Source organism: Citrobacter sp. MGH104 (assembly GCF_001034485.1).
In the GTDB taxonomy this organism is placed as follows: domain Bacteria; phylum Pseudomonadota; class Gammaproteobacteria; order Enterobacterales; family Enterobacteriaceae; genus Citrobacter; species Citrobacter freundii.
In genome coordinates this window covers 3,590,649-3,648,202 of record NZ_KQ089818.1, presented here as the reverse complement: position 1 = coordinate 3,648,202, position 57,554 = coordinate 3,590,649, and the positions used below count along the sequence as shown (strand labels likewise).

General features: G+C 51.6%; 59 protein-coding genes and 1 other annotated feature (2 of these 60 cut by a window edge). Of the genes, 22 read left to right on the top strand and 37 right to left on the bottom strand.

The window, feature by feature from the left end:
- The 7 genes from pheT to thrS form a co-directional block, all read right to left on the bottom strand.
- Positions 1-475 carry the start of a phenylalanine--tRNA ligase subunit beta gene (gene pheT, locus SK34_RS17220; protein WP_003030574.1) on the bottom strand. It extends 1,913 nt beyond the left edge of the window, so only the first 475 of its 2,388 coding nucleotides appear in the window; it begins with the start codon at positions 473-475; the stop codon falls past the left edge of the window.
- 15 nt (positions 476-490) lie between these two features.
- Positions 491-1,474, bottom strand: coding sequence for a phenylalanine--tRNA ligase subunit alpha (pheS, locus tag SK34_RS17215; RefSeq protein ID WP_003832580.1), 984 nt, complete (start codon positions 1,472-1,474; stop codon positions 491-493).
- Positions 1,475-1,598: 124 nt separating this feature from the next.
- Positions 1,599-1,723 (bottom strand) — a sequence feature (Phe leader region).
- Positions 1,674-1,718: a pheST operon leader peptide PheM gene (gene pheM / locus SK34_RS24860; RefSeq protein WP_001386830.1), complete on the bottom strand. Its 45-nt coding sequence runs from the start codon at positions 1,716-1,718 to the stop codon at positions 1,674-1,676. It overlaps the preceding feature by 45 nt.
- Positions 1,724-1,843: 120 nt before the next feature.
- Positions 1,844-2,200: a 50S ribosomal protein L20 gene (gene rplT / locus SK34_RS17210; RefSeq protein ID WP_003030578.1), complete on the bottom strand. Its 357-nt coding sequence runs from the start codon at positions 2,198-2,200 to the stop codon at positions 1,844-1,846.
- A gap of 55 nt (positions 2,201-2,255) precedes the next feature.
- Positions 2,256-2,453 (bottom strand): 50S ribosomal protein L35, encoded by a 198-nt coding sequence (rpmI, locus tag SK34_RS17205; protein WP_003030583.1) that lies wholly within the window; start codon positions 2,451-2,453, stop codon positions 2,256-2,258.
- 96 nt (positions 2,454-2,549) lie between these two features.
- Positions 2,550-3,092: a translation initiation factor IF-3 gene (gene infC / locus SK34_RS17200; protein ID WP_048997935.1), complete on the bottom strand. Its 543-nt coding sequence runs from the start codon at positions 3,090-3,092 to the stop codon at positions 2,550-2,552.
- A 3-nt stretch (positions 3,093-3,095) separates the two neighbouring features.
- On the bottom strand, positions 3,096-5,024 hold the full coding sequence (gene thrS / locus SK34_RS17195) for a threonine--tRNA ligase (RefSeq protein ID WP_003832572.1): 1,929 nt from the start codon (positions 5,022-5,024) through the stop codon (positions 3,096-3,098).
- 305 nt (positions 5,025-5,329) lie between these two features.
- Between thrS and yniD the strand changes: the two genes are divergently transcribed.
- Entirely contained in the window at positions 5,330-5,437 is a 108-nt protein-coding gene (yniD, locus tag SK34_RS24700; RefSeq protein WP_003030590.1) for a small membrane protein YniD, read from the top strand.
- A 164-nt stretch (positions 5,438-5,601) separates the two neighbouring features.
- On the opposite strand, the gene SK34_RS17190 is transcribed toward yniD, so the two are convergent.
- Positions 5,602-6,360 (bottom strand): DUF481 domain-containing protein, encoded by a 759-nt coding sequence (locus tag SK34_RS17190; RefSeq protein ID WP_016150128.1) that lies wholly within the window; start codon positions 6,358-6,360, stop codon positions 5,602-5,604.
- 287 nt (positions 6,361-6,647) lie between these two features.
- Here SK34_RS17190 and pfkB point away from each other — a divergent pair, with 287 nt between their 5' ends.
- Both pfkB and SK34_RS17180 read left to right on the top strand, forming a co-directional pair.
- Entirely contained in the window at positions 6,648-7,577 is a 930-nt protein-coding gene (pfkB, locus tag SK34_RS17185; protein WP_016150127.1) for a 6-phosphofructokinase II, read from the top strand.
- A gap of 270 nt (positions 7,578-7,847) precedes the next feature.
- On the top strand, positions 7,848-8,708 hold the full coding sequence (locus SK34_RS17180) for a fructosamine kinase family protein (RefSeq protein ID WP_003840909.1): 861 nt from the start codon (positions 7,848-7,850) through the stop codon (positions 8,706-8,708).
- A 64-nt stretch (positions 8,709-8,772) separates the two neighbouring features.
- On the opposite strand, the gene SK34_RS17175 is transcribed toward SK34_RS17180, so the two are convergent.
- Complete coding sequence (locus SK34_RS17175; protein ID WP_003030600.1) at positions 8,773-9,309, bottom strand: YniB family protein; 537 nt, start codon at positions 9,307-9,309, stop codon at positions 8,773-8,775.
- A gap of 167 nt (positions 9,310-9,476) precedes the next feature.
- On the opposite strand from SK34_RS17175, the gene hxpB reads away from it, so the two are divergent.
- The 4 genes from hxpB (at position 9,477) to tcyP (ending at position 13,263) form a co-directional block, all read left to right on the top strand.
- Positions 9,477-10,145: a hexitol phosphatase HxpB gene (gene hxpB / locus SK34_RS17170; protein WP_016150126.1), complete on the top strand. Its 669-nt coding sequence runs from the start codon at positions 9,477-9,479 to the stop codon at positions 10,143-10,145.
- A 146-nt stretch (positions 10,146-10,291) separates the two neighbouring features.
- The gene (kduD, locus tag SK34_RS17165; protein ID WP_003840907.1) at positions 10,292-11,053 is read left to right on the top strand and encodes a 2-dehydro-3-deoxy-D-gluconate 5-dehydrogenase KduD; all 762 of its coding nucleotides are present in this window, start codon (positions 10,292-10,294) and stop codon (positions 11,051-11,053) included.
- 83 nt (positions 11,054-11,136) lie between these two features.
- Positions 11,137-11,736, top strand: coding sequence for a metal-dependent hydrolase (locus tag SK34_RS17160; RefSeq protein ID WP_085951595.1), 600 nt, complete (start codon positions 11,137-11,139; stop codon positions 11,734-11,736).
- 135 nt (positions 11,737-11,871) lie between these two features.
- A complete protein-coding gene (gene tcyP, locus SK34_RS17155; protein WP_003840905.1) occupies positions 11,872-13,263 on the top strand; it encodes a cystine/sulfocysteine:cation symporter in 1,392 nt (463 codons plus the stop codon).
- Between the two features lie 63 nt (positions 13,264-13,326).
- Here the strand turns inward: tcyP and cedA are convergent, their stop codons facing one another.
- Positions 13,327-13,590, bottom strand: coding sequence for a cell division activator CedA (gene cedA, locus SK34_RS17150; RefSeq protein ID WP_071524328.1), 264 nt, complete (start codon positions 13,588-13,590; stop codon positions 13,327-13,329).
- Between the two features lie 192 nt (positions 13,591-13,782).
- On the opposite strand from cedA, the gene katE reads away from it, so the two are divergent.
- The gene (gene katE, locus SK34_RS17145) at positions 13,783-16,041 is read left to right on the top strand and encodes a catalase HPII (protein ID WP_048233599.1); all 2,259 of its coding nucleotides are present in this window, start codon (positions 13,783-13,785) and stop codon (positions 16,039-16,041) included.
- A 36-nt stretch (positions 16,042-16,077) separates the two neighbouring features.
- Here the strand turns inward: katE and chbG are convergent, their stop codons facing one another.
- The 7 genes from chbG to osmE form a co-directional block, all read right to left on the bottom strand.
- A complete protein-coding gene (gene chbG / locus SK34_RS17140; RefSeq protein WP_048233597.1) occupies positions 16,078-16,836 on the bottom strand; it encodes a chitin disaccharide deacetylase in 759 nt (252 codons plus the stop codon).
- Positions 16,837-16,848: 12 nt separating this feature from the next.
- Positions 16,849-18,204: a 6-phospho-beta-glucosidase gene (locus tag SK34_RS17135; protein WP_048233595.1), complete on the bottom strand. Its 1,356-nt coding sequence runs from the start codon at positions 18,202-18,204 to the stop codon at positions 16,849-16,851.
- A gap of 124 nt (positions 18,205-18,328) precedes the next feature.
- On the bottom strand, positions 18,329-19,171 hold the full coding sequence (gene chbR / locus SK34_RS17130) for a transcriptional regulator ChbR (RefSeq protein ID WP_085951046.1): 843 nt from the start codon (positions 19,169-19,171) through the stop codon (positions 18,329-18,331).
- Between the two features lie 10 nt (positions 19,172-19,181).
- Positions 19,182-19,529, bottom strand: a complete 348-nt coding sequence (chbA, locus tag SK34_RS17125) for a PTS N,N'-diacetylchitobiose transporter subunit IIA (protein ID WP_003030618.1) — start codon at positions 19,527-19,529, stop codon at positions 19,182-19,184.
- A 54-nt stretch (positions 19,530-19,583) separates the two neighbouring features.
- Positions 19,584-20,942: a PTS N,N'-diacetylchitobiose transporter subunit IIC gene (chbC, locus tag SK34_RS17120; protein ID WP_003030619.1), complete on the bottom strand. Its 1,359-nt coding sequence runs from the start codon at positions 20,940-20,942 to the stop codon at positions 19,584-19,586.
- An 87-nt stretch (positions 20,943-21,029) separates the two neighbouring features.
- Positions 21,030-21,350: a PTS N,N'-diacetylchitobiose transporter subunit IIB gene (gene chbB / locus SK34_RS17115; RefSeq protein WP_003840900.1), complete on the bottom strand. Its 321-nt coding sequence runs from the start codon at positions 21,348-21,350 to the stop codon at positions 21,030-21,032.
- Positions 21,351-21,648: 298 nt separating this feature from the next.
- Positions 21,649-21,990 (bottom strand): osmotically-inducible lipoprotein OsmE, encoded by a 342-nt coding sequence (osmE, locus tag SK34_RS17110; RefSeq protein ID WP_003030621.1) that lies wholly within the window; start codon positions 21,988-21,990, stop codon positions 21,649-21,651.
- A gap of 199 nt (positions 21,991-22,189) precedes the next feature.
- Here osmE and nadE point away from each other — a divergent pair, with 199 nt between their 5' ends.
- Together nadE and cho are read left to right on the top strand one after the other, a co-directional pair.
- Positions 22,190-23,020, top strand: a complete 831-nt coding sequence (nadE, locus tag SK34_RS17105) for an ammonia-dependent NAD(+) synthetase (RefSeq protein ID WP_032936096.1) — start codon at positions 22,190-22,192, stop codon at positions 23,018-23,020.
- 131 nt (positions 23,021-23,151) lie between these two features.
- Entirely contained in the window at positions 23,152-24,039 is an 888-nt protein-coding gene (gene cho, locus SK34_RS17100) for an excinuclease Cho (RefSeq protein ID WP_003030624.1), read from the top strand.
- Here the strand turns inward: cho and ves are convergent.
- From ves to astC, 7 genes are all read right to left on the bottom strand, one after another.
- On the bottom strand, positions 23,999-24,574 hold the full coding sequence (ves, locus tag SK34_RS17095) for an environmental stress-induced protein Ves (protein WP_003030626.1): 576 nt from the start codon (positions 24,572-24,574) through the stop codon (positions 23,999-24,001). The genes cho and ves overlap by 41 nt on opposite strands.
- Positions 24,575-24,927: 353 nt before the next feature.
- The gene (gene spy / locus SK34_RS17090) at positions 24,928-25,413 is read right to left on the bottom strand and encodes an ATP-independent periplasmic protein-refolding chaperone Spy (protein ID WP_003030629.1); all 486 of its coding nucleotides are present in this window, start codon (positions 25,411-25,413) and stop codon (positions 24,928-24,930) included.
- 350 nt (positions 25,414-25,763) lie between these two features.
- Positions 25,764-26,729 (bottom strand): succinylglutamate desuccinylase, encoded by a 966-nt coding sequence (gene astE / locus SK34_RS17085; protein WP_048233593.1) that lies wholly within the window; start codon positions 26,727-26,729, stop codon positions 25,764-25,766.
- Positions 26,722-28,065, bottom strand: coding sequence for an N-succinylarginine dihydrolase (gene astB, locus SK34_RS17080; RefSeq protein WP_048233592.1), 1,344 nt, complete (start codon positions 28,063-28,065; stop codon positions 26,722-26,724). The genes astE and astB overlap by 8 nt, the downstream gene beginning before the upstream one ends.
- Positions 28,062-29,540: a succinylglutamate-semialdehyde dehydrogenase gene (gene astD / locus SK34_RS17075; protein WP_048233591.1), complete on the bottom strand. Its 1,479-nt coding sequence runs from the start codon at positions 29,538-29,540 to the stop codon at positions 28,062-28,064. The genes astB and astD overlap by 4 nt, the downstream gene beginning before the upstream one ends.
- Positions 29,537-30,571, bottom strand: coding sequence for an arginine N-succinyltransferase (gene astA / locus SK34_RS17070; RefSeq protein WP_003030637.1), 1,035 nt, complete (start codon positions 30,569-30,571; stop codon positions 29,537-29,539). Before astA ends, astD begins: the two co-directional genes overlap by 4 nt.
- Positions 30,568-31,788, bottom strand: coding sequence for a succinylornithine/acetylornithine transaminase (gene astC, locus SK34_RS17065; protein WP_048233589.1), 1,221 nt, complete (start codon positions 31,786-31,788; stop codon positions 30,568-30,570). The genes astA and astC overlap by 4 nt, the downstream gene beginning before the upstream one ends.
- Before the next feature lie 444 nt (positions 31,789-32,232).
- On the opposite strand from astC, the gene xthA reads away from it, so the two are divergent.
- From xthA to SK34_RS17025, 7 genes are all read left to right on the top strand, one after another.
- Entirely contained in the window at positions 32,233-33,039 is an 807-nt protein-coding gene (xthA, locus tag SK34_RS17060) for an exodeoxyribonuclease III (RefSeq protein WP_048233587.1), read from the top strand.
- Positions 33,040-33,262: 223 nt separating this feature from the next.
- Positions 33,263-33,919: a TVP38/TMEM64 family protein gene (locus tag SK34_RS17050; protein ID WP_174329794.1), complete on the top strand. Its 657-nt coding sequence runs from the start codon at positions 33,263-33,265 to the stop codon at positions 33,917-33,919.
- The gene (locus SK34_RS17045; protein WP_032949112.1) at positions 33,916-34,614 is read left to right on the top strand and encodes a TVP38/TMEM64 family protein; all 699 of its coding nucleotides are present in this window, start codon (positions 33,916-33,918) and stop codon (positions 34,612-34,614) included. The genes SK34_RS17050 and SK34_RS17045 overlap by 4 nt, the downstream gene beginning before the upstream one ends.
- Positions 34,615-34,645: 31 nt before the next feature.
- Entirely contained in the window at positions 34,646-35,815 is a 1,170-nt protein-coding gene (locus tag SK34_RS17040; protein ID WP_048233583.1) for an ABC transporter substrate-binding protein, read from the top strand.
- Entirely contained in the window at positions 35,788-37,323 is a 1,536-nt protein-coding gene (locus SK34_RS17035) for an ABC transporter permease family protein (protein WP_048233581.1), read from the top strand. The genes SK34_RS17040 and SK34_RS17035 overlap by 28 nt, the downstream gene beginning before the upstream one ends.
- On the top strand, positions 37,323-37,955 hold the full coding sequence (locus tag SK34_RS17030) for an ATP-binding cassette domain-containing protein (protein ID WP_048233579.1): 633 nt from the start codon (positions 37,323-37,325) through the stop codon (positions 37,953-37,955). Before SK34_RS17035 ends, SK34_RS17030 begins: the two co-directional genes overlap by 1 nt.
- A gap of 88 nt (positions 37,956-38,043) precedes the next feature.
- Complete coding sequence (locus SK34_RS17025) at positions 38,044-39,351, top strand: sulfurtransferase (RefSeq protein WP_048233578.1); 1,308 nt, start codon at positions 38,044-38,046, stop codon at positions 39,349-39,351.
- Between the two features lie 44 nt (positions 39,352-39,395).
- Here SK34_RS17025 and SK34_RS17020 read toward each other — a convergent pair whose 3' ends face one another.
- Both SK34_RS17020 and SK34_RS17015 read right to left on the bottom strand, forming a co-directional pair.
- Positions 39,396-40,019, bottom strand: coding sequence for a CDP-alcohol phosphatidyltransferase family protein (locus tag SK34_RS17020; protein WP_003846635.1), 624 nt, complete (start codon positions 40,017-40,019; stop codon positions 39,396-39,398).
- Positions 40,012-40,581 (bottom strand): carboxymuconolactone decarboxylase family protein, encoded by a 570-nt coding sequence (locus SK34_RS17015; RefSeq protein WP_003030660.1) that lies wholly within the window; start codon positions 40,579-40,581, stop codon positions 40,012-40,014. Before SK34_RS17015 ends, SK34_RS17020 begins: the two co-directional genes overlap by 8 nt.
- Before the next feature lie 79 nt (positions 40,582-40,660).
- Here SK34_RS17015 and SK34_RS17010 point away from each other — a divergent pair, with 79 nt between their 5' ends.
- A complete protein-coding gene (locus tag SK34_RS17010; RefSeq protein ID WP_003840884.1) occupies positions 40,661-41,074 on the top strand; it encodes a pyrimidine (deoxy)nucleoside triphosphate diphosphatase in 414 nt (137 codons plus the stop codon).
- On the opposite strand, the gene SK34_RS17005 is transcribed toward SK34_RS17010, so the two are convergent.
- Entirely contained in the window at positions 41,034-41,309 is a 276-nt protein-coding gene (locus SK34_RS17005; RefSeq protein WP_048233576.1) for a YnjH family protein, read from the bottom strand. The genes SK34_RS17010 and SK34_RS17005 overlap by 41 nt on opposite strands.
- Before the next feature lie 237 nt (positions 41,310-41,546).
- Here SK34_RS17005 and gdhA point away from each other — a divergent pair, with 237 nt between their 5' ends.
- Positions 41,547-42,890, top strand: a complete 1,344-nt coding sequence (gene gdhA, locus SK34_RS17000; protein WP_003832501.1) for an NADP-specific glutamate dehydrogenase — start codon at positions 41,547-41,549, stop codon at positions 42,888-42,890.
- 55 nt (positions 42,891-42,945) lie between these two features.
- On the opposite strand, the gene topB is transcribed toward gdhA, so the two are convergent.
- From topB to SK34_RS16985, 3 genes are all read right to left on the bottom strand, one after another.
- Positions 42,946-44,892, bottom strand: a complete 1,947-nt coding sequence (topB, locus tag SK34_RS16995; RefSeq protein ID WP_044700023.1) for a DNA topoisomerase III — start codon at positions 44,890-44,892, stop codon at positions 42,946-42,948.
- A gap of 4 nt (positions 44,893-44,896) precedes the next feature.
- A complete protein-coding gene (gene selD / locus SK34_RS16990) occupies positions 44,897-45,940 on the bottom strand; it encodes a selenide, water dikinase SelD (RefSeq protein ID WP_003840882.1) in 1,044 nt (347 codons plus the stop codon).
- Positions 45,941-46,056: 116 nt separating this feature from the next.
- Positions 46,057-46,608, bottom strand: coding sequence for an NAD(P)H nitroreductase (locus SK34_RS16985; protein WP_003030670.1), 552 nt, complete (start codon positions 46,606-46,608; stop codon positions 46,057-46,059).
- Between the two features lie 175 nt (positions 46,609-46,783).
- On the opposite strand from SK34_RS16985, the gene sppA reads away from it, so the two are divergent.
- From sppA to pncA, 3 genes are read left to right on the top strand one after another with little or no spacing between them, the layout of a single operon-like run.
- Positions 46,784-48,640: a signal peptide peptidase SppA gene (gene sppA / locus SK34_RS16980; RefSeq protein ID WP_048233574.1), complete on the top strand. Its 1,857-nt coding sequence runs from the start codon at positions 46,784-46,786 to the stop codon at positions 48,638-48,640.
- Between the two features lie 55 nt (positions 48,641-48,695).
- On the top strand, positions 48,696-49,712 hold the full coding sequence (ansA, locus tag SK34_RS16975) for an asparaginase (protein ID WP_003030673.1): 1,017 nt from the start codon (positions 48,696-48,698) through the stop codon (positions 49,710-49,712).
- A 14-nt stretch (positions 49,713-49,726) separates the two neighbouring features.
- A complete protein-coding gene (gene pncA / locus SK34_RS16970; RefSeq protein WP_048233571.1) occupies positions 49,727-50,365 on the top strand; it encodes a bifunctional nicotinamidase/pyrazinamidase in 639 nt (212 codons plus the stop codon).
- A gap of 37 nt (positions 50,366-50,402) precedes the next feature.
- Here the strand turns inward: pncA and SK34_RS16965 are convergent, their stop codons facing one another.
- The 7 genes from SK34_RS16965 to SK34_RS16935 all read right to left on the bottom strand — a co-directional run.
- Complete coding sequence (locus SK34_RS16965) at positions 50,403-51,761, bottom strand: MFS transporter (protein WP_032949100.1); 1,359 nt, start codon at positions 51,759-51,761, stop codon at positions 50,403-50,405.
- A gap of 140 nt (positions 51,762-51,901) precedes the next feature.
- On the bottom strand, positions 51,902-52,660 hold the full coding sequence (locus SK34_RS16960) for a DeoR/GlpR family DNA-binding transcription regulator (protein WP_003030679.1): 759 nt from the start codon (positions 52,658-52,660) through the stop codon (positions 51,902-51,904).
- Positions 52,661-52,796: 136 nt separating this feature from the next.
- Entirely contained in the window at positions 52,797-53,780 is a 984-nt protein-coding gene (gene ydjG / locus SK34_RS16955; RefSeq protein ID WP_003846646.1) for an NADH-dependent methylglyoxal reductase, read from the bottom strand.
- A gap of 9 nt (positions 53,781-53,789) precedes the next feature.
- Positions 53,790-54,737 (bottom strand): carbohydrate kinase family protein, encoded by a 948-nt coding sequence (locus SK34_RS16950; RefSeq protein ID WP_003840877.1) that lies wholly within the window; start codon positions 54,735-54,737, stop codon positions 53,790-53,792.
- Positions 54,738-54,741: 4 nt separating this feature from the next.
- Entirely contained in the window at positions 54,742-55,578 is an 837-nt protein-coding gene (locus tag SK34_RS16945) for a ketose-bisphosphate aldolase (protein ID WP_003840876.1), read from the bottom strand.
- Positions 55,579-55,602: 24 nt separating this feature from the next.
- Complete coding sequence (locus tag SK34_RS16940) at positions 55,603-56,646, bottom strand: NAD(P)-dependent alcohol dehydrogenase (protein WP_003840875.1); 1,044 nt, start codon at positions 56,644-56,646, stop codon at positions 55,603-55,605.
- Between the two features lie 17 nt (positions 56,647-56,663).
- A protein-coding gene (locus tag SK34_RS16935) for an MFS transporter (RefSeq protein WP_032949099.1) crosses the window boundary here: on the bottom strand, positions 56,664-57,554 show its 3' portion. Its footprint extends 489 nt past the window's final position; 891 of the gene's 1,380 nt are visible here — the last part of the coding sequence; its start codon lies off the right edge, out of view; it ends in the stop codon at positions 56,664-56,666.

The following is a 57,554-nucleotide window of genomic DNA, read 5'->3' as shown; positions in this document are numbered from 1 at the left end:
CGATAGTGTTGTCGTCAAGCTTCAGGTATTCACGGATATCGGTGCCAATTGGCGCATCGGCCGGCAGTTCGATAATCCCGTTATGATCGTCGGAAATACCCAGCTCAGAGAATGAGCACAGCATACCTTCAGACGGCTCACCGCGCAGTTTCGCGGCTTTGATTTTGAAATCGCCCGGCAGAACGGCACCAACGGTTGCCACAGCCACTTTCAACCCCTGACGGCAGTTTGGCGCACCGCAGACGATATCCAGCAGACGGTCGCCGCCTACATTCACTTTGGTGACACGCAGTTTGTCAGCGTTCGGGTGCTGGCCACATTCAACCACTTCACCCACCACAACGCCGTTGAACGCGCCGGAAACAGGTTCCACACCGTCAACTTCCAGACCTGCCATTGTGATTTGGTTTGACAGAGCATCGCTATCAATCGCCGGGTTTACCCATTCGCGTAACCACAGTTCACTGAATTTCATTGTTTTATCCTGCCTTTATTTAAACTGTTTGAGGAAACGCAGATCGTTTTCGAAGAAAGAACGCAGATCGGTAACACCGTAACGCAGCATGGTCAGACGCTCCATCCCCATACCAAATGCAAAGCCCGAGTAGATTTCCGGATCGATGCCAACATTACGCAGCACGTTCGGGTGAACCATCCCGCAACCCAGCACTTCCAGCCACTTACCGTTTTTGCCCATCACGTCTACTTCCGCAGAAGGTTCAGTGAACGGGAAGTAGGAAGGACGGAAACGAACCTGCAGGTCTTCTTCAAAGAAGTTGCGCAGGAAATCGTGCAGCGTGCCTTTCAGGTTGGTGAAGTTGATGTTGGTATCAACAATCAGCCCTTCCATCTGATGGAACATCGGGGTGTGAGTCTGATCGTAATCGTTACGATATACACGGCCCGGGGCGATAATACGGATCGGCGGCTGTTTTTCCTTCATGGTGCGGATCTGCACGCCGGAAGTCTGCGTACGCAGCAAACGCGTCGCGTCAAACCAGAAAGTGTCGTGGTCAGCGCGCGCCGGATGATGGCCAGGAATGTTCAGCGCATCGAAGTTATGATAGTCATCTTCGATTTCCGGACCAGTCGCCACGGTAAAGCCCAGCTCACCAAAGAAACTTTCAATCCTGTCAATTGTACGCGTTACAGGATGCAGACCGCCGTTTTCGATACGACGCCCTGGCAGGGAGATATCGATAGTTTCTTCTGCCAGACGAGCATTCAGGGCAGCACTTTCTAATTCGGCCTTACGCGCGTTCAGCGCTTGCTGCACCTGTTCTTTGGCTTCGTTTATCACCGCACCTGCTGCCGGGCGCTCTTCTGGCGGCAGTTCGCGCAGGGTTGTCATCTGAAGGGTCAGGTGCCCTTTCTTGCCCAAATATTCGACGCGGACATTGTCTAACGCGGCAACATCTGAAGCCTGGTTAATGGCGGCCGTTGCACTGGCAACCAGCTCTGCGAGATGTGACATGGTTTTCCTCGTTATGTTGCGATATTCACTAGTCGCTCATATATACGCAAAATCATTCAAGTTGTATCAACGCAGCAAAAGAGCGAATGCAGCCAATACAGAGACAACTTGAAGGATGACGCGTATAAAAAAAGCCTCCACCAGGGAGGCTTTTAGGCGCTGTTTTCCGTTTCTTCTTTCACGCGCAAGCCTCCTGATTTCAGGTGCTAAAGTAAAAGAAGAAGCGGAAAATAGCAGCATTCATGCTTGCGTTACCTTGTGTGGTAAAAACCGGACAACCTTTATTGAAAAGGCTTACGGATAAATTGTCAACTAATTGATTGTACTGCAAATAAAAGAGAGGGAGCCAGGCTCCCTCTTTTCACCGGCTTATGCCAGAGCTGCTTTCGCTTTTTCGACCAGAGCGGTGAACGCTACTTTGTCGAATACTGCGATGTCAGCCAGGATCTTACGGTCGATTTCAACAGAGGCTTTTTTCAGGCCGTTGATGAATTTGCTGTAAGAAATACCGTTCTGACGTGCTGCTGCGTTGATACGCGCAATCCACAGTTGACGGAACTGACGCTTTTTCTGACGACGGTCACGATAAGCGTACTGACCAGCTTTGATAACAGCCTGGAAGGCAACGCGGTATACGCGAGAACGCGCACCGTAGTAGCCTTTAGCTTGTTTCAAAATTTTCTTGTGACGTGCACGGGCAACTACACCACGTTTTACGCGAGCCATATGTGCTCTCCTGTATCTATATTCTTAGTAAAAAAATGAATTAAACGTTAACGGCTTATGCGTACGGCAGGCACGCGATAACCAGACCCAGATCGCCTTTAGACACGAGGCCTTTTGGACGCAGGTGACGTTTACGCTTAGTAGATTTTTTGGTCAGAATATGACGCAGGTTTGCGTGCTTACGCTTAAATCCACCACCACCGGTTTTTTTGAAACGCTTAGCAGCACCGCGTACGGTCTTAATTTTTGGCATTTTAATAACTTCCACTTCGCATTGTTAATAAACGAAACGTAGGCGAACAACGGCTGTGGAACCCGTAGGCTCCACAGACATTGCTACTTGAAGGCCTTACTGTTTCTTCTTAGGAGCGAGCACCATGATCATCTGGCGGCCTTCGATCTTCGTAGGGAAGGATTCGACTACTGCCAGTTCACTCAGATCGTCACGGACGCGGTTGAGCACTTCCATACCGATCTGTTGGTGGGCCATCTCACGACCGCGAAAACGCAGCGTGATCTTAGCCTTATCGCCATCTTCCAGAAAGCGTACCAGGCTGCGGAGTTTTACCTGGTAATCGCCATCGTCGGTGCCAGGACGGAATTTAATTTCCTTAACCTGGATAACTTTTTGCTTTTTCTTCTGTTCCTTAGAAGACTTACTCTTTTCATAAAGGAACTTGCCGTAGTCCATAATACGACAAACTGGCGGTTCGGCGTTAGGGCTGATTTCAACTAAATCTACTCCAGCTTCTTCAGCTTTTTCGATCGCTTCTCTCAGACTCACAATACCCAAAGCTTCGCCTTCCAGACCTGTTAAGCGAACTTCCAGGGCGCGAATCTCGCCATTGATACGATTCGGACGTGCCGTTTGAACTCGTTTTCCGCCTTTAATACCTTATTCCTCCAGTTGTTGAAGACTGCGGCTGCGAATCTCTTGTTGCAGCTTCTCAATCACTTCATTTACGTCCAGGCTGCCCAAGTCTTTGCCACGACGGGTACGCACGGCAACTTTGCCTGCTTCTACCTCTTTGTCGCCACAGACCAACATGTAAGGGACACGACGTAAAGTGTGCTCGCGGATTTTAAAGCCAATCTTCTCATTTCTCAAGTCTGCTTTTACACGAATACCCGCATTTTGTAGTTTCTGCGTTAATTCGTTAACGTATTCAGACTGAGAATCGGTGATGTTCATGACCACAACCTGAACCGGCGCAAGCCAGGTCGGGAAGAAGCCAGCGAACTCTTCAGTCAGGATACCGATGAAACGTTCCATCGACCCAAGAATTGCACGGTGAATCATAACCGGCACCTGACGTTCGTTGTTTTCGCCAACGTAAGAGGCGCTTAAACGGGACGGCAGGGAGAAGTCCAGCTGTACAGTACCGCACTGCCATGCACGATCGAGGCAGTCATACAGGGTAAATTCAATTTTCGGACCGTAGAACGCGCCCTCACCCAGTTGGAACTCAAACGGGATGTTGTTTTCTTCCAGCGCAACGGCCAGGTCAGCTTCAGCACGGTCCCACATTTCATCGCTACCGATACGTTTTTCGGGGCGAGTGGACAGTTTGACGACGATTTTCTCGAAGCCAAAGGTGCTGTACATATCGTAGACCATACGAATGCACGCGTTAACTTCATCACGAATCTGCTCTTCAGTACAGAAGATATGCGCATCATCTTGAGTGAAGCCACGAACACGCATCAGGCCATGCAGCGCACCTGACGGTTCATTACGGTGGCAGCTACCAAACTCAGCCATACGCAGCGGCAGATCTCGATAGGATTTCAGACCCTGATTAAAGATCTGTACGTGGCCAGGGCAGTTCATTGGCTTAATGCAGTATTCACGGTTCTCAGAAGAGGTGGTGAACATCGCATCTTTGTAGTTGTCCCAGTGACCTGTTTTTTCCCACAGCACGCGGTCCATCATGAACGGACCTTTCACTTCCTGATACTGGTATTCTTTCAGTTTTGAGCGAACAAAGACTTCCAGTTCACGGAAGATAGTCCAGCCATCGTTGTGCCAGAACACCATACCCGGCGCTTCTTCCTGCATGTGATACAGGTCAAGCTGCTTGCCGATTTTACGGTGGTCGCGTTTGGCCGCTTCTTCCAGACGTTGCAGGTAGGCATTCAGGGCTTTTTTATCTGCCCATGCAGTACCATAAATACGCTGCAGCATCTTGTTATTGCTGTCGCCACGCCAGTATGCCCCAGCGGTCTTCATCAGTTTGAAGTGATGGCAGAAACGCATATTCGGCACGTGCGGGCCACGGCACATATCGACATATTCTTCATGATGGTACAAGCCAGGCTTGTCATCATGGGCAATGTTTTCATCAAGAATGGAGACTTTATAGGTCTCGCCACGCTTCACGAAGGTTTCACGCGCTTCGTACCAGCTGACTTTCTTCTTAATGACATCGTAGTTTTTCTCAGCGAGCTCGTGCATCCGCTTCTCAAGCGCGTCGACGTCTTCCTGGGTTAACGTACGGTCAAGATCGATATCGTAGTAAAAACCGTTATCAACAACCGGTCCGATCGCCATTTTGGTGTGCGGCCAGAGTTGTTTGATCGCGTGCCCTAACAGGTGTGCACAGGAGTGACGAATGATCTCCAGACCTTCTTCATCCTTCGCGGTGATGATGGAGAGCTTCGCATCATGCTCAATCAGATCGGAAGCATCTACCAGCTCACCGTCAACACGGCCAGCAATAGTGGCTTTCGCCAGACCTGGACCGATGTCCAGCGCAACATCCATGGGGCTTACAGCGTGGTCGTAATGGCGTTGGCTGCCATCAGGAAGAGTAATAACAGGCATGTTATATCCTTATTTGCAGTGGTGACCCACACGTAAGATCACATACAAAGATTCAATATTTAAAATTATCAAAAAGGTGTGGGCTGATTCCCGCTTCACTCTGCGAAATATGTCACTGGTCGCCTTAAAGACCACACTGGACCTACACCCGCTTTTTGATAACACCGTTTGACAGTGTACACGGCATTACGGGTCGATCAAAGCAGCAATCAACGCGCGCTCTATGATGTAAATCAATTCACTGACACCCAACCATCTTTGTTACACTTGCACAAAGTCATCTAAGCCTGAGCAGGAAAAAAACAATGCCCACAAATCGCTTTGCGAAGAAACACTGGAAGATGGTTGTGATTCTGCTCGTTATTTGTGCGGCCATGTTGATGCTGCGCTGGGCTGCGATGATCTGGGGATAAATGACGCTCACCCGCTGTTCCGATTTCGTTTATTTATCGATTAATCGAATTCGTCTGAAAATAGCGCGTTATGGCCAGGTAGAAAAATAAAACGCAAATTAAATATTAAATAAACTTAACTTTAATTTAGAAAAGCCAGGCCATTTATTTGACCCGGCTTGTCACTACATCCGATAGCCGAGGGAAACTGTCGTGCGGCGATCGGTATGCTCCGGCGCTGTTGCCGGTGGTTCAGAGTTCCAGGTCACGTTGTAAGCCACCTTTAACCCAAAGTGTTCGTTGATAGCAACGTTCAGGGCAGTTTCAGAGTTGAGTGTGGTATCGTCAGCGCCGAATACCGACACACCCTGAGTAAACTTGGTATTGTCCGTCATCTGCCATGCATAGGCCCCGGACGCATAGCCCAGCGGCTGTGTTTCGGTGGTGCCATCCGTGTGCTCGTCATAGCGCACGCCAGGACCGAATTCGAAACGGAAGCTGTGCACAGGCCCGTTGAGGAACTGACGACCATAACCCGCGGTCAGCACATCACGCTCGCGGTAGCCGTTGTAGCGGTCGGTCAACCAGCTTGCCTGTCCAAAGAGATAGTCATAGTCGGTCATGTTGTAACGACTACGGCCACCTACGGCATATTTCTCCGATGAACGCTCATCATTTGAGGAGGTATTACTGGCATTTCCCCACAGAGACCATGCGGTCGCTTGGCCGTACCAGGTCATGGTGGTATCTGCGGTTAAAGAAGAACTTTTTGTGTTGCCTGACTGGGCGAGATATCCCGCGTTCAGGTTACCTTCAAAGGGTTTTTTCGCGCTGGAAGGGTCATCCATGACAGTAAAAACGGAATCATCGGCGGCAGCATGCATTGACGCAAGCAGGCCTCCCGTCAGCAGCAATGCTGCGGGCACTGTCTTCAAAAGCTTCATTTATTAAGAGTCCGTACAACAAAAAAAGAGACCATTACGGTCTCGGAAACTTTCATATGGATCAATGACAAAAGACCCTTGAAAGGTAACAAATTATAAAAAGACTCGAATAACATAGCAATAAATTCTTATTTCATTTTTTGAATAAGAGCGTTCCTAAACCTTTATTTTATTTATATAACTTTATGACGATAATTTTAAATAAAGATATGAAAAATCATGTTGTTAATTACTTCACTTTCGGGAGGTTAAGTGCCAGACTGAGGACAGCCTAACAGGAGGTAAAGATGGTACGTATCTATACGTTAACACTTGCGCCCTCTCTCGATAGCGCAACAATCACTCCGCAAATTTACCCGGAAGGTAAGCTTCGTTGTACCTCGCCAGTTTTTGAACCCGGCGGCGGCGGCATCAACGTTGCTCGCGCAATTGCCCATCTTGGCGGAACCGCAACGGCGATTTTCCCCGCGGGGGGTGCAACCGGAGAGCATCTTGTTGCATTGCTCGCCGACGAAAATGTTCCCGTATCCACCGTCGAAGCCAAAGATTGGACCCGACAAAATCTTCATGTCCACGTTGAGTCCAGCGGCGAACAGTATCGTTTTGTCATGCCTGGCGCTGCGCTGACCGATGACGAGTTCTACCAACTTCAGGATCAGGTGCTGGAAATTGAATCTGGTGCATTGCTGGTCATCAGCGGTAGTTTGCCGCCCGGCGTACAGCTTGAGAAGTTGTCCCGACTGATTACCACCGCACAAAAACAAGGGATCCGCTGTATTGTCGACAGTTCAGGTGAAGCACTGACGGCGGCGTTAGCCATCGGCAATATCGAACTGGTCAAACCTAACCTCAAAGAACTGAGTGCGCTGGTAAATCGAGAACTGACACAGCCCGATGATGTGCGCAAGGCCGCACAGGAAATCGTACATAGTGGAAAAGCGCACCGCGTTGTGGTCTCGCTTGGGCCGCAAGGGGCGCTGGGCGTAGATCGAGATACCTGCGTTCAGGTGGTTCCGCCACCGGTGAAAAGTCAAAGCACCGTAGGCGCGGGCGACAGTATGGTCGGGGCCATGACGCTTAAACTGGCTGAGAATGCACCTTTTGAGGATATTGTCCGTTACGGCGTCGCCGCAGGTAGCGCTGCAACGCTAAATCAGGGTACGCGCCTGTGCTCTTTGGACGACACGCAAAAAATTTATTCGTATCTCACTCAGTAATGACACCGTCCCTCTTTTGAAGAGAAAGGGGGATTCTCGCGTAAAACTGTCAGCATGGGTGTTATGCGACTATGATAAAAAATCACGTTATTACAAAGAAGTGAATCATGTGCAGTCAGACGTCTCCACAACGGTACGGGGTGAAGAAGAGCGACAAACATTAAGTGCCTTTCCAGCGATGACGCGTCCGTGGTGTGCGTCAGTTCGTGTTTTTTAACCGCATTCTTGCGCTAACCTTATGATCTGGCAGACAACATGGGGAGAGACATCATGTGGCAGGCTATCAGTCGTCTTTTAAGCGAGCAATTAGGTGAAGGCGAAATCGAACTGCGTAATGAACTGCCCGGCGGAGAGATTCACGCCGCATGGCATTTACGCTATGCGGGGCGGGATTTTTTCGTCAAATGCGATGAAAGAGAGCTGTTAACCGGCTTTACGGCAGAAGCCGATCAGCTGGAGCTACTTTCCCGCAGTCAAACTGTATCGGTACCGAAAGTCTGGGCAGTAGGCGCAGACAGAGATTACAGCTTTCTGGTGATGGATTTCCTCCCTCCCCGTCCGCTTGATGCGCATAACGCGTTTATCCTCGGTCAACAGCTTGCGCATTTGCACGAATGGAGCGACCAGCCTCAGTTTGGTCTCGACTTCGATAACGCGCTCTCTACCACACCGCAGCCCAATACCTGGCAACGTCGCTGGTCAACCTTTTTCGCCGAGCAGCGTATAGGCTGGCAACTGGAACTCGCCGCTGAAAAAGGCATTGCGTTTGGCAATATTGATGCCATCGTCGAACATGTCCAGCAACGTCTCTCTTCTCATCAGCCGCAGCCGTCTCTCCTGCACGGTGATTTGTGGTCCGGGAACTGCGCCCTCGGTCCTAACGGTCCGTACATCTTTGACCCTGCCTGCTACTGGGGGGACAGAGAGTGCGACCTGGCAATGCTGCCGTTACATATCGATCAGCCGCCGCAAATTTATGACGGTTACCAGTCTGTCTCACCACTACCGCTGGACTTTCTTGACAGGCAGCCAATCTACCAGCTCTATACGCTGCTGAATCGAGCAATTCTGTTCGGAGGACAGCATCTGGTTGTGGCGCAGAAAGCGCTGGATAGATTACTCGCTGCTTAACTACGTACCGCGTTGCTTATCAGGCCTGCCGTTTCGCAACATGGCAGGCCCGATAGAGCGGCACTTACAAAAAGCCCAGCAATGAGAAGAAGAAGTAGCCGATCACGATAACGATCACCGGCAAAATATAAAGCGGGAAAATTTGTAAGAAGATCGTATGGTGCGGTACCACAATTCGCGACTCAAGTTGCTCGCGGGATAATCCTTCACTGCCTTTTGCCTGTTCCAGAATCAGCTGATCCTCAACGCCTTCGCGTAAGAAACGTGCCTGGCGGCTCATTCTGGCGCCTGAATCTTGCAACGCCAGACCGATAAAAATCAGGATGAATATCAGCCAAAAAACGAGATTCAGTCCACTTTGAAAATCGGGCGTTGGCGAGTTATACCAGAACACGTTAAGAAAAGGTGTATTAACCCGCATCATATCGATCATCACGTGAGCAAAATCGAGCATGACCGCGTTAATTCCCTCCTGCTTTTCGCTGTGCGCATACATAAACTTCAGTACAGAAACCAGTGTTGAAATCAGCGCGGGAATGAAAATTACCCATCCCGCCAGCCTTTTCAAGACGGCAATGCGTCCAGCTTGTTGATACGTCATGAGTTCCCCTTGATAAAGACGTGTCATTTTGGCCTAAGTTTACCCGTTGATAACCGTTTTCGCCTGATCTTTAAAGGCGGTATACTGCTGAATTAGCCATAATGAACGCTCAGAGCCTGTTATGACTGGCTCTTAATCCCTTTTATCACCGTAAAGGAGAGGTTGTGATGTCAACCCCGCGTCAAATTCTTGCTGCAATTTTCGATATGGATGGATTACTGGTCGATTCTGAACCGCTTTGGGATCAGGCCGAACTGGATGTGATAGCAAGTTTAGGCGTTGATATCTCCCGCCGCCATGAACTTCCCGACACCCTTGGCTTACGCATCGATATGGTGGTCGATTTGTGGTTTGCGCAGCAACCGTGGAACGGTCCCTCACGTCAGGAGGTCACCGAGCGCATCATCACCCGGGCCATTGCGTTAGTGGAAGAAACAAAACCGCTGCTGCCGGGTGTGCGTGAAGCCGTGGGGTTGTGCAAATCTCAGGGAATCAAAGTAGGACTGGCATCCGCCTCGCCGCTGCATATGCTGGAAAAAGTGCTGACCATGTTTGATCTGCGCAGCAGCTTCGATGCGCTGGCTTCTGCAGAAAAACTGCCTTACAGCAAACCGCACCCGCAGGTTTACCTCGATTGTGCGGCGAAACTGGGCATTGACCCGTTAAACTGCGTTGCGCTGGAAGACTCGGTAAACGGCATGATTGCTTCAAAAGCCGCCCGTATGCGTTCCATCGTCGTACCAGCGCATGAGAATCAGGACGATCCCCGCTTCGTCCTTGCCGACGTCAAACTAACCTCGCTCACCGAACTTACTGCCGCTCATCTGCGCGGCTAATCCTGTAACGGGCAATGATCGTATTGCCCGCTTTCTCAGTTCCTTATTTTTAAAACAGCGTTTCATTTTTAATTGAATTTCTGTTTAACCTCTCCTATTCTTGCCCTATAGAGCAAGCGTTAATGACATAAATAGTTGAGGTGAGCATGATTCAGGAAGCTTTTCGTCTCGAAGGTAAAGTAGCCATCGTCACTGGATGTGACACCGGCCTTGGGCAGGGTATGGCAGTGGCGCTGGCTGAAGCGGGCTGCGATGTAGTCGGCGTGAATCGTAAAATACCACATGAAACCGCAGAGAAAATTAACGCCCTCGGTCGACGTTTTATGGCTATTCAGGCCGACCTCAGCCAACAAGATGCTCTCACCAGCATCGTGACACAATCGGTGTCGGCGTTTGGCCGGATCGATATTCTGGTCAACAATGCGGGAACCATACGCCGTCAGGATGCGCTGGACTTCAGTGAAAAGGATTGGGATGACGTGATGAATCTGAATCTCAAATCTGTTTTCTTTCTGTCACAGGCCGTGGCGCGCCAGTTTCTGGCTCAGGGCAATGGCGGAAAAATTATTAACATTGCCTCGATGCTCTCTTTTCAGGGCGGAATCCGCGTCCCTTCCTATACAGCATCAAAAAGCGGCGTACTGGGCATCACTCGCCTGCTCGCCAATGAATGGGCGGCCAAAGGAATTAATGTCAATGCTATCGCACCCGGCTATATGGCGACCAATAATACCCAGCAGTTGCGCGCAGACAGCGAGCGCAATCAGGAGATTATCGATCGTATTCCCGCAGGGCGCTGGGGCACGCCAAATGATCTGAAAGGCCCGGTCGTATTCCTCGCAAGTTCCGCCTCTGACTATATTCATGGCTATACGCTAGCCGTGGATGGCGGTTGGCTGGCGCGGTAATGGCGCACTTGTGACAAAGGGTTACAACGTCACCTCTTCCGCCTACTGTATAAAACCCCTATACTGTATGAATCGACAGTTTATTGGGTTTTATCATGACGGCGGAAGGCCACCTTCTTTTTTCTATTGCCTGTGCGGTATTTGCCAAGAATGCCGAGCTAACGCCCATTCTTGCGCAGGGTGACTGGTGGCATATTGTTCCTTCCGCCATTTTAACGTGCCTGCTGCCGGATATTGATCATCCCAAATCCCTGCTGGGGCAGCGTCTGAAGTGGATATCAAAACCCATTGCCCGGGCATTTGGTCATCGCGGGTTTACGCATAGCCTGCTTGCAGTCTTTGCCCTGCTGACCACGTTTTACCTGAAAGTCCCGGACACCTGGATAATACCGGCTGATGCCTTACAAGGTATGGTTCTCGGTTATCTCAGCCATATTCTGGCCGATATGCTGACCCCAGCGGGCGTTCCCCTGCTTTGGCCCTGCCGCTGGCGTTTTCGTCTGCCCATTCTCGTGCCGCAAAAAGGCAACCAACTGGAGCGGTTTCTGTGCATGGCACTGTTCGCATGGGCAATCTGGATGCCGCAGACCGTACAAGAGAACAGCGCTGTACGCTGGTCTTCGCAGATGATTAATACGCTACAAATGCAGTTCAATCGTTTCATAACGCATCAGATTGACTAATAAATCAGCCAAAAAGTCATTTTCGGTATAAACAATTCCATTTGAATATAAGAGGCATGTCACAGTTCTGCTAATCTTGCGCCAACAGAATCACCTTTAAACGGTGATACGCATAATAAGATCAGGAGAACGGGGATGAACTTTCCTTTAATCGCGAACATTATCGTGTTCATAGTGCTGCTGTTCGTGCTGGCGCAAGCCCGGCACAAACAGTGGAGTCTGGCCAAAAAAGTACTGGTCGGTCTGGTCATGGGTGTCGTGTTCGGCCTTGCCCTGCACACCATTTATGGTTCCGACAGCCAGGTTCTTAAAGATTCCGTACAGTGGTTCAACATTGTCGGCAACGGTTATGTCCAGTTGCTGCAGATGATTGTTATGCCGCTGGTATTTGCATCTATTCTCAGCGCCGTTGCGCGTCTGCACAATGCCTCTCAGTTAGGTAAAATCAGCTTCCTGACCATCGGAACGCTACTGTTTACCACGCTGATTGCCGCACTGGTTGGGGTTCTGGTGACCAACCTGTTCGGCCTGACCGCCGAAGGTCTGGTGCAAGGTGGTGCCGAGACGGCCCGTCTGAACGCGATTGAAACCAACTATGTTGGCAAAGTGGCTGACCTCAGCGTTCCGCAACTGGTGCTGTCGTTTATTCCGAAAAACCCGTTTGCCGATCTGACTGGCGCCAACCCGACGTCGATTATCAGCGTAGTTATCTTCGCAGCATTCCTGGGTGTAGCCGCACTGAAACTGCTGAAAGATGATGCACCAAAAGGCGAGCGCGTTCTGGCGGCTATCGATACCCTACAAAGCTGGGTGATGAAGCTGGTTCGTCTGGTGATGCAGTTGACGCCGTACGGTGTTCTGGCGCTGATGACCAAAGTGGTTGCCGGTTCCAACCTTCAGGACATCATTAAGCTGGGTAGCTTCGTCGTGGCCTCTTATCTCGGTCTGGGCATTATGTTCGTGGTTCACGGGATCCTCTTGGGTATTAACGGCGTTAGCCCGCTGAAATACTTCCGTAAGGTATGGCCGGTGCTGACTTTCGCCTTCACCAGCCGTTCCAGCGCAGCCTCAATTCCGCTGAACGTTGAAGCGCAAACCCGTCGTCTGGGCGTGCCTGAATCCATCGCCTCTTTCGCCGCCTCTTTTGGCGCCACGATTGGTCAGAACGGTTGTGCGGGTCTGTACCCGGCAATGCTGGCAGTAATGGTCGCGCCGACCGTTGGAATCAACCCGCTGGACCCAATGTGGATTGCCACGCTGGTTGGTATCGTGACCGTAAGTTCCGCAGGGGTTGCGGGTGTCGGTGGCGGTGCAACGTTTGCCGCGCTGATCGTTCTGCCTGCTATGGGTCTGCCGGTCACGCTGGTTGCGCTGTTGATCTCCGTTGAACCGCTGATCGACATGGGTCGTACTGCGTTGAACGTAAGCGGTTCCATGACTGCCGGTACGCTGACCAGTCAATGGCTGAAGCAGACCGATAAAACTATTCTGGACAGCGACGATAACGCCGAACTGGCGCATCGCTAAGTCTGTCAGCTAAAAAACAAAAAACCGCCGGAGTATCATGCTCCGGCGGTTTTTTTATATCCATTAATCGCTCAGTTCATTTTCCTGACGAACCTGATTAGCCCAGCGCTGCGCTGATTCCGGGACCGTAAATGCAGGTGAACGTTGAAACGACTCCCCCATTAAGACAAAAGCGACATATTTTCCGCGCAGTATCCATACGTCACGAAACGCATCCATTTTAATCGCATGCTCTGGTGGAGCGGGCTCCACGCGAGGAACATAGCTGATAACCGGACGATTTTGTTGGCGAAGAGGTTTCATAATCAGTTGCTTCACTAAAGACAAATTCTAAAAATCAGAAAACCGCTATCTTAGCCGATTTTGCCTCCTGACGTCCTGCCTTGCGTGCGCTGTTTGCCTGGTTCATCGCGCTTTACGTCATCGGCCTGTACCTGCGCCGCTGAATGAGTGGTCTATAGTTAAAGTTTTTGACAGCAACAACGACCCTTTCAGCGATGAAAACAGGAGACGAGTTTAATGTCACAGAACGATAAGCACCCACTCCATCACTCAGCGCCGGTTCATGATGCCAGCGAATCCCAGCCAGGACTTGACTCACTGGCGCCAGCAGACGGTTCACATCAGCCAGCGCCTGAACCCACGCCACCAGGCATGCAACCCACCACATCCGGCAGCTTAAAAGCGCCTGACGTCACAAGTGACAAACTCAACGCGCTGGACAGTTTTCGCAAAGGAAGCGAGGATTTTGCCCTGACCACCAATCAGGGCGTGCGCATTGCGGACGATCAAAACTCTCTGCGCGCCGGAAACCGTGGGCCAACTCTGCTGGAAGACTTCATCCTGCGGGAAAAAATCACCCATTTTGATCATGAACGCATCCCGGAGAGGATCGTACATGCCCGAGGTTCTGCCGCTCACGGTTACTTTCAGCCCTATGCCAGTCTCAGCGCGACGACGAAAGCGGACTTTCTGAGTGATGAAAATAAAATCACCCCGGTTTTTGTCCGATTCTCTACGGTTCAGGGCGGCGCAGGCTCTGCGGATACGGTCAGAGATATACGGGGATTTGCGACCAAGTTTTACACTGAAGAGGGCATTTTCGACCTGGTGGGAAACAATACTCCCATCTTCTTTATTCAGGATGCCCATAAATTCCCAGATTTCGTCCATGCGGTTAAACCGGAGCCGCATTGGGCTATCCCGCAGGGCCAAAGCGCCCATGACACCTTCTGGGATTATGTCTCATTACAGCCTGAAACGTTGCACAACGTCATATGGGCAATGTCCGATCGGGGTATTCCGCGCAGCTATCGCACGATGGAAGGCTTTGGCATTCACACATTTCGGTTGATTAATGCGCAAGGGAAAGCCACCTTTGTCCGTTTCCACTGGAAACCACTGGCAGGCAAAGCTTCGCTGGTATGGGATGAAGCGCAAAAACTTACCGGTCGGGATCCCGACTTTCATCGCCGCGATCTGTGGGAGGCGATTGAAGCGGGAGATTATCCGGAATATGAACTGGGGCTACAACTCATTCCTGAAGAGGACGAATTCAAGTTCGATTTTGACCTGCTCGATCCAACGAAATTGATACCTGAAGAACTGGTTCCGGTACAACTCGTAGGTAAAATGGTGCTAAACCGCAATCCGGACAATTTTTTCGCCGAAAATGAGCAAGTGGCTTTTCATCCCGGACACATCGTCCCGGGCATCGATTTTACTAACGATCCCTTGTTGCAAGGCCGCTTGTTCTCCTATACCGATACCCAGATCAGTCGTCTGGGCGGGCCCAACTTCCATGAAATCCCAATTAATCGCCCAACCTGTCCGTATCATAATTTCCAGCGTGACGGCATGCATCGCATGGACATCGATACCAACCCAGCCAACTATGAACCGAATTCCATCAATGATAACTGGCCGCGTGAAACACCTCCGGGGCCAAAACGCGGTGGATTTGAGTCGTATCAGGAACGGATTGAAGGAAACAAAATCCGCGAACGCAGCCCCTCTTTCGGCGAATACTATGCGCAGCCTCGTCTGTTCTGGCTAAGTCAGACGCCAATTGAACAGCAGCATATTATCGGCGGATTCAGTTTCGAACTTAGCAAAGTTACGCGCCCCTATATCAGAGAAAGAGTGGTCGAACAGTTAGTTCATATTGATACTGCCCTCGCCACGGCGGTTGCCGGGAATCTCGGTTTTGAACTCACTGAGGAACAAACCAAAATTATACCGCCGGCCAACGTCAACGGTTTGAAAAATGCGCCGTCACTCAGTTTATATGCAGGTGCGCAAGGTGAGATTAAGGGCCGTGTGGTCGCCATTTTACTTAATGACCAGGTGAAATCGGCCGATCTGCTCGCCATCATGCAAGCCCTACAGGCCGAAGGTGTTCATGCCAAACTGCTCTATTCCCGAATGGGGAATGTGGTTGCCGACGATGGCTCCGTTCTGACAATCGCCGGTACCTTTGCGGGTTCGCCATCCCTGACGGTCGATGCAGTCATTGTTCCATGTGGGAATATTGCGGATATCGCAATGAACGGAGATGCCCGATATTACTTACTCGAAGCGTATAAACACTTAAAACCTATCGCCCTGGCTGGCGATGCTCGTCAGTTTAAAGCAACGTTGAATATCAAAAAAGAAGGAGAAGAAGGCGTGGTGGAAGCGGACAGTGCAGACACACAGTTCATGGATACCCTGCTGACGCTGATGACCGCGCACCGCGTCTGGTCACGCGCCGGAAAAATAGACACGATTCCGGCCTAAAAAAATGCGGCGCATCAAGCGCCGCAAACTCAGGAATTACACGTTTAGAAAACTGCCAAGACGATAACCGCGCTCCGCAATAGCATATTTCAGTGACGAAGACGTCAGCACGTCGAGCTCAGTTAAGCGGGGGTAACAGTAGGCACTTTGACGAATAATGTCATCGATAAAAGCCGGATGACACATCACTTCCAGCGAGGATTCTCCCCGATCGGCTGACGCATCAAGCGTCTGCAAAAACAGAGCTTCAGAAATCGCTTCACCGTAAAACTCGCTGCTGAATCCCTGGGAAGTCCGTAAGGTTTCCGGTAAGTCAGACGCCTGGAATACGGCCTGACGATCGATACGCAACGCAATCCCCTTCTGGGCAGCAAACCCTGCTACGATAGGGAAAATTTGCGGGAACATATGCACATGGTGATGGCTATCCAGATGCGTCGGCTCCCGCCCGAACAGGTCAATAAAACGCTGATACTGTGCGGCCAGTTCCTGAGAAATTTCATCCAGCGGCAGAGTGTCTTCCTCAGCCATCTGCCAGATCCATTTCCCCAGTACCCCGTCACGAGTAAGGCCCGGCATTGCCGTCAACGGCCTGCCCAGCGTCAGAACAAAGTGCATTCCGACGGCAAGTTCAGGTATGTCGCGACTCAGCTGTACCGCATGGTCAATTGCCGCACCGTTAATCAGCGCCGTTGTCGAGGTGACAACACCATTGCGACAAGCTTCAACAATGCCGTAGTTTTGTCCTTTACTCAGGCCAAAATCATCCGCATTTACAATCAGTACGCGTTCCATAGCCGACCTCAGTTAGTGTTGTTCGCTTTTGAGTTTCTCAATGCACCCGGCGAAGTTTGGCAGCCATTTTTCATGTGCCAGAATTAGCTCACGCGCCAGAATCTCGGCATCGCTGTCAGAATGCACCAGCGGACTCAGGTTTAACGCCAGCAGCACATCATTCAGCTCGCCGCTCAATGCCGCATTGCTCGCCGCCACTTCAAAACCTTTAATGGTATAGATAAGGCCGAGCACTTTCTCATCAAAATGGGTAATTCGCGGATGCGGCGTAGCACCGTTGCGCCCCAGCGTACAGGTCATCTCAACCGCCCAGTCGGCAGGAATATTATCAACATGCCCATGGTGAGGAACGTTGACATAGTGCTCGGTCTGTTTGTCATTGTAGATGGCATTGATCACTTCACAGGCCGCATCGGAGTAATAGGCCCCGCCGCGCTGCTCCAGCTCTTTCGGTTTAACGTTTAGCTCAGGATTTTTGTAGAGATCAAACAGTTGTTTTTCAACTTTTTGTACTACCTGAGCACGTGCGCCACCCTTATAGTACTCGCCCATTTCGATCGCCAGCATCTCTTTTGGCTTGAAGTAGTACAGCAGATACGAGCACGGCAGCAGCTTCAGCGAACGAATCAATCCTTCGCTGAACGGCAGGTCGAAGATGTTCTTCACGCCAGAGGCTTTCAATTGACCCGAAGCAACGCCGTCAAGCAGTTCATCAAAGCGTGACACACCGTTGACCAGAACATCCTTAATGAAGACCATATGGTTCAGACCAAACAGGTCGATAGATAAGTCATCGCTCTCTTTCAGCGCCAGCACGTCGCTGATGAACATTTTCATGCCGATCGGAATATTACATACGCCGATGAATTTCTTGAAATTCGTATGGCGATAAACCGCCTCAGTCACCATCCCGGCTGGGTTAGTGAAGTTGATCACCCACGCATTCGGGCACAGTTCTTCCACATCTTTAACAATATCAAAGATAACCGGAATGGTACGCAGGCCTTTGAACAACCCGCCAGCGCCGTTGGTTTCCTGCCCCAGATACCCGTGGCTCAGCGGAATGCGTTCATCCTTTTCACGGGCTTGCAGTTGCCCTACACGCAGCTGGGTGGTAACGAAATCAGCATCTTTCAGTGCTTCACGGCGATCCAGCGTTTTAAACAACTTCATCGGTACGCCGGCTTTATCGATCATGCGCTGGCATAGGTCAAAAATAATGTCCAGTTTCTCTTTTCCACCGTCGACATCAACCAGCCACAATTCAGAAACCGGTAATTCCTGATAGCGCTTAATAAAGCCTTCAAGTAATTCAGGGGTGTAGCTGCTCCCGCCACCGATAGTGACGACTTTTAATTTCTGGCTCATACTTTCTCCCTTCAGTGTCAAAACACTGACGTGTATTATGCTCAACCCGTAAGTCAGGTATAGCGTGGCTGTCCCGACGCTATTTTGGGCAAGCTATAAAAAATGGGTTATTGGCAAATAATATCTACTGATTAAATTCAGTTAATTTCTTACGGTAGCTATTCGGTGTAAACGACGTCAGCTTTTTAAACGTTTTAATAAACAAGCTTGGACTACTGTAGCCAGACTCGTAAGCAATATCCGTTACAGAATAGTTCGTCATTTCCAGCTGTTTTTTAGCAAAGTTAATGCGGATTTCATTAATAATCTGCATCGGCGTTTTGCTGTAATAACGCTGGGTTGCGCGGGTCAGGTACTCCTGGGATTTCGCGGACAGGTGTACCATATTTTCCAGCGCATTCTCGCTAAACTGCCGTTTGTCATGCATGGTCTCAACGGTGGTTTTAAGCCACTGCGGAATATCATCCAACACCTGCTCTTCGCGATGATGACGTAACCGATTAATAATATAGAAGGTGACCACTTCTACAAATTCATCCAGTCCGCTCTCGCGAAAGTTAAGTGATGCAATAACCGTTTCAATATAGGTAAGAAACGAGTTATTCGCCCGATAGACCTGCGATGCAACGAAACAAAATGGCAGTAGCGGGTGATAGTGCTGTTCAAAAAAACGTTTACTGATGCCGACGTTAAGGATCCTTGTCGCACCAAAATCATAAAAACTTTGGTGGTGCGATCCCAACGGGATAAAGACAAAGTCTCCACGTTCGAGTAGTACGCGTTTACCGTTGATTTCCTGATAATAGCGCCCGGTTAAAACCAGGGTAAATTCATAGTAGTCATGCTGATGCAGCCCGCTGATACTCTCAGTTTTGTTATAGATGAACACATGGAAATTTTTGCCATTAAACAGTTGCTGTTCATAAACAGTTTTGATTTCCGGTGCGTTAATCTGTAGCTGCATTATGCACTCCTCGCTATTTCAGCTTTTCGTGAAGTTCAATCAGTTCAGTCACCAGCTCACGCGCCAGCATTGATGTCATCAGGTGGTCCTGCGCGTGGACCAGCACCAGGCTAACTTTCATTTTACCTTCACCCTGATCGCCTTCAATCAGTTTCGTTTGCACGAGGTGCGCTTCGTTCAGAGCCAGACGAGACTGGTCCATCATCGCCTTGGCCGACTCGAAATCGCCTTGCTTGGCCATTTTAAGTGCGCCGTACGCCAGGCTACGCGCCTGACCGGAGTTGATGATGAGGCCCATCACCACTTCTTCAAGTTCTTCTGCTTCGGACTGCGTGTCGACGATATTCTCGATATCCAACATACTTTTTTCCTCTGGTTCAGTCCGGCATGACCGTGAAGCCATGCCGGATTAAATTTAGAATTTCAATGCGTTAGCGATATCTTCTTCGCTTTCTTCTTGGTCAATAACGTTCTGCGCTTTGTTGGCTACCACCACGAACGGCAGGTAAACCAGCGTTGCGATACCGAGGTTGAACAGCGCGACCAGCAGAGCAGCGACACTACCGTTGGTGTTAAAGAACGCGCCCAAACCGGTTGGCATGGTCCACGGTGCAATGTTGGTAATCGGTGGAATAATGCCTGAGTAATAAGCTGCCAGCGTAATCGCCGCCAGTATCGGTTGCACCAGGATGAACGGGATAAACATCACCGGGTTCATGATGATCGGCAGACCGAACAGGATAGGTTCGTTAATCTGGAACAGACCTGATGGCAGTGCCAGTTTAGCAACCTGACGATAGTCAGGACGACGCGATGCCAGGAAGATAGCGATAATCAGACCCAGCGTTGCCCCGCTACCCCCAAGGAAAATATAGGAGTCGAGCATCGGTTTCGCCCAGACGTGGAACGTCTTACCGGCTTCCAGCGCGGCATCTACGGAACCAAACTGTTGGTAGATAGAGATGTTTTCCAGCGCCCATGGCGTCATGATACCGCTGTCCAGCGCAGTCAGCGCCAGTGAACCGTGAATACCAAAGAACCACAGCAGCGGAACAAAAATCACGTAGGCCCAGCCCACCACGCTGCCCAACGACGCCAGCGGAGTTGAAATGGAATCCATAATGATCTGGTGGAAGTTCGTACCCCAGGTGTTCAATGCCCAGGCGATGATCCCCATAATGGAGAGGATAAGGAAGCCAGGAATCAGCGCAGAGAATGAGCGCGATACAGATGTCGGTACGCTATCAGGTAATTTAATGACCCAATTGCGACGAACCACAAAGGTGAACATTTCCGCGACCGCGAGGCCGATAATGATACCGGAAATAATATTGGCACCGCCGAGCCAGTTCGCGCCAACGGCATAGGCTTCACCCACGCTATAAGGCGTTACGGTCATAAACGCGGCGACAGATAACAGCCCGGCAGCCAGTGAGTCGACTTTACGTTCTTCTGCCAGCGCCATGCCGATAAAGAACGGTGCCATCAATGACATGATACCCAGCGTACCGTTATAGACGTTTCCACCAATGCCTTTCAAGCTATTCAGCGTTTCAATAGTTGAAGCATCAAGTCGAATGCCCATTGAATAAAAAAACGACCCCTCCCCAAAGCTCAGGAAAACGTTATTGATTAATACAAACATGGCCCCTGCGAGGGTTAACGGCATTAAACGAATAAAACCGTTCTTGATTGCATTAACGTGTGGCTGCTTTCCAATTTTTACAGCAAAAGGAAGGAGTACCTTTTCAAGTGAAGCAATAGCGTTACTCATAGAAAAATACCCTTAAATACCGCAATTAAAAATTGCGGTGAATGTTAATGAAATAACTCTTTGACGGGAAAAATTAAAATAAAATAATTAATTTGCTGCGGCTTTTTTAATTGCTGCAACAGCAGCCTTAAGCACGCCTAAACCATCGACTTTGCCATACAGCAGCGAGTCAATCACTTCCACAGGCTTGTTGGGTAACAAACGCTGAATTTCGGGCAACATATAAGCAATTTGTGGACCTAATAACACGACATCGGCCGTTGGACCTTTTTCTCCGGCCAGCGTTTCAGGAAACGCTTCAATAATAACCGGCACTTCGTATTTTTCGGCCTGAGCACGCATCTTCGAAACCAACAATGAAGTCGACATGCCCGCAGAACAAAACAGATAAATGTGTTTCTTTTCCATTAAAACGATCCTCATATGCGATTATCTGTCAACCAGACACTCCGCAAGCCATAACCTGCATCCATGCTCTGGGTAACTTGCGTCAGCTAAATTACTTTTTTAGGTGGCTGAAATGAGTATACGGGATTGCACCAGTGGATGGTATTTCCTTGACCAACTAAATTGTCTCTCCTTGACCTGTCGTTATGACCCCCCTCACATTTCGGGCAAATAATTCGCGGCAATAAATAAGATCGTTCGGCACAAAAAAACCGGCACGATGGCCGGTTCGTCTGAATGCTCAGGCAATAAGCAGTTGTTACTTCTTCGCCGCCTGCGGGTCGGTGTCGTACTCTGCGCAGGTCTGGTAACCGGAGTTAATCACATGTCCGGTGTCATCTAAAGCAACAAAATAGGTTTCAGCTTTACCATCTCGTTGACCCAGGATGTAGGTCTGGCATGTCCCTCGCGCATGAATCATGCTGACTTCAGAAGAAGGTTTACCGGCAATCTGCGCCACCTGCGCCCGGCTCATCCCTTTCTTCACATCTTTCACCACGGGCTGAACAAATTGGTCTTTGGTACGATCGTAAGCCGTACACCCTGCCAGCATAGTCAAAACAGCCGCTGCACTCAGAATTCCTGTTAGGTTCTTGTTCATATTCCGTCCTCTTGTATTTCAGCGTGTTATATAAGCCTGGAGCACAACAACGCATTTTTCAAGCAATCAGATGATACTTAGGCGGTTTCGGAAAATTCTATTAAAACAAAATGATGCTCGCATCCCTTGTCGTTTGGGCCTCAACGCGATAATTTTAACACATCATTTTTTGATCATTTTATTTTCCATAGGGGGTTAAATGACTCTGCAGCAAGAGATAATCCAGGCGCTTGGCGCAAAACCGCACATCAATGCAGAAGAAGAAATTCGCCGCAGCGTGGATTTCCTTAAATCTTATCTGCAGACCTACCCCTTTCTGAAATCACTGGTATTAGGGATTAGCGGCGGGCAGGACTCAACGCTCGCGGGAAAACTATGCCAGATGGCTATTTCCGAGCTTCGCGAAGAAACGGGGAATGACGCGCTACAGTTTATTGCCGTACGTCTGCCATATGGCGTTCAGGCTGATGAACAGGACTGTCAGGATGCCATCGCCTTTATCCAACCGGACCGCGTACTCACCGTCAATATTAAGGGTGCGGTACTGGCCAGTGAACAGGCCCTGCGTGAAGCGGGTATTGAACTGAGCGATTTTGTCCGTGGCAATGAAAAAGCCCGTGAACGTATGAAGGCTCAGTACAGTATCGCCGGCATGACCAGCGGCGTTGTCGTGGGAACCGATCATGCAGCAGAAGCCATCACCGGATTTTTCACCAAATACGGCGATGGCGGTACTGACATTAACCCTATTTTCCGTTTGAACAAGCGTCAGGGTAAGCAACTGCTTGCCGCGCTGGGTTGCCCGGAACATTTATATAAGAAAGCACCAACCGCCGACCTCGAAGACGATCGTCCTTCTCTGCCGGATGAAGCCGCATTAGGCGTCACCTATGACAACATCGACGATTATCTGGAAGGAAAAACGCTGGCTGCCGACGTCGCGAAAAAAATTGAAGGCTGGTATCTGAAGACCGAGCACAAACGTCGCACACCGATTACGGTGTTTGATGACTTCTGGAAAAAAGCGTAATTCTTTTAGTCACATATTGCCGGATAGCACTGGGATCACCGCTGTCCGGTCCCTCCTCCTGATCTGATGCCGCTTTTTTAATCGGTTTCAAACTGTTATACTGGATGGATAACCAGCATCCGGAGTGAGAAGTGGTACGGCGTCAATCAGCCCCGCGCCTGACATTTGAGGCAGCGGCAATCTATGAATATCCTGAGCACCTGCGTCCATTTTTGAGTGCGCTTCCCGCTGTGCCAGGCGTCTATCTGTTTCACAGTGAAAGCGACACTATGCCGCTCTATATTGGTAAAAGCGTCAATATTCGCAGCCGCGTGATGGCACATCTGCGTACCGCAAACGAAGCAGCAATGCTGCGTCAGGCCAAACGCATTAGCTGGATTTGTACCGCGGGAGAAATTGGTGCCCTGCTGCTGGAAGCGCGATTGATCAAAGAGCAACAGCCGTTGTTTAATAAACGACTGCGGCGCAATCGTCAGCTTTGCGCCTTGCAGCTTACCGACCGAACTGTTCAGGTTGTCTACGCACGAGATATTGATTTCTCCCATGCCCCCAATCTGTTTGGCCTGTTTGCCAATCGTCGCGCAGCGCTACAAGCGTTGCAAAGCCTCGCGGATGAACAGCAGCTGTGCTACGGCCTGTTGGGGCTGGAACCCCTGAGTCGCGGGCGCGCCTGTTTTCGCTCCGCGCTTAAGCGATGCGCCGGAGCGTGCTGCGGGAAAGAGAGTCATGAAGCCCATCATTTGCGTCTGTTAGAGGCGCTGGAAAGAGTGAGAGTAATTTGCTGGCCATGGAGCAATGCCATTGCGCTGCAGGAAACCCGCGCTGAAATGACACAGTACCATATCATCAACAACTGGCTGTGGTTGGGAGCCGTTTCAACGCTGGATGAAGCGGCTACCCTGGCGCGTATGCCGGCCGGCTTTGACCATGATGGCTACAAAATTCTCTGTCGGCCTGTTCTGTCTGGTCAATATGACATTATTGAACTGCGTCCGGAGAATGGCCCGGCATCCAGTTAATCTCGCTGAACAGCAGTTTTCCCTCGCGCTCCAGCAGTCGTAAGGTGTGTTTACCGTCGTGCCAGCTTGCACCTTGATCGGCGGTCAGTAGCTTATCGCCCAGTTGCCAGGCACCGCTGATAACAAATACCACGCCGCCGCGCGAACCAAAAGTCGTAAACGTACGGTCGGCAACTCTGACTTTCGCCTGGCAGACATCCCGTCGGGTCATGATATTGAAATCCATCGACATCTGCCCTTCTGTCAGCTTCGCTTTTACCACCTTGTCACCGGCAAAGGTAAAAGGCTGATGCTGTTTCAGAGTATGTGTGAAGGTGTTTGACTCTTCCAGGGTCACTTCTCCACCTTCCAGTAGAGTAATCACGCGTTCTACGCCGGGAAAGAGAGAAAACTCTCCGTTGGCTGCAATGGAGGCGATACTCGCCCGCCAGTGAAAATCTCGTGTTGCTGGCGGAAAACAGCAAATCTCACGGGTTTCTCCCGCACCATTTCGCCACAGATTGACCGGCATTTTGCGGATATCAAAGTATTCCATCATCCCTCCAGAAAGACGCAGCACGGCAACCCGCCGTAAACAGGCAGCCATAAATCATCATTGGTATGTTCACCCTGCAGATTATTGTTATCGGCAGCAGAGTTGATTTGCCTTAGCGATGAACCCGGTGTTTTGCAAAAAAGAATAACGCGCTGATCCAGGTAGAATTTTCACGGGCTTCAGGAGAATAGCGTGTCGTGTGTCCGGTGCAATAGGCAGGAAAGAAAAAACCGCCGATCCTGCCCACATCGTTAAACGTGTTGTGGACAAGAGCGGCGGTCTTGAGTTTGGTTTCACGCTGTGCGGCAATCAGTGCAACACAGCATGAATGATTTAGTGTAGACGCTGATCGATTACTCGGCAGCTTGTGGCATTTTACCTTTCTGCGCTGCACGTTCTGTCAGACGCTTCTCAAAATTGGCATTAAACTGCTTTTTCTGTTCCGGGGTCAGAATGTTGTAAATCTTGTTCTGAGTTTCCATATGCGCCAGCATGTTGGCTTTGCGCTGTTCTTCCATCTTCGCAATCTGCGCTTCGGCTTTCGCTTTATCGAAACTATCGCTGGCAATAATGTCGTGCATCGCGCGACGCTCTTCCAGCGGCGGACGTTTCATCTGGTCGCGTTGACCTTTCATGATCTCGCGAATCTGCTGTTTCTGAGCATCGGTCAGGTTCAGGTCTTTGAACATCATGTCGTGATGCGGGGCGAATTTACCGTTGTGGTGCATCATCGGTTTGGCATCAGCTGGCGCAGCTGTTGTCGTGTCAGCGGCGTGAGCCAGGTTGGCAGCACCCAGGGCCAGAGTAGAGGCAACAAACAGAGCAGTCAGTTTACGCATAATTTCTATCCTTTCTTTCAGTTATTTTTACGACACTCATGCGACTCTTATGCAATGTGATGTCGTGTTGACGAGATTAACTTTACCGGCTTAAGCGTCAATTAATCAGAGCAACGGTAAAACAATGAAAGTATAAAAAACAAATTTTCATCAATTATGAAGAAAAAAAGAATAAATTGCGCAGAGTTGCAATAAAAAATTACAACAGGATGATTTTGAAAGGATTATGAAGAACTATACCTGAAACCTGATTATTAAGAAAGCAATTCACCAGGAATAATCCGTAATAAATAAAAACAGCACGCAAAAATAAGCCCTGAAGGATAAACCTGCAAGGCATATATTATTTATCACATTTTTTGGAGCATCAGCCCGGCACGTAAACCACAGGCCACGTTGGGATTCGGAAAGAGAACGTATTCAACATCATGGGTGACAATAAAACGTTCATCACCGTCCTGCGCCAGCAAGGTTCCCTCTTTAAAAGGGGTAAAGTTGAGCGTCTGGTTATCCATATGAAGAATGAAATCGTCGCTACGTCGCGTGATTTGCGACACTACGCGGTAGCGCAGCGGAGATGTTTCTCCCGTCGATACTCGCTCGCCTCGCAGCAACTGCGCCAGTGCGTCTGCCGTTTGCGCAAACTGGGACAGATCGTTTTGTCCAAACGGCAGCGCTTTGCCGAGTTCCAGCGTACAGGCCAGTGCGCCAAAATGTTCCCCGCTAAAATGGGTGAACGTGCCGCCAGGCGTCTGATGAAAAACCAGCGCCTCCAGTCCCGCATCTCCCAGCCATTCAAGAAAACCCTCATCCCAGGCAACGTTGCGTTGTGGCAACACGCCAAAGCGCAGATGCAGTGAACCGCGAATCGCGGTGTGCAGATCCAGATGCCAGCGTGCTGGCTCTTTCGCCCGCGAATAAAAATCTTCCAGACACAGCTCAAGCTCATGGGCTCGGCGCGTTTCTTCACTCGCGGTAAAAATCTGCCACCGGCCGCCAAACATACGATTCAGGTCGCTATGACAATACCGTTTTCCCGCAGCAAGCGCCTGCGGGTTTCCCAGAATCACCAGTAGCCGCCATGTTAGTGCCAGCTCGCCGCTAAATAACCGGGACAACAATGAGTCGAGTATCTCTACCGGCGCGGTTTCATTGCCATGGATCCCCGCAGACAGCACCAGAGAATGTTCAACGGGTGCAAGCGGCGTCAGTTCCAGAATTCCGTGACCGATCCACTGCCAGTCAAAACCATGAATGGTTCCTTGCGTTTTCTCTGGAGTGGCGCCTGCGAGCGTGATAGCCAGAAAGTTATCCATGGCGCATCCCCTCCAACTGGAAAGGATACACAGAGCCGAGGTTAAGCAATTGCGTCAGCGTATCCAGCGCTTCACGCCCCTCGCGCAACAGTTGTGGGTCGGCAAGGTCGGCAGCGGTAAGACGATCGCGATAGTAACGGTCAACCCAGTTATTCAACGTGTTAAACAGCATATCGTTCATGATAACCGCCGGATTCACCGCCTGCTGTTCCTGCAAGGTGAGCACCACTCTCAGGCGCAAGCATGCCGGACCACCGCCGTTGGACATACTTTCACGCAGATCGAATACCCGCAGGTCATCGATCGGATTGTCTTCCTCGACAAGACGGTTCAGATACCGCCACACGCCAGCATGCTCCCGGCACTCCTGCGGCAGGACCAGCATCATCGAACCGTCATCACGACTCAGCAACTGACTGTTAAACAGATAGGTAGTCACCGCATCCTGCACCGAAACTTCCGCAGTCGGGACTTCCAGCGGGGTAAAACCTGCCACCTGACTACGCAACTGCTCTAATAACGCCTGCTGTCTGACAAACGCCTGCTGATGACAAAACAACACCTGGCGATTCGACACCGCAATCACATCGTTATGAAACACACCAAGATCGATGACATCCGGATTTTGCTGAGCAAAAATACACTGATGCGGGTTAACCTGATTCAGTCGTGCGACCGCCTCACTGGCCTCACGGGATTGCCTTGCCGGATAGCGCTTCGGCTGGGATGCATTGCCTTCTTCACGACCGTAAACAAATAGCTGTACACCGGGATCGCCGTAATCTCCACCGAGGCGGTTATGGTTTGCCGCCCCTTCATCACCGAAAAGCGCACCCTGGGGTAACGCACCGTGGACAGCAAAACTATTCTCATCACGGAAAATCGCCCGTAGCAAAGCTTCGGTAGTAGGCGCTTCCAGCGAACGGTGGAACTTATTATTCAGATTCGCCACCGTCAGATGCACTTTCCCGTCCAGCGAATCTGCTGAAGGGCAAACCGTTGCCGCATTCGCTACCCACATAGGCGATGCGGAGCTGGCACTGGAGAGCCAGTGAGGTGCCTGACGCGCCACTTTCTCCAGCACCTGTTCGTCACTGCCGCTAAAACCCAACTGACGTAGAACCGGAATGAAAGGCCGCTCGTGGGGGGGGATCACCGCCTGAGGAAAACCCGCATCCGCCAGCGCTTTCATCTTTAGCAGACCTTGCTTCGCCGCCAGACGCGGGTTCGACACCTGAAATCGATGTTTGGTTGAGGCCTCATTACCAAATGACAATCCAGCATAGTGGTGAGTCAATCCCACCAGGCCATCAAAATTTACCTCACGGGCTTTCATAGATTATCCTCGCGAGAAAAATCCAGCCCGGGGCTAAGCGCCGTTGGCAGCGTTAAGACCGGTGATTCCAGACTTGCCATCGGCCAGGCGCAATAATCTGCGGCATACCACGCGCTGGCGCGATGGTTCCCGGAAGCGCCAACGCCGCCAAACGGTGCGGTACTCGCAGCGCCGGTTAACGGCTTATTCCAGTTGACGATCCCTGCTCGTGCCTCCAGCAGTAGCTGTTCAAACTGGCCGCGATCGGGCGAAACTAACCCACACGACAGTCCAAAGCGGGTGTTGTTCGCCACACGAATCGCCTCATCAAAACTGTCATAACGCCATACGCCAAGCAGCGGCCCAAAAACCTCTTCATCAGGTACGTTCGCCGCCCCGGTCAGTTCAATGATTCCAGGGGTCAGCAGTGACGTTGCCGCTTTCACCAGACGTGGCGCCAACAGCGTACGTCCCCCCAACGACGCCAGACGCTGCCAGGCATCATAGACATGCTGCGCGGCCTGTTCGGAAATCAGTCCGCCCATAAACGGCTGCGGTTCCGCATCCCAGTTGCCGGGCATTAAACGCTGACTAACCTCCACCAGACGCGTCAGGAACGCATCACCCTGCGCGCCTTTTTTTACCAGCAGGCGGCGGGCACAGGTACAGCGCTGTCCGGCGGTGACAAATGCGGACTGAATGGTCAGATGTACCGCGGCATCAATATCCTCCGGATTCTCAATAATCAGCGGGTTATTACCCCCCATCTCGAGGGCGAGGATTTTTTCCGGTTGACCGGATAACTGCCGATGCAACTGATAACCGGTATTGGCACTGCCGGTAAACAGCAGACCATCGAGGTCTTCCAGCGCACTCAGCGCCTGCCCTGTTTCACGTCCGCCCTGCACCAGGTTCAGCACGCCCGGCGGCAATCCCGCCTGTTCCCACAGCTTAGTTACTGCTTCACCGGTCCACGGCGTCAACTCGCTGGGTTTGAAAATCAACGTATTGCCTGCCAGCAATGCCGGAACAATATGGCCATTGGGTAAATGACCAGGGAAGTTATACGGACCAAAAACTGCCAGCACGCCGTGTGGGCGATGGCGCAACGTTGCCGCGCCATCCGGTAGTTCACTGTGCTGCTCTCCGGTACGGGCATGGTAAGCTTTGACGGAGATGGTGATTTTATTGATCATCGCCGTCAGTTCAGTCGCGGCTTCCCAGCGTGGTTTGCCGGTTTCCCTGGCGATAATCTGGGTTAGCTCGGACTTATTGCTTTCCAACAATGAAGCAAACTTTTCAACAATCGCCTGGCGTTCACTGAAGGGCTGTTTAGCCCAACCGGCAAAAGCTGCACGCGCAGCCTGGCACGCTTGCGTCACCTGCGTGGCATCGGCATCATTGCCGTGCCACAGCACATCACCACCTACTGGGTTGGTTTTCACCCGGCGCTCGCCCAGTCCCGTCACCCAGTCACCGTTTATCCATAGTGTCATGCTGTTTTCTCCTCTGCACAAAGACGCACAAAACGTACATGGTCGCCCGCGTGGCATTTCAGGGCATCCAGTTGTGCCGCCGTCAGTACCAGACGTTGGGTATCCGGGTCTGCGCGAACCAGCATGACGCGGAAGTTTTGATAGTTTTCATTGGCAACCAGACAGGCCGGATAATCGCCGGTTGCTGGCTGACCTTCCGCCACTTCCACCAGCCTGCTTTTACGAATCGCCCGCACCCGGTCAATATCGCATTCCAGCGTCGGTCCGCCGTCGAAAATATCGACATAGTTGCGATAGCGAAAGCCCTCTTTCTCCAGCACCGCCCGCGCGGGCGCCGTTTGCGGATGAACCTGACCAATCACGCTTTGTGCTTCATCAGACAGGAAATCGGTGTAAATAGGATGCTTGGGCATTAATTCAGCAATAAACGCTTTTTGCCCTGTTCCGCAGAGAAAATCCGCCCGGCTGAATTCCATTGAAAAAAAGCGTTTGCCGAGGCTTTGCCAAAACGGCGAGTAACCGTGTTCATCAATCACGCCGCGCATCTCAGCCACGACCTTCTCATTAAACTTGTCACGAAACGCGGCCATAAACATAAAGCGTGATTTTGACAACAAATAGCCGTTGCCTTCTTTTCGCCAGTCCGGATCGAGAAACAGCGTACAAAGCTCGCTGCTACCCGTGTGATCGTTACTCAGAAACAACGTCGGCAGCGCGTTATACACATTCAGCTCTTTCGAGGCGTGGACCAGTGTGCCGACCCGATAGTTGTACCAGGGATCGTTAAGTCCTACCGCCACCTCAATGGCGCAAATCCCGGCCACAGTTCCGCTGGCGCTGTCTTCCAGCACAAACACATATCCCTGCTCACTTTTGGGCAACTCACCGCGCCAGGTTTGTAGCGAACGTTCGATACGCGCCATTAGCGTCGCTTCATTCGCCGGTAGCGAGGTCAATCCGCCGCCGGTCTTACCGGCAAGCTGCATCAACGCGGTGATATCAGCACGTTCAATGGGACGAATCACCATCATGATGAACCTCCTGCTTTAATGCGTTCGCAGGCCAGCGCAAAGCGATCCAGTCCGGTGGCGACTTCTTCTTCGCTGACATTGAGCGCTGGCGCAAAACGCACCACGTTAGCGCCAGCAATCAGTACCATCACCCCGGCAACAGCCGCTTCTTGCGAGATGAATTTCGCTTTCCCGGCAAATTCCGCGTTCAGCACGCAGCCGATCAGCAGCCCGAGTCCTCGAATTTCACTAAACAGTCCAAAACGTTCGTTAATGGCGTTAATACGCTCCACAAACCAGTCATGGCGCTGTTTTACTCCGTTGAGAACTTCCGGCGTGTTAACAATTTCCAGCAGTTTACCCGCCACCGCCGTCGCCAGCGGGTTGCCGCCGTACGTTGTACCGTGCGTACCCACCGTCATCACACTGGCGCAATGCTCTGTCGCCAGCAGTGCGCCGATGGGGAAACCACCGCCCAGCGCTTTAGCTGTCGTCAGCAGGTCCGGCGTAACGCCGTAATGCATATAGGCATACAGCTCGCCAGTACGGCCAACCCCGGTCTGAACCTCATCAAAAATCAGCAGCGCATTATGGCGATCGCATAATTCACGCAACCCCTGCAAAAACGCGTTTGTTGCCGGCACCACGCCGCCTTCGCCCTGGACAGGCTCGACGATGACCGCACAGGTCGTGTCATCAATCAGTTGGCTGGCAGAATCGAGATCGTTATACACGGCATGGCGGATATCCGGCGGCAGCGGCGCGAAATCCTGTGAATAGGCGGGCTGACCACCGGCGCTGACGGTAAACAGCGTGCGGCCATGGAAGGCATTTTTAAACGCCACAATCCCGCTCTTCTGGCTGCCAAAACGATCGTGGGCATATTTACGCGCCAGTTTTAGTGCCGCTTCGTTGGCTTCTGCGCCGGAGTTACAGAAGAAAATGCGCTCGGCGAAGGTGGCGTCAATCAGCTTTTTCGCCAGACGCAATACCGGCTCGTTGGTGTAGCCATTTCCGGTATGCCAGAATTTGCTCGCCTGGTCGTTTAATGCCTCGCGCAATGCCGGATGGGCGTGACCCAGCGCGTTAACCGCAATGCCTCCCGCGAAATCGATATACTCTTTACCCTGCTGATCCCACAGACGTGAACCTTCACCCCGCACCGGAATAAAAGGGGCCGGAGCGTATACAGGCATCATCCATTCATCAAAATTTTCACGCGTAATTGACAGAGACATAGCGACCTCAACGGTAAATAAAAGGTTATTTATATGTTAATAAATATAGTGTTTGCGGTGTAAATGTAGATTGCAGGGTTCGTGCCAGCCAGCGAAAAAAGTGCATAAACGGAGGTCGAGGACGAAATATCAACAGGTTACAACGTGACGATATTCACTATACGTGCATATAAAGTGAATATGTTTGCGCATCAGGTGACTAAACAGAGGAAAAAACGCAGTTTTATTCAGTCGCCAAATATAATTCTGGAATTGTGATCGTATACGAAATTTTTCGGAAATTATTGCTCCATTCCGGCGCGCTTCGCGCCAAAACGGTGCAGTTTTTGCTCCATCGTTAACACCATTAGCAATCATTGTTGGAATCAGGTGACAAGAAGCAGTCAGTCTGCAGAAATTCTGCTACCATCCTTGCACTATTCATCTTGCAAAGTGGCAGTGACTATGAAATTTGTCTCTTTTAATATCAACGGCCTGCGTGCCCGTCCCCATCAACTGGCAGCCATTGTCGAAAAACATCAACCGGATGTTATTGGCTTACAGGAGACAAAAGTCCACGACGATATGTTCCCTCTCGAAGAGGTAGCAAAGCTCGGTTACAACGTCTTTTATCACGGCCAGAAAGGCCATTACGGCGTCGCGTTGTTAACGAAAGAAACGCCAATTGCGGTACGTCGTGGCTTCCCGGGCGATGACGAAGAAGCGCAGCGTCGTATCATCATGGCAGAAATTCCGTCCCCTCTGGGCAGCATCACTGTGATCAACGGCTATTTCCCGCAGGGCGAAAGTCGTGACCATGAAACTAAATTCCCGGCCAAAGCCGCGTTTTATCAGAACCTGCAAAACTATCTTGAGACAGAGCTGAAGCGCGACAATCCGGTATTGATCATGGGCGATATGAATATTAGCCCAACCGATCTCGATATCGGCATTGGCGAAGAGAACCGTAAACGCTGGCTGCGTACCGGAAAATGTTCCTTCCTGCCGGAGGAGCGTGAGTGGATGGAACGCCTGCTGGGCTGGGGTCTGGTGGATACGTATCGTCACGCAAATCCTGAAAAGAATGACCAGTTCTCGTGGTTTGATTACCGCTCAAAAGGCTTTGACGATAACCGTGGTCTGCGTATCGATCTGCTGCTGGCGAGCAATCCATTGGCGGAACGCTGCGAAGAAACCGGCATCGACTATGAAATTCGCAGCATGGAAAAACCGTCCGACCATGCGCCGGTATGGGCTAAATTCAGCGTCTGACCTTCTATGTTTTTTTACTCTCCGGGCCCGGCCTGGAGAGTGTGTTTATTTGGTGCAAAATCAATAAAGCGACGGTAATACATTGTTGCGGCCGGGAATTTATTATATCTTCGCGCGCACTTTTCGCTGACGAAAATGCTCCATTGCACTCGGTTTTACAGGAGAACCCCCATGAAAAAGAAGTTCGCATAAAGCAGAATACCGGCTGCTGATTGTCGCGGTCCTGTTCTGCGTTCTGGCGGGAGTTTTCCATCATTATGGTCTGACCGACCTGATAACCAATTTCCATCATTTGCAAGACGTCATCCGCCAAAGCGGTATGTTCGGCTATACGCTTTATATCCTGCTGTTTATTGTTGCTGCGCTGTGTCTGATCCCCGGTAGCATCCTGGTGATCGTCGGCGGTGTGCTGTTTGGCCCCGTGGCAGGGACGCTTATCTCGTTAGTGGCAGCAACCGTGGCCTCGGCGCTGTCGTTTTTGCTGGCTCGCTGGCTTGGACGGGATCTGCTCCTGAAATACGTTGGGCATACGACAATGTTTCAGGCTATCGAAAAAGGTATTGCCCATAGCGGAGTTGACTTTCTGATCCTCACCCGGCTCGTGCCGCTGTTCCCTTATAACATTCAAAATTACGCCTATGGGCTGACGGCTATTCCGTTCTGGTCATTTACCGTGATATCTGCGGCAACCACTTTACCAGGCATTTTTATTTATACGCTGATGTCGCACGAACTGGCCAGCGAAGGAATTAGTTGGGCATTTATCGGTAAGCTCAGCGTGGCGGGGCTGGCGTTATTCGCCCTCGTTCAGGCAGCCAAAGCCTGGGCCCGGTATAAGCATATCGATCCGTCAGCTCCTCACAAGTGCGCAGATAAATGATAAAACGACGCATCCATTACTACCGCGCAGGAGTGATAATCCTGCTGCTGCTCGCGCTGATGGCGTGGGCGTGGATACCTGGCGTGAGCGATTTTCTCCACGCCAGCCTGGCGGCATTTGCCACGCTCGATCAGCATGCAATTGAGAATTTTATTCGTTCTTACGGAACTCAGGCGGCGGTCGTTTCATTCTTCCTGATGATCTTGCAGGCCATCGTCGCCCCGCTTCCCGCTTTTGTGATCACCTTTGCCAACGCCTCGCTGTTTGGTGCATTTTGGGGCGGCATATTGTCCTGGTGCAGCGCAATGGCCGGCGCGGCGCTGTGCTTTTTTATTGCCCGTGTTTTAGGCCGTGGCGCGGTGGAGAAACTGACCGGAAAAACGGTGTTGAACAACATGGACGCTTTTTTCGAGCGTTATGGCAAGCACACCATTCTGGTCTGTCGACTGTTACCTTTTGTACCGTTCGATCCGGTAAGCTACGCAGCAGGCCTGACCTCGATTCGGTTTCGCCATTTTTTCATCGCCACCGGTATCGGTCAGTTACCCGCCACTATCGTCTATTCATGGGCTGGTAGCCTGTTAACCGGCGGTACATTTTGGTTTGTAACCGGCCTGTTCATCCTGTTCGCTCTGAGCGTAATAATTTCAGTGGCGAGAAGCCTTTATCTTGAACATCAGCGAAAAAAAACCTGAGACTTCCCCCATTTTTAGCCATGGAGATACTATGCGTTACTGCTTATTGTGCCTGAGTTTAATGCTCTGTCCGCTGGCGACGTTTGCCCAGGACGACGGCTGGCAACAAATCAAAAATGATGCCCGCGGTCAGACGGTGTGGTTCAACGCCTGGGGTGGCGACAATGCAGTTAACCAGTATCTCGATTGGGTTAGCGGCGAGATGAAAACGCACTATGCCATTAACCTGAAAATCGTACGTCTCGCAGATGCCGCCGACGCGGTAAAACGTATCCAGACAGAAGCAGCATCCGGGCGAAAAACCGGGGGTTCTGTCGATTTATTGTGGGTTAACGGCGAAAACTTCCGCACTCTGAAAGAAGCCGGGCTTCTGCAAACTCAGTGGGCGCAAACGCTACCTAACTGGCGCTATGTTGATACCCAGAAACCGGTGACCGAAGATTTCTCCGTTCCAACGGAGGGAGCTGAATCACCGTGGGGCGGTGCCCAACTCACCTTTATTGCCCGGCGCGATCTCACCGCGCAGCCGCCGCAATCTCCGCAAGCACTGCTTGAATTTGCGCAGGCAAACCCTGGCACGGTGACCTATCCGCGCCCGCCAGACTTTACCGGCACGGCGTTTCTGGAGCAGTTGTTAATATCGCTCACCACCAAACCACAAGCATTGAAAGTTGCGCCAGATGCAGCGACATTCACCGACGTTACCGCGCCATTGTGGCATTATCTTGATACCTTGCACCCTGTACTTTGGCGTGAAGGCAAAGATTTTCCGCCCACGCCAGCACGAATGGATGTACTGCTCAATAGCGGCACCCTGCATTTGTCATTGACCTTTAACCCTGCCCACGCGCAGCAAAAAGTAGCCAGCGGCGAATTGCCTAAAAACAGCTACAGTTTTGGTTTCTCACAGGGCATGCTCGGCAACGTGCACTTTGTTGCCATTCCGGCGAATGCCCGCGCCAGCGCCGGAGCAAAAGTCGTGGCAAACTTCCTGCTTTCGCCCGAAGCACAACTGCGTAAAGCCGACTCAACTGTCTGGGGAGATCCTTCGGTGCTTGATCCACAAAAATTACCTGTCGAACAGCGTGATGCGCTGCTGGCACGGATCCCACAAGGACTACCTGCCGTTCTGCCGGAACCGCATGCTGCCTGGGTAAACGCTCTGGAACAAGAATGGCTACGCCGCTACGGTACGCATTAATTTTGCTACTCTGGGCCATCATGGCGGCAGTTTATCTGCCGTTGGTGCCAGCGGCTTTCTCTCTGATAGCGCCAGCCCTTAGCCTACCCCATTGGCTGGCTCTCTTTGCCGACCCTCAACTTCCGCAGGCGTTACTGGCGACACTTGTTTCCACAGGACTGGCTGCCGGCGGCGCGCTAATCATCGCGCTGCTGGCGATCCTCACTTTATGGCCCGGTGCAGGCTGGGCGCGACTAAGCACCCGTCTTCCGTGGCTGCTGGCGATCCCGCATGTTGCCTTCGCCACCAGCGTGCTGTTGGTTTTTGCCGAAGGCGGTAAAATCTGGCAATGGCTACCGTTCCTCAGCCCACAACCAGACCGTTACGGCATCGGGCTTGGCGTGACGCTGGCGGTGAAAGAGAGCGCTTTTTTGTTATGGATCCTCTCGGCTCTACTGAGTGAAAAACAACTTTCGCAGCAGGTTATCGTGCTGGATTCGCTGGGTTACAGCCGACTGCAATGCCTGAACTGGCTGGTACTGCCCGCTATCGGCCCGGCATTAGGTAAAGCTATGCTGGCGATTGTTGCCTGGTCACTCTCCGTTGTGGATGTGGCAATCGTCCTCGGCCCCGGAAATCCGCCAACACTGGCCGTATTGAGCTGGCAATGGCTCAGTCAGGGCGATGTCGAACAGCAGGCGAAAGGCGCACTCGCCAGCCTGTTGCTGGTGCTGTTACTCCTCATTATCGCGCTGGTGAGTTATCTGTTGTGGCGCGCCTGGCGACGTACTATCCCGGCAGTAAATGGTGAACGTCTGCATTTTTCACCTATAACAATCGCACGCCCGCTGGTACAGATCTTGCCCGTCAACGGTGTGGTATGCGCGCTTGTACTGGCGCTTATCGCCAGCTATTCCTCACTAAACCACGAGGCGCTCAGCAATAGCCTGCAGCTAGGGCTCCTTTCCAGCGTGTTAGCGCTACTGATACTTTTTGTCTGGCTGGAATGGGGTCCACAAACCGGGCACCGCTGGGTCTGGCTACCGCTCATTTTGCCTGCGCTACCACTGGTAACCGGACAATATCTGCTGGCGTTATATGCCGGACAGGATGGACTGATGACGACCATTATCTGGGGCCACCTGCTGTGGGTGATGCCCTGGATGCTATTTGTGCTTAAACCGGCCTGGCAGCGCATTGACTCGCGATTAATTTTGATTGCACAAACGCTGGGCTGGTCGCAGGGGCGGATATTCTGGCTGGTGAAATGCCCGCAGCTGGTGCGCCCGGCATTGATTGCCTTCGCGGTTGGCTTCTCGGTCAGTATCGCCCAGTATATGCCGACGCTGTGGCTAGGTGCCGGACGCTATTCCACGCTGACCACCGAAGCGGTGGCATTAAGCAGCGGCGGTAGCAGCGAGATTCTGGCAACACAAGCGTTGTGGCAGCTTCTTCTACCACTGCTCGTTTTCGCACTCGCAGCCTTTCTCGCCGCGTGGGTTGGCCGCTTTCGACAAGGACTCCGCTAATGCTCATTGTGCAAAACGTTTCGTTGTACCAGGGGGCGACTGCGCTGCTGAAGAACGTTACCTTTCAGGTTGATGAAAGTGACATTGTCACGATCATGGGTTCTTCCGGCAGCGGAAAGTCTTCGTTGTTTTCGTGGATGGTAGGGGCGTTGTCGCCTCAGTTTCAGGCATCAGGCGAGCTGTGGCTCAACGAACGACGCGTTGACGCGCTACCTACGGCGCAGCGCCAGATTGGCATTCTGTTCCAGGATGCGTTGTTGTTTGACCATTTCAGCGTTGGGCAGAATTTACTGCTGGCCCTACCTGCCAGCCTGCAGGGTTCCGCCAGACGACATGCGGTGGAAAGTGCTCTCGCACGCGCTGACCTGGCCGGTTTTTATTCTCGCGATCCGGCGTCGCTCTCCGGCGGACAACGCTCGCGTGTCGCCCTGCTCCGCGCGCTACTGGCTCAGCCCCAGGCACTGTTACTTGATGAACCCTTTAGTCGGCTGGATGCGTCGCTACGCGACACCTTTCGCCAATGGGTCTTCACCGAGGTGCGTAAGTTGGGGATCCCGGTGGTACAGGTGACCCATGATGCGCAGGACGTTCCGCCAGCAGGCCGCGTACTTCAGATGGAAAACTGGGCGTGAATGTGGCGATATGCTGCGTTAACGCAAGGTTTTTACTTAACCGGCGGCACAGAATGTCGTCCTCTTTTTTTCAACGTCGGGCTATTCGATGAAACGTGTTTCTCAAATGACCGCGCTGGCACTGGCTTTAGGGCTCGCTTGCGCTTCTTCCTGTGCAGCTGAAACAGCACAGACGCTCACCCTCGACCAGTTACAGCAAAAGCAAGGCGCGGCGATCGATACCCGTCAGAGCGCTTTTTACAACGGCTGGCCGCAGTCGCTTAATGGTCCTTCAGGACACGAACCTTCCGCACTGAACCTGTCTGCCGCCTGGCTCGACAAGATGAATGATGAACAACTCAGCGCCTGGGTTCAGTCACATCAGTTGAAAACTGATGCGCCAGTAGCGCTGTATGGTAGCGATAACGACATACAGGCTGTCAAAGCTCGCCTGCAAAAAGTTGGCTTTAACCATATCTCCACCCTCAGCGATGCGCTTACGGACCCAGCCCGCCTGCAACGTCTGCCGCACTTCGAACAGCTGGTGTACCCGCAGTGGCTGCACGACCTGCAGCAGGGTAAAAACGTAACCGCTAAACCGGCGGGTGACTGGAAAGTGATTGAGGCCGCCTGGGGCGCGCCGAAGTTGTATCTGCTCAGCCACATCCCTGGTGCGGGCTACATTGATACCAACGAAGTTGAAAGCGAACCGCTGTGGAATAAAGTTTCCGACGCGCAGCTCAAAGCGATGCTGGCGAAACACGGTATCCGCCACGACACCACGGTGATTTTATACGGTCGCGATGTCTATGCCGCCGCTCGCGTGGCGCAAATTATGCTGTACGCAGGCGTGAAAGATGTTCGTCTGCTCGACGGCGGTTGGCAAACCTGGTCCGACTCAGGTTTACCGGTCGAACGCGGAACTCCGCCAACGGTGAAACCAGAACCTGATTTCGGCGTGAAAATCCCTGCCCAGCCGCAACTCATGCTCGATATGGAACAGGCACGCGGTCTGCTGCATCGCCAGGATGCGTCTTTGGTGAGCATTCGTTCATGGCCAGAATTTGTCGGTACCACCAGCGGCTATAGCTACATTAAGCCAAAAGGTGAGATTGCAGGTGCACGTTGGGGACACGCAGGCAGCGACTCCACGCATATGGAAGATTTTCATAACCCGGATGGCACCATGCGCAGCGCGGATGACATCGCCGCCATGTGGAAGCAATGGAATATCCTGCCGAATCAACAGGTCTCTTTCTATTGCGGTACCGGCTGGCGCGCTTCAGAAACGTTTATGTATGCCCGCGCGATGGGCTGGAAAAACGTCTCCGTCTACGACGGCGGCTGGTATGAGTGGAGCAGCAATCCAAAAAATCCGGTTGCCAGCGGTGAACGGGGCCCGGACGCCAGTAAGTAAGATTGTCATTATTGCCGGATAAGCGCATCCGGCAACGCAATACGCTACGCCTGACGCTGGACCGCTTTCAGTGTCAGGTATCCGCTCCAGATCCTGGTAAACGTCGTCATCCAGCACAGCGCGCCAAAGACCCACGCCATCACGGCAAAATATTCCGGGAACAGACAACCCAACACAAATAGCAAAATCGTCTCAGTACCTTCGGTCAGTCCCCCCAGATAATAAAACGATTTATGCGCGTAGCCCGGGTTATCAATTTGATGTTTCGCCGCCAGCGCGGCAAAGGCCAGAAAGCTGCTGCCGGTTCCCATAAAGGCGAACAGCAGCCAGCCGCCAGCCAGCGAGTTAGCCGCCGGATCGGCGAGCATAAAACCGAATGGCACTAAGGCGTAAAACAGAAAATCGAGCGTGATATCAAGAAATCCGCCTGCGTCGGTTAGCCCTCTGCGCCGCGCCAGAGCCCCATCCAGCCCATCAAAAAGCCGATTGAGCACAATGACCGCCAGCGCTGCCAGATACCAGCCTAACGCCAAAAATGGCAAGGCCAACACGCCAATGGCAAAACCGACCAGCGTAAGCCCGTCCGGGGTAATCGCCGGTTTATCAATAATGCTTACGCAGCGATGCAAAAGCGGTTTTAATCGCGGATGAATATGACGATCAAGCATGCGGGCGTCCTTTAAAGCTGTCGCACAGCCCCTGGGAAGGAATATCGAGAGCAGCATTAAAACGCGCAGAGAGATTTTGAAACGCAATCAGCGCGGTCATTTCCGTAATGGCATCATCGGTAAAATGCTGCTTCATCTGCGCTTTCAGCGCATCATCAACCTGTGGAGGCGTTGCGGTCACCGCATCGGCATAGGCCAGAGCTACTTGCTCTTCTGCGCTAAATAGCGCCGATTCTTGCCAGTTGGCAACCTGTAAGACTTTATCCAGCGCGCCACAGCGTTCAGCCAGCCGTAAACTGTTGGCATCAACGCAGAAAGCGCAGTGGCACACCTGAGAAACGCGGGTCATCAACAGCGCGCGCATCACCGGCGTTAAGCGCGCCTTTTTACGCTCCAGAAACCCGACAAACAGCGCCACCAGCCAGAACAGAAACGGCATCCGCCCCCACCAGCGCGTGGGATGCAGCACATCGCCATAATGTTTTTTCTGCGTAGCAACGAGCGGTTTTAGACTGGAAGGGATACGCGTTAACGGCTTTACCCACGACTGAGGTTCGTTCAACGGTGGCTCCTGAATACTTTAGATAAAACAAAGATAACGATAGTATGTCATTTTCTGCTGTTAGATCTTGATGAATATAATGAAAACCCTCGACGTGGTCGCCGCTATCATTGAACGTGATGGCAAAATTTTACTGGCTCAGCGTCCGCTACATGCGGATCAGTCAGGCATGTGGGAGTTTGCCGGCGGTAAGGTTGAATCGGGCGAAAGTCAGCCCGAGGCGCTGTTCCGTGAACTGCGTGAAGAGTTGGGCATTGAGGCAGTCGTGGGGCGCTACATTGCCAGCCATCAACGCGAGGTTTCGGGCCGACTGATTCACTTACATGCCTGGCATGTACCGTCATATCAGGGGGAACTGAAGGCGTATGAACATCAGGATATCGTCTGGTGTTCACCCGAAGAGGCGCTGCGTTATCCGCTGGCGCCTGCCGATATCCCACTACTGGAAGCGTTTATTCTTTTACGCGACGCCAGACAAGCGGATTTGTGCTGATCGTTTTCTCATCGCGTTGGCACTGAAGCAAGACGCCGTCAGCTTTAATCACTGCCCCTTCTGAATAGTTTTGATCCTGATAAATACAGCACTGGCTACAGGACTGCGCCCGCTGACCGCTGGAACTGAACACTTCCGGCGGTACGTTAACCTGCACATCCGGGCGATAAGGCTGATTTGCCAGCGTCGCGCCGGACACCAGGGCCAACACGCCTGCCACGATTAAACGGCGCATATTCTTTCCTTTTTAACTGACAATTATGCTCAGTATAACGGTATAAATCGGCAGAAACTTTAGCCTCTTCGATCATCGTTTTTGGTTATGACCCACGACGCAATATTAATTTACTTAGCGGGGTTAATTTTTTCTTGCGTCGCGTCACAGTGCTGATGGTATAGTCAAAAACTGCACAACACTTAACACAAAAATCAAAAATATAACCATATCAATACATAAGAGGTTCTTATATCTATGGATCAGACATGTTCTCTGGAGTCATTCCTTAACCATGTGCAAAAGCGCGACCCGAATCAAACCGAGTTCGCGCAAGCCGTTCGTGAGGTAATGACCACGCTGTGGCCTTTCCTTGAGCAAAACCCGCGTTATCGCCAGATGTCATTGCTGGAACGTCTGGTTGAACCGGAGCGCGTGATCCAGTTCCGCGTAGTCTGGCTGGACGATCGCAATCAGGTGCAGGTCAACCGCGCATGGCGCGTGCAGTTTAGCTCTGCCATTGGCCCATACAAAGGCGGTATGCGTTTCCACCCTTCCGTGAACCTGTCGATCCTGAAATTCCTTGGCTTCGAACAGACGTTTAAAAATGCCCTCACCACCCTGCCAATGGGCGGGGGTAAAGGCGGGAGCGATTTCGATCCGAAAGGGAAAAGCGAAGGCGAAATCATGCGTTTCTGCCAGGCGCTGATGACCGAACTGTTCCGCCATTTAGGTCCCGATACCGACGTTCCGGCGGGCGATATCGGTGTGGGTGGCCGTGAAGTCGGCTTTATGGCCGGGATGATGAAAAAACTCTCCAACAACAGCGCCTGCGTCTTTACCGGTAAAGGTCTCTCTTTCGGCGGCAGTCTGATCCGCCCGGAAGCCACCGGCTACGGTCTGGTGTATTTCACCGAAGCGATGCTCAAACGCCATGGTCTGGGCTTTGAAGGCATGCGCGTAGCGGTTTCTGGCTCCGGTAACGTGGCGCAATTCGCCATTGAGAAAGCCATGGAGTTTGGCGCGCGGGTGGTTACCGCCTCCGATTCCAGCGGTACCGTAGTCGACGAAAGCGGATTTACCAAAGAAAAACTGGCGCGGCTGTGCGCAATCAAAGACAGCCGCGACGGTCGCGTAGCAGATTATGCCCGTGAGTTTGGCCTGACCTATCTGGAAGGCAAACAGCCGTGGTCGGTTCCGGTCGATATCGCCCTGCCGTGTGCCACTCAGAACGAGCTGGATGTCGATGCAGCACGCGTATTGATCGCCAACGGCGTGAAAGCTGTCGCCGAAGGGGCAAACATGCCGACCACTATCGAGGCCACCGATCTGTTCCTCGAGGCAGGTGTACTGTTCGCACCGGGTAAAGCCGCTAACGCCGGTGGTGTAGCGACATCCGGTCTGGAAATGGCGCAAAACGCCGCTCGTCTGGGCTGGAAAGCGGAGAAAGTGGATGCGCGCCTGCACCACATCATGCTGGATATTCACCATGCCTGCGTTGAATACGGCGGCGAAAGCAAGCAGACCAACTACGTACGTGGCGCCAACATCGCAGGCTTCGTAAAGGTTGCCGACGCGATGTTGGGTCAGGGTGTGATTTAATATTGTCTCTGCAGGCCCGTAGGCCGGATAAGCTATGCTTATCAGGCCTACAAACTTACAGACCCGCCTCTTCAGATGGCGGGCTTTTTTTCGCCGAACGTTTACGCGGCGCACTCTTTTTCTTATCGCCACCACTACCGCCAGGTGCAGCAATTCCACGAAAGCGTCGTACCGGTGTGCTGCGCGCCTGATCGATAAGCTGATACAGCGTCCCCACCAGCGGCTGCATGAAATCCTGATAGCGACATTGCTTTTCGCTGATTTGGGTCAGTATAGATTCCCAGTGCGCGGTCATGTCCGGGCGCGTCGCCATTTCTGGCAACGAGTGGAACAGCGCTTTTCCTGCGTCGGTCGAATGAATATACCGCCCTTTTTTCACCAGGAACCCGCGCTTAAACAGCAGTTCGATAATACCGGCGCGCGTCGCTTCCGTACCTAAACCATCCGTTGCGCGCAGGATCTTTTTCAGATCTTTATCCTGCACGAATCGCGCAATCCCGGTCATCGCTGACAGCAGCGTGGCATCGGTAAAGTGACGTGGTGGTTGAGTCTGACGTTCAACCACTTCACCTTTTTCGCACAGCAGTTCGTCATCTTTTGCCACCACCGGCAGCGGCGTCCCGTCATTATCTTCGTCGCGCTCTTTATTGCCAAGCAGCGTGCGCCATCCGGCTTCCGCCAGAAAACGCGCTTTAGCGACAAACTTGCCTTTGGCAATATCCAGCTCAATAACGCACTTCCTGAATACCGCATCTGCGCAAAATTGCATCAGATACTGACGGGCAATCAGGTTGTAAATTTTCGCTTCGTTGTCATTCAGATTGATGGACGAACTGCGCGCGGTAGGAATGATGGCATGGTGCGCATCCACTTTTTTGTCGTCCCAACAGCGATTTCGCGTATCGGGATTGACCGCCGGTTGCGGGAGCAGATCCGGTGCATGGACGCTAATCGCGTTCAGTACCGCATGACGTCCGGCAAAGTGCTCTTCCGGCAGATAACGGCTATCCGAACGCGGATAGGTAATCAACTTATGGGTTTCATACAACTTCTGGCAGATATCCAGAACGTTTTGCGCACTTAAACCGAAGCGCTTCGCCGCTTCAATCTGCAACGCCGACAGCGAGAACGGTAACGGCGCGGATTCTGATTCCCGTTTATCGTTATAGCTGGTGACTATCGCCGGTTGACCGTTAATTCGGTTCACCACGTGTTCAGCCAGCGTGCGATTCAGCAAGCGCCCTTCTTCATCCTGATACGGCTCACACGCTTCGCTCGGCTGCCAGATAGCAGTAAACCGCTCATCGGCGGGCGTTACGATATGCGCTTTCACTTCGAAGAAGTCTTTGGCGACGAAGTTCTCAATCTCTTCATCACGACGCACAACCAGCCCGAGCACCGGCGTTTGTACGCGCCCGACCGAAAGTACGCCCTGATAGCCCGCGTTACGTCCGAGAATGGTGTAAGCGCGCGTCATATTGATACCGTACAACCAGTCCGCACGCGCTCGCGCCAGTGCCGACACGCACAGCGGAATAAACTCACTGTTGGCGCGCAGCCGCTCAATAGCCCGCTCAACGGCCTGCGGGTTGAGGTCGTTAATCAGGCAACGCTGCACCTTCTGGCGCTTTTCAGGCGCCAGTTGCAGGTAATCCAGCACTTCATCCACCAGCAGTTGCCCTTCACGATCGGGGTCACCGGCGTGAATAACTTCGCTGGCCTCATGCAAAAAGCGCTTAATGACGTTGAGCTGTTTGGTCACCGAGGGGCGCGGTTGCAGTTGCCACTTTTCCGGGACAATCGGCAGATCGACCAGACTCCAGCGAGCATAACGACTGTCGTAGGCATCCGGCTGCGCCTGTTCAAGCAGGTGACCAATACACCAGGTCACCACTTGTCCATTTCCGCATTCGATAAAACCATCGCCTTTGCGATGCGGCTTTGGCAGCACATCGGCGATAGCACGCGCCAGACTTGGTTTTTCGGCAATAAACAACCGCATCGAGTTAACGAATCTCAACCATGGCGCGACCGCCACGAGCTTCCACTAACTCACCAATGGCGGTGAGATCGATACCGAACTGCGCCGCTGCCGCTTTCACTTCGGCTTCAGCTTCCGGCGTTACAGCCAGCAGTAGGCCACCGGAAGTTTGCGGATCGCACAACAGATCGCGTACCGATTGCGGCATTTCACCCATCAGGTGTCCGTAGCTGGCAAAGTTACGTTGGGTACCGCCGGGTACCGCACCTTGCGCGATGTATTCTTCAACGCCAGGCAGCTTAGGAATATCCTGGTAGATAATTTGCGCCTGAACGCCTGCGCCCTGACACATTTCACTCAGATGCCCCAGCAGACCAAAACCGGTAACGTCGGTCATGGCTTTCACGCCGTCGATATCGGCGAATGCCGCACCGGCAATGTTCATCCGACACATCACTTCTGTCGCCAGTCCTTTGTGTTCTTCCTTCAGTAGTGATTTTTTCTCTGCTGTCGTCAGAACGCCAATCCCCAGAGGCTTGGTCAGGAATAACTTACACCCTGCCTCTGCGGTGCTGTTTTTCTTCACGCGTTCGGTCGGCACAACGCCGGTTACCGCAAGGCCAAAGATAGGCTCTGGGGCATCGATAGAGTGGCCGCCCGCCAGCGCAATACCCGCCTGACGGCAGGCAAAACGTCCGCCTTCGGTGACTTCGCGGGCGATTTCCGGCGCCAGCTTATCCAGCGGCCAGCCCAGAATAGCAATTGCCATAATCGGTTTGCCGCCCATAGCGAATATATCGCTGATGGCGTTAGTCGCGGCGATGCGGCCAAAATCAAACGGATTATCGACAATCGGCATAAAGAAATCGGTGGTGCTGATAACGCTGGTGCCGTTTCCCAAATCGTATACGGCCGCGTCGTCGCGAGTTTCATTACCCACCAGTAAGTTCGGATCAACAAACTTCGCCTGCTCGCTGTGCAGGATGGTTTCCAGCACTTTTGGGGAAATTTTACAACCGCAACCGGCTCCGTGGCTGTATTGCGTTAAACGAATAGCTTGCTCGCTCATGGACATCTCCTGTCATTGCAATCCGGATATGGTAGCGCTCATTCCATGATGTGGTAAGAGTGACTGTCTGAATTCGAGTGTCTTTGCTCAGAATCCAGACAGTTTTGCCGTTGATATCAGAAATAACGGACGAATGCGCTCGGATCGGCAAGGTTGATCGTCGTGGATGCTTTTAGCTGCGGTGTACCCAGATAGAGGAAACCGACGATTTTATCTTGCGGGCGACAGTCGAATGCTTCACGAACGACCGCACTTTCGGTTAATGCACCACTGCGCCAGATACCGCCAAAGCCCTGGGCAATTGCGGCCATCTGCATAGCCATCACCGCACAACCGGCAGACATTTCTTGTTCCCACAGAGGAACCTTGTCGTTTTCTTCACATTTCGCCACCACGGTAATAATCAGCGGCGCGCGAAACGGTGCGTTGCGCGCTTTTTCCTGAGCTTTCTCATCGCTACCTGCGGCAATCGCGCCTTTCTCAAGTACGGTGCTAAAGCGTTCACGCCCTTCCCCCTCAATGACATAGAATTGCCATGGTTGCAGCGTTTTGTGGTCCGGTGCGCGCATTCCCGCCCGCAGAATGTTTTGCAGTTGCTCTCCGGCCGGGGCCGGCTCGACAAGACGAGAAGCGCTACGACGGGTGATAAGTAATTCGAGTGCATCCATTTGCTTAACTCCAACAATGAGATTTGTTCACAAAATTAACACGTGAGCGGATTTTGTTACAGCACAGGCGGTGATTCCTGCTGACAAGTGCCTGTCTGGTCATTACGATAGCCTCATCTTATCGCCTTTCTCCGGGATTTCGGGATGGCGTGTTGTTAATCGGTAGGGAGAATACATGCGAACCCTGTGGCGATTTATTGCCGGATTTTTTAAATGGACGTGGCGATTACTTAATTTCGTCCGTGAATTTGTGCTTAACCTGTTCTTCATCTTCTTGGTGCTGGTGGGCGTGGGTATCTGGATGCAGGTCAGCAGCAGCAATACCAGTGAACACGCTGAGCGAGGCGCACTGCTGCTGGATATCTCGGGGGTGATTGTCGATAAGCCGTCGAGCACCAGTCGCTTAAGCGTTATTGGTCGTCAGCTGTTTGGTGCCAGTTCCGATCGCCTGCAGGAAAACTCCCTGTTCGATATCGTGAATACTATTCGCCAGGCAAAAGATGATCGCAACATCACCGGCATTGTGATGGATCTGAAAAATTTTGCCGGGGCCGACCAGCCTTCCATGCAATATATCGGTAAAGCGCTGCGGGAATTCCGCGACAGCGGCAAACCGGTCTACGCCGTAGGCGATAACTTCAGCCAGGGGCAGTATTACCTCGCCAGTTTCGCCAATAAAATTTATCTCTCTCCACAGGGGTCCGTTGATCTGCACGGCTTTGCCACCAACGGTTTGTACTACAAGTCCCTGCTCGACAAGCTGAAAGTTTCCACGCACGTGTTCCGTGTCGGGACTTATAAGTCTGCCGTAGAACCGTTTATCCGTGATGATATGTCTCCTGCCGCGCGTGAAGCCGACAGCCGCTGGATCGGCGAGCTGTGGCAGAACTATCTCGACACGGTCGCTGCCAATCGCCAGATCCCTGCTCAGCAGGTGTTCCCGGGCGCACAGGCCATGCTGGACGGTTTGACAAAAGTCGATGGTGATACTGCGAAATATGCGCTCGACAACAAACTGGTGGATGCACTGGCCTCCAGCGCCGAAGTCGAAAAAATGCTGACCAAACAGTTTGGCTGGAGCAAAGCGGATAAAAATTATCGCGCTGTCAGCTATTACGATTACTCATTGAAAACGCCAGCGGATACTGGAGACAGCATTGGCGTTATCTTCGCCAATGGCGCGATTATGGACGGTGAAGAAACCCCTGGAAATGTGGGCGGTGACACGACTGCCGCGCAGATCCGCGAAGCCCGTCTTGATCCGAAAGTGAAAGCAATTGTTCTGCGCGTGAACAGCCCTGGCGGAAGCGTCAGTGCCTCCGAAGTCATTCGTGCTGAGCTGGCTGCGGCAAAAGCGGCGGGTAAACCGGTTGTGGTGTCCATGGGCGGCATGGCGGCATCCGGTGGGTACTGGATCTCCACCCCAGCAAGCTACATTGTGGCGAACCCCAGCACGCTGACCGGTTCAATCGGCATCTTTGGCGTGATCAACACCGTGGAAAACAGTCTGGATTCCATTGGCGTACACACCGACGGCGTGGCGACATCCCCACTGGCGGATATCTCCATCACCAAAGCGTTACCACCAGAAGTGCAGCAAATGATGCAACTGAGCATCGAGAACGGCTATAAGCGCTTTATCACACTGGTCGCAGATGCGCGTAAGACAACACCTGAGCAGATTGACAAAATCGCGCAGGGCCACGTCTGGACCGGCCAGGATGCGAAAGCCAACGGTCTGGTAGATAGCCTCGGTGATTTTGACGACGCCATCGCGAAAGCGGCTGAGCTTGGCAAACTGAAACAGTGGCACATTGAGTATTATCAGGACGAACCAACATTCGTTGATATGGTGATGGACAGCATGTCAGGCTCCGTTCGTGCCATGCTGCCTGACGCCATTCAGGCTATGCTCCCGCCTCCGCTGGCCTCTGCGGCCAGTGCAGTAAAAGCCGAAAGCGATAAGCTGGCCGCATTCAACGATCCGCAAAACCGCTATGCGTTTTGCCTGACCTGCGCCAACGTTCGCTAACTATTGACCCCTCTTCGGGATGAAGAGGGGTTTTCTTTGAGACAGAAGAAAAGTCATGCAGAAAAAATCAATTTACGTTGCCTATACCGGCGGTACCATTGGTATGCAACGCTCAGAACAGGGTTATATTCCCGTTTCCGGTCACCTGCAGCGCCAGCTAGCATTGATGCCAGAATTCCACCGTCCGGAGATGCCAGACTTCACCATCCACGAATACGCCCCGCTGATGGATTCCTCCGATATGACGCCGGAAGACTGGCAGCATATTGCGGAAGACATTAAAGCGCACTACGACGATTACGATGGTTTTGTCATTCTGCACGGCACTGACACCATGGCGTTTACGGCTTCGGCGCTCTCTTTTATGCTGGAGAATCTTGGCAAGCCGGTCATTGTGACAGGGTCACAAATCCCATTGGCAGAGCTACGTTCTGACGGACAAATCAATTTGCTGAATGCGCTGTACGTTGCAGCAAATTACCCGATCAATGAAGTTACCCTGTTTTTCAACAATCGATTGTTTCGCGGCAATCGGACCACTAAAGCGCATGCTGATGGTTTTGACGCGTTTGCCTCACCCAACCTTGCACCACTGCTGGAAGCCGGGATCCACATTCGTCGGCTGGGAACTCCGCCCGCACCTCACGGTACAGGTGAGTTGATTGTGCATCCTATCACTCCGCAACCGATTGGCGTGGTCACCATTTATCCGGGGATCTCCGCTGATGTAGTACGCAACTTCCTGCGCCAACCTGTAAAAGCATTAATTTTGCGCTCCTACGGCGTGGGGAATGCGCCGCAGAATAAAGAGTTCCTGAAAGAACTTGAAGATGCGAGTTCGCGTGGCATTGTGGTGGTGAACCTTACGCAGTGTATGTCCGGCAAGGTGAACATGGGGGGCTACGCGACAGGCAATGCGCTGGCGCATGCTGGCGTGATTGGCGGCGCGGATATGACCGTCGAAGCCACACTCACCAAACTGCACTATTTGCTGAGTCAGGGACTGGATACGCAGACGATCCGTGAAGCGATGACGCAAAATCTGCGTGGTGAGCTCACGCCTGACGATTAAAGGAGTCTATGCCCATGGCCCAAGCCTTACTGTTGGTCGATTTACAAAATGACTTTTGTGCCGGTGGTGCCCTCGCGGTCCCACAAGGTGACAGCACAATCGATATTGCCAACCGTCTGATTGACTGGTGTGCCTTACGCGGCGACATGGTCGTTGCCAGTCTGGACTGGCACCCGGCTAATCACGGTAGTTTTGCCAGCCAGCATCAGGTCGAGCCCTACAGCCAGGGACAACTCGATGGCCTGGCGCAGACGTTCTGGCCCGATCATTGCGTACAAAACAGCGCAGGTGCAGCCCTGCATCCGCTGCTGAACCAGCGTGCGATAACTCAAATGTTCACTAAAGGTGAGAACCCGCTGGTCGACAGCTATAGTGCGTTTTTTGATAACGGTCGTCGTCAGGCTACCGCGCTCAATGCTTGGCTACTCGAGCGCCGCATTGCCGAGCTCATCATCATGGGTCTGGCAACCGACTATTGCGTTAAATTCACCGTACTGGATGCGCTCGATCTAGGCTACACCGTCAGCGTTATTACCGACGGCTGCCGTGGGGTTAATATTCAACCCCAGGACAGTGCAAACGCCTTTATAGAAATGTCGGCGGCGGGCGCAACGCTGTATACGTTGGATGACTGGCTGGAAACCCAACCGTAAGCGATGCCGACAGGGTCACTCCTGTCGGCGCGTTATCTCAGGCCAGCGCTGAAATCTCTTCCAGCGATACTTTGCGTGTTTCGATGCCAAAACAAAAAAGAATCAGCGCGCATAGAACCAACATTACTCCTAACACGATAAAGACCGTAATGGATCCATAGCGGGTCAACAAAATAGCGACGCCATAGGGCGTAAACACAGCGACAATCCTTCCCACCGCATTCACAAAACCAGATCCTCTCAATCTAAGGTGCGTGGGCCATAGTTCTGGGACATAAACTGCAGAGGCAAAGCAGACATACATATACAGAAAAAAAATCATCACCAGCCCGTAGCTCAGAATGGCCCACTCTTCAGTTTGAAGTGAATAGAAATACCCGAGCAATGCGATAATAATCAACAAGAATGAGCCAAACAATCGCCGTGGAAAGCGATCGATAATTAACGCGGCAATAAATATCCCAACTGGCGCGCCAATCATAATTATCGCGGTCATAAATATGGATTTCGTTACATCGATTCCCGAATTAACAAATATAGTCGGGATCCATACCGTAATGGTGTAGAGCGAAATATTCATTGCGATAAGCACCGTGATCGCCACCAGTGTACAGCGCAACATTGGCCCCTTAAACAATAGCCAAAATGAACCACTTGCCGTGCTTAAATCCGCCGACGGGCATTCGTTCCGGCAGGATGGTAAAGTGATGTTTTTTTCTAGCTCAATTTGCGATTCAACCTGCATAAGATGTTTTTCAGCTTCGCTTCTCTTCCCTTTACCAGCCAGCCAACGTGGGGATTCAATATAATATTTTCCCGACAGATACCAGGCCAACAGCATTGCCATGCCACCGAGCAGAAACATCACCCGCCAGCTTAAAAGTGCAATGATCACGACGCCAATTGCCGCAGATAGCATTGGTGCCCAGTTGCCGACAAATGACAGACGGGCAGACCATTTCCCACGTACCGCGGGTGGAATGAATTCTGTAAATGAGGCATAGCCCACCATAATTAGCGCCCCCATTCCAATTCCCATCAGACAGCGGAAGAAGATAAGCCAGTACATGTTGGGCACAAACGTTGCAGCGCAGGCTGAGGCCCCGACGATTAACAAATTAATGCGGAACGCTTTGCGTCGACCGAGATAATCACCAATAAAGCCACCAGCTAGTGAACCGATAAAGTAGCCGAACATCAGCGCTGAGGTAAACGCGGCATTTAGATAATTGTTTGACCAGCCAGTGTTGACTAATTTTGCTAATACCACATTCCCGGAATAGCTGAGAAAACCGGTTATTAACAAACTAAAACTAATAATACCGAAAATACGAAAATGAAATCGAGATAAAGGTAAGCGATCTAATCTTGCGCCGATAGGGTCACATTGTTCCATCTGGATGCCTCAAATTCAGCTAAATAGAAAGTATGGCGATCGCGGCAGAAGCAATTTTGCCGCGCCATCCATCATCATTAGATTCTTATGGCATTTCCCTGGTGCAAACTAAAATAATATCGACACAACCCTCGCTATAGTTAATAAACGAGTTGAATATTATTCTCTTTGCAAAATGCAATCCACTCTGCACCCGGTGCCTTATTGGTTATTAGGTAATTAATATGGCTAAAGTCCACGAGCTGAACGAAAGCTTTACGATCAAACTTTGAGTGATCAACTAACAAGGCCACCTCAGTCGCCTGGCGGATCATGGTTTTTTTGATTTCCGCTTCCGCTTCATTAGAATCAAGCGCCCCACTCTGCATATCCAAACCTTTGCAGCTCATCACCATGATATCAACATGATAGCGGCTGATAATCTCCTTGGTGATTCTTCCCTGCAGCGACAGCGTATTCTTATTCAGCTCACCGCCAGTAGAAACCACGTTAATTTCTGACTGCGCCAGCTCATGAAATGCTTCAGCCGAATTGGTAAGCAACGTCAGATCGTTTCTTTCCTTCAACAGCTTTAATAATTCCATCGCGGTACTGCTGGAGTCGGCAGCCATTGTGGTCTTATTTTTAATAAACGGTAATGCATTACGTGCAATGATCTGCTTTTCTTCGAAGAAAGATTTTGCACGCTTATAAAAATGAATATTGTCGGACAACGCGGTGGTATTGAGCACTGCACCGCCATATGTTCGGGTCAAAAAACCTTCATCTTCCAGTTTTTCAAGATCGCGGCGAATCGTTTCCTCAGTTACCTGAAAGATTGAACTTAAATTAGATACCACCACTTTCTTATCGTTAGCCACCATTTGCTTAATGGCCTGAATCCTGTCTTTTGCCGCCACGATGATACCTCTGTTTCCTGCAAAGTAATAATAAGACCCTAGTATCTCACAGGCTATATTTATTTTCAAAAGAACATGTCTGAATCACAGATTTTAATACTCTTTTACACAGAAACAGAGGTCAATCCTATCTGAATTAATTTATATCCAACGCTTCCGCCATTCGCCTCATCAATAATGAATCATCATCTGTCAGGGGAATGGTTAACGCCTCGACATTCTCGCGAACCTGTTCAGGTGCGGTTGCGCCACTCAGTAAGGTGATCAAATCGCTTTGCTTTAAAATCCACGCCAGAGCTAGTGCGGGGATTGTGCAGCGGTATTTTTCACAAAGCGGCTGCCACTGCCCAAGCATATCAATCACCCGCAACATATTTTCCCGCTGAAACCAGACCTTGTTAGCCCGCGCGCCGCCAGGAACATAATCTCGGGCGATAGTACCGGTCAACAACCCCTGCTCAAGCGGTGAATATACCTGCACGATGATGCCATTCTGCTGACATAGCGGCAGCAGTTCAGCTTCCAGCGCCCGGTCAAGAATGCTGTACTTGGCCTGGATAATATCCAGCTCACCGTGTTTGAGATACTCCCTGATATGCCCGGCATTGACGTTTGCCGCACCAATCGAACGGATTTTCCCCTCTTTTTTCAGTGCGTTCAGCGTGTCTACGGTTTCCGCAATCGGCGTAAAACAGGGTTCGACCGACTGCCAGTGGGTCATATAGATATCAATACTGTCGATACCCAATCTTTGCAGGCTGGCATCAACCTCTTCGCGAATAGACTCAGGCGTGAGGTTTTTATACAGCTGGCGATCGCCCACTTTGTTAAACAGGCTGCCTGTTCGCTCCCAGACGATGCCGCATTTGGTTTCAACCACTACCTCGCTGCGCGGCAGCTTTTTCAGCGCCTGACCGACAATCACTTCACTGTTGCCAAAGTTGTAGCCTGGCGCGGTATCAATCAGATTGATACCGCAGCGATGCGCCTCAACAATGGTATCGATACAAATCTGCAGATCGAGATCGCCATTCCATGCCGGACCACCGCCAATAGCCCATGTGCCTAATCCCATGCGGGAAAGCGTAATATCCGTACTTCCTAAAGGAATCATTTTCATCTGCCGCTATTACCCTTCGTATTCGTCAAGAAGTTGTTCAACCAGCTTTCTGTTCTTCACACCCGTCGTGGCACCCACGCTCAGTACCGATATTGCCGCCGTTGCATTAGCAAACAGCGCGCAGTCGCGAAGCGGTTTGCCTTCTAGCAGCGCGGAGATAAATCCTGAAGCAAAGTTATCCCCCGCGCCGATGGTGTCGATGGCGGTAATTCCTGACACCGCCGGGACCTCCATTTTCATGTCAACACGCTTGATAAAACAGCCTCTCTTGCCGGTCTTAATCACGACGGTTTTCACGCCACAGTTCAGAAAACTGTCGGCAATCTCATCCAGCGTCTCTTTCCCAGTGAGCAGTTTTGCCTCTTCAAAATTGGGAAACAGATAATCCACGTAGCTCAGCGCTTCACGGATATCGTCCAGCGTTTCATTCAGTCGCGGTTTAATCATATCCGCGCAGATAATGAGCTTATGCGCTTTCGCCTGAGTGAAAATTGCCGTCAGTGCATCACCATCCAACAACGGGCTATTAAAAATACTCGCCAGCGACAGCAGCTTTGCTTGAGAGAAACGGTCAAAATCAACATCGTTTATATTCAGTTTCCATAAGCTGCCGTTACGGTTAGTCACAAAGGTGCGTTCACCATCAGCGGTGACTAAACCCACGTTAATGGAAGTATCAATATCAGCATCCTGCTTCAGGCTTTTAATATCAATATTCTCCCGACGGCAGTGGTCGACAATAAAATGCCCCGCAGCATCGTCACCTATCCGGCCTATTAACGCCGTGCGATGGCCGAGGCGAGAAATAATCGTCGCCTCATTAATAGCGTCACCTCCCGTGGTCATAGCTATTCGTTCTAATGGATAAGAGTCAACATCAAAGATATTTTTACTCACTGGTTGCAAGGGAATATCAACAATTGCCGCCCCTATACAAATAACCTCGATATTATCCATATTGTCATTCCGCTTTACCGTCTGAACCAAACAATTTGATTTTCTCCAGCGCGCGCGCTTTTACGGCTTTACGTACTTCACGTTCAACGTGCAGGAACGGCTGGTCCTGGTTCTCCTGCACCGCCACCATTGCGGCCTGGCACAGTTCGGTGTGAATATTGATTTTCGAAATGCCTAATGAAATGGCTTTTTTGATATCCGCGTCGCTAATGCCGGACGCGCCGTGCAGCACCAGCGGAACGGATACCGCCTGACGCACTCGTTTAACCACGTCAAAGTTCAGTTTCGGTTCGGAGGTGTAGACGCCGTGCTGGTTACCAATCGCTACCGCCAGCGAGTCACAGCCGGTACGCTCGACAAACTCAGCCGCCTGGCTTGGATCAGTGTAGTGATAACCCGCCAGCGCCTCTTCGTAGACCGTTTCATTACCCACATGGCCCAGCTCTGCTTCGACCGGAATACCCAGCGGGTGGAAGAAATCGACCGCCTCTTTGGTCAGGCGAATATTCTCCTCGAAATCAAAAGCGGAAGCATCACGCATCAGTGAATTCATGCCGTGGGCCCATGCGTTATGGATTATCTCCATGCTGCGTCCGTGATCCCAGTGGGTAATAACCGGCACCGAGGCTTTTTTCGCCATAGAAACCATCATATGCGAAAAATCTTCAAACGAGGTATTACCCACAAAGCCGGTACCGAAGGAGATAATTACCGGCGATTTAGATTCTTCCGCCGCATCAATCACTCCCATTAGCATTTCCGCATTCCACACGTTAAAGTGGGCAATCGCATAATGTTTATTTTGAGCATCATTTTCCCAATATTTAATATCTGCCAGCATGGTTATTTCTCCCTTTTCAATAGATTAATAATTTACTTTAATAACGCCTTTGATAATTTCACATTTGTTATTAACGGATTCATCAAACGCGCGCTGAACATCTTCATAATCGTAAATATGCGTCACCATCGACTTCACATCAAAACGCCCTGAGGAGATGGCTTCAATCGTGACAGGGTAGCGGTTGGCATAACGGAAAACGGTCTGAATAGACACTTCACGGTTAATTTTGAGGAAATTAATCGCTGAATCACCAGGTACAGTACCCACGATCATGATTTTCCCGCCGCGCATTACCAGATATGGAGCCTGCTTAACAGTGATCGCTGAACCTGCGGTTTCAAAAACAATATCGGCCCCCATATCTCCGGAGAACTGCTGGCAGCGGACAACGGTGTCCTCTTTCGCCCCGTTGATCACGGTCGTCGCACCAAGTTGCTCGGCCATGGTCAGACGCTTTTCCAGGACATCAACCACCGCAATGTCGGTAGCACCCAAACATTTACAGGCTTGCAGGGTCATTAAACCAATACAGCCCGCCCCCAGAATGACGATTTTCTTGCCCGGTTTAACGTCCGCCAGCATTGCGGCATGCATCCCTACCGCCGCGGGCTCTACCAGCGCGCCTTCCATGGTGTCCATATTATCGGGCAACTTGTAAGTGAAGCTCTCCGGATGGCACAGATAGTGGGTTAGCGCGCCGCGATAATTAGGTTGCGTGGCCATAAAGTCAACATCAGGGCAGATGTTGTATTTCCCTTCCAGACAGTAGCGGCAGTGACCGCACGGCACGCCCGGTTCGATATTCACCTGGTCGCCGGGTTTAAATTTAGTCACACGGTTCCCTACTGCCACCACCGTACCGGCGCATTCATGCCCCAGACCAATTTCCTGATTGGGATCTTTCGGCGGAATAAAAGGACCTGATTCAAAACCATGAACATCTGATCCACAAATTCCAACGTATTCCACTTTAATCAGCACTTCGTGCTCTTTTGGCACCGGGATATCGGCGGCAATAATTTTCATCGTGCCCGGCGTTTTTAATATCGCTTTTGAATTTTTCATTTTATTTCCCATCAATATTATTTGCTGGTAACTGCATCAATACCGAGACTTTCGACAGAGACGCCTTTGGTTTCAATTCCGATGGTAGCAATGGCGACAGCGACAATAATGGAGACCGCACCCAGCAGTACAAATACACCCGTCACTCCATAACCGTTAAGCAATACCGCGACCGCATAAGGCGCAGCGATACCACTGATACGCCCTACCGCATTCGCCAGACCAGAACCGCGGAGTTTCGCTTCGGTTGGCCATATTTCCGGAACATAGACTGCCGAGGCATAGCAAACGTACATATAGACAAAAGTAATCAGGAAGAAACCAATTAGCGTAATCAGCAGCATGCTGGTTTGCAGTGAATAGATATATCCCAGCACGGCAATTAACACTAATAACCCTACACCCATGGTCTTTCTCGGAATTTTATCCATTACCAGCATGGCGATAAAAATCCCAAACGGCGCGCCGAACATACTCATGGTATTTAAGACAATGGAGTCTTTCAGATTAATGCCCTGCGTCATAAATATTGTCGGTAGCCAATTAATTAAGGTGTACTGGACGACGTTCATGGCAATCAGAACAAAGGAACCCAAAATAACCCGCTTCAGTAACACCCCTGTTAATAATGCGGAGTACGGAACAGAACACGGTTGTTTGCCATCATCATCTATTACGACTGGTGGCAGCGGCCTACCGGTCTGTCGAATGACACCTTCCTCAATTGCCCGCATCACCTTTTCGGCTTCCTGGTAGCGCCCGCGAGACTCCAGCCAGCGAGGCGACTCAGGGAAACTGCGCCAGGCAATAACCGTTGCTATGAGCGACAGCACCGCAGGAATCAACAACTGTACACGCCAGTTCCATTCCGCGCTGATAAGTGGCGTCAGCCCCATCGCAATCAGCGA

Bases quoted from the DNA above. Each gene is read 5' to 3' on its own strand.
- topB (WP_044700023.1), bottom strand. From the start codon at position 44,892: ATGCGGTTGTTTATTGCCGAAAAACCAAGTCTGGCGCGTGCTATCGCC.
- chbB (WP_003840900.1), bottom strand. From the start codon at position 21,350: ATGGAAAAGAAACACATTTATCTGTTTTGTTCTGCGGGCATGTCGACT.
- astD (WP_048233591.1), bottom strand. From the start codon at position 29,540: ATGACACTATGGATAAACGGTGACTGGGTGACGGGACTGGGCGAGCGC.
- SK34_RS17045 (WP_032949112.1), top strand. From the start codon at position 33,916: ATGATAAAACGACGCATCCATTACTACCGCGCAGGAGTGATAATCCTG.
- pfkB (WP_016150127.1), top strand. From the start codon at position 6,648: ATGGTACGTATCTATACGTTAACACTTGCGCCCTCTCTCGATAGCGCA.
- osmE (WP_003030621.1), bottom strand. From the start codon at position 21,990: ATGAACAAGAACCTAACAGGAATTCTGAGTGCAGCGGCTGTTTTGACT.
- SK34_RS17005 (WP_048233576.1), bottom strand. From the start codon at position 41,309: ATGCGCCGTTTAATCGTGGCAGGCGTGTTGGCCCTGGTGTCCGGCGCG.
- SK34_RS17180 (WP_003840909.1), top strand. From the start codon at position 7,848: ATGTGGCAGGCTATCAGTCGTCTTTTAAGCGAGCAATTAGGTGAAGGC.
- SK34_RS17175 (WP_003030600.1), bottom strand. From the start codon at position 9,309: ATGACGTATCAACAAGCTGGACGCATTGCCGTCTTGAAAAGGCTGGCG.
- SK34_RS17020 (WP_003846635.1), bottom strand. From the start codon at position 40,019: ATGCTTGATCGTCATATTCATCCGCGATTAAAACCGCTTTTGCATCGC.
- astC (WP_048233589.1), bottom strand. From the start codon at position 31,788: ATGTCTCTGTCAATTACGCGTGAAAATTTTGATGAATGGATGATGCCT.
- rpmI (WP_003030583.1), bottom strand. From the start codon at position 2,453: ATGCCAAAAATTAAGACCGTACGCGGTGCTGCTAAGCGTTTCAAAAAA.
- chbG (WP_048233597.1), bottom strand. From the start codon at position 16,836: ATGGAACGCGTACTGATTGTAAATGCGGATGATTTTGGCCTGAGTAAA.
- SK34_RS16945 (WP_003840876.1), bottom strand. From the start codon at position 55,578: ATGCTGGCAGATATTAAATATTGGGAAAATGATGCTCAAAATAAACAT.
- astE (WP_048233593.1), bottom strand. From the start codon at position 26,729: ATGGATAACTTTCTGGCTATCACGCTCGCAGGCGCCACTCCAGAGAAA.
- ves (WP_003030626.1), bottom strand. From the start codon at position 24,574: ATGGAATACTTTGATATCCGCAAAATGCCGGTCAATCTGTGGCGAAAT.
- tcyP (WP_003840905.1), top strand. From the start codon at position 11,872: ATGAACTTTCCTTTAATCGCGAACATTATCGTGTTCATAGTGCTGCTG.
- spy (WP_003030629.1), bottom strand. From the start codon at position 25,413: ATGCGTAAACTGACTGCTCTGTTTGTTGCCTCTACTCTGGCCCTGGGT.
- chbA (WP_003030618.1), bottom strand. From the start codon at position 19,529: ATGTTGGATATCGAGAATATCGTCGACACGCAGTCCGAAGCAGAAGAA.
- thrS (WP_003832572.1), bottom strand. From the start codon at position 5,024: ATGCCTGTTATTACTCTTCCTGATGGCAGCCAACGCCATTACGACCAC.
- SK34_RS16940 (WP_003840875.1), bottom strand. From the start codon at position 56,646: ATGAAAAATTCAAAAGCGATATTAAAAACGCCGGGCACGATGAAAATT.
- SK34_RS16950 (WP_003840877.1), bottom strand. From the start codon at position 54,737: ATGGATAATATCGAGGTTATTTGTATAGGGGCGGCAATTGTTGATATT.
- astA (WP_003030637.1), bottom strand. From the start codon at position 30,571: ATGATGGTGATTCGTCCCATTGAACGTGCTGATATCACCGCGTTGATG.
- sppA (WP_048233574.1), top strand. From the start codon at position 46,784: ATGCGAACCCTGTGGCGATTTATTGCCGGATTTTTTAAATGGACGTGG.
- hxpB (WP_016150126.1), top strand. From the start codon at position 9,477: ATGTCAACCCCGCGTCAAATTCTTGCTGCAATTTTCGATATGGATGGA.
- selD (WP_003840882.1), bottom strand. From the start codon at position 45,940: ATGAGCGAGCAAGCTATTCGTTTAACGCAATACAGCCACGGAGCCGGT.
- yniD (WP_003030590.1), top strand. From the start codon at position 5,330: ATGCCCACAAATCGCTTTGCGAAGAAACACTGGAAGATGGTTGTGATT.
- xthA (WP_048233587.1), top strand. From the start codon at position 32,233: ATGAAATTTGTCTCTTTTAATATCAACGGCCTGCGTGCCCGTCCCCAT.
- SK34_RS17025 (WP_048233578.1), top strand. From the start codon at position 38,044: ATGAAACGTGTTTCTCAAATGACCGCGCTGGCACTGGCTTTAGGGCTC.
- SK34_RS17135 (WP_048233595.1), bottom strand. From the start codon at position 18,204: ATGAGCCAGAAATTAAAAGTCGTCACTATCGGTGGCGGGAGCAGCTAC.
- katE (WP_048233599.1), top strand. From the start codon at position 13,783: ATGTCACAGAACGATAAGCACCCACTCCATCACTCAGCGCCGGTTCAT.
- SK34_RS17030 (WP_048233579.1), top strand. From the start codon at position 37,323: ATGCTCATTGTGCAAAACGTTTCGTTGTACCAGGGGGCGACTGCGCTG.
- SK34_RS16965 (WP_032949100.1), bottom strand. From the start codon at position 51,761: ATGGAACAATGTGACCCTATCGGCGCAAGATTAGATCGCTTACCTTTA.
- SK34_RS17040 (WP_048233583.1), top strand. From the start codon at position 34,646: ATGCGTTACTGCTTATTGTGCCTGAGTTTAATGCTCTGTCCGCTGGCG.
- nadE (WP_032936096.1), top strand. From the start codon at position 22,190: ATGACTCTGCAGCAAGAGATAATCCAGGCGCTTGGCGCAAAACCGCAC.
- ydjG (WP_003846646.1), bottom strand. From the start codon at position 53,780: ATGAAAATGATTCCTTTAGGAAGTACGGATATTACGCTTTCCCGCATG.
- chbC (WP_003030619.1), bottom strand. From the start codon at position 20,942: ATGAGTAACGCTATTGCTTCACTTGAAAAGGTACTCCTTCCTTTTGCT.
- pncA (WP_048233571.1), top strand. From the start codon at position 49,727: ATGGCCCAAGCCTTACTGTTGGTCGATTTACAAAATGACTTTTGTGCC.
- gdhA (WP_003832501.1), top strand. From the start codon at position 41,547: ATGGATCAGACATGTTCTCTGGAGTCATTCCTTAACCATGTGCAAAAG.
- ansA (WP_003030673.1), top strand. From the start codon at position 48,696: ATGCAGAAAAAATCAATTTACGTTGCCTATACCGGCGGTACCATTGGT.
- SK34_RS16985 (WP_003030670.1), bottom strand. From the start codon at position 46,608: ATGGATGCACTCGAATTACTTATCACCCGTCGTAGCGCTTCTCGTCTT.
- SK34_RS17010 (WP_003840884.1), top strand. From the start codon at position 40,661: ATGAAAACCCTCGACGTGGTCGCCGCTATCATTGAACGTGATGGCAAA.
- SK34_RS17190 (WP_016150128.1), bottom strand. From the start codon at position 6,360: ATGAAGCTTTTGAAGACAGTGCCCGCAGCATTGCTGCTGACGGGAGGC.
- kduD (WP_003840907.1), top strand. From the start codon at position 10,292: ATGATTCAGGAAGCTTTTCGTCTCGAAGGTAAAGTAGCCATCGTCACT.
- SK34_RS17035 (WP_048233581.1), top strand. From the start codon at position 35,788: ATGGCTACGCCGCTACGGTACGCATTAATTTTGCTACTCTGGGCCATC.
- pheS (WP_003832580.1), bottom strand. From the start codon at position 1,474: ATGTCACATCTCGCAGAGCTGGTTGCCAGTGCAACGGCCGCCATTAAC.
- astB (WP_048233592.1), bottom strand. From the start codon at position 28,065: ATGAAAGCCCGTGAGGTAAATTTTGATGGCCTGGTGGGATTGACTCAC.
- rplT (WP_003030578.1), bottom strand. From the start codon at position 2,200: ATGGCTCGCGTAAAACGTGGTGTAGTTGCCCGTGCACGTCACAAGAAA.